Origin of the sequence: Bacillus cereus group sp. BfR-BA-01360, from assembly GCF_022663595.1 — a bacterium.
GTDB lineage: Bacteria > Bacillota > Bacilli > Bacillales > Bacillaceae_G > Bacillus_A > Bacillus_A cytotoxicus.
Genome location: NZ_JAKUFV010000029.1, coordinates 1 through 48,529, shown reverse-complemented (window position 1 = coordinate 48,529; position 48,529 = coordinate 1). Strand labels below are relative to the sequence as shown.

Genomic DNA, 48,529 nt, shown 5'->3' with positions numbered 1-48,529 from the left:
CTCTAGCGCCGATGGTAGTTGGGGCCTTGCCCCTGTGAGAGTAGGACGTCGCCAAGCAATTTAAACACGAATCAATCGATTCGTGTTTTTTGTTTTAAAAAGGAATTTGAGAAAAACATAGCAGAAGTTTTTCAGCATTGTATGAAATACAAACACATTGCCTAGAAGCACTTCATATTATATATAACAAAAGGGCGTATATTTTTCTGAAAAGTGTTAAGGAATAGAAATGTAAAATATATTCAGTTGAATTGGAAGGAGGATAAAGTATGGAACCGCTAAATGAAATTTGCATTATATGTGAGCATAAAAGAAATGAAGGGATATATGTTCAAGATCGTTTCATTTGTGATGAATGTGAAAAGGATATGGTGAATACTGAGACAAATGATCCAAAATATATATATTATTTGAAACAATTAAAGAAAATAGAAGTATCATATTTTTAAATAGGCATATGCCTATTATTTTTTTTGGTTTGAGTATAATAGATGGAGAAAGAAAAGTTAGGAAGAGGTACATATGAATCAAAATCAAATACCGTTATATGAAGCATTAGTACGCTTTAAACAACAACAACCGTTATCTTTACATGTTCCAGGTCATAAAAATGGTTTGAATTTCCCTAAAGAAGCGATCGACAGCTTTAAAGATATACTTTCTATTGATGTAACTGAATTAACAGGATTAGATGATTTACATAGTCCCTCTGAATGTATAGACGAGGCACAACGATTGCTGGCTGATGTATATGAAGTGCAGAAAAGTTACTTTTTAGTTAATGGCTCTACAGTTGGAAATTTAGCAATGGTTTTATCTTGCTGCGGGGAAGAGGACATTGTTCTTGTACAAAGAAATTGTCATAAATCCATTATAAATGCTTTAAAGTTAGCAGGTGCTAATCCAGTATTTTTAGACCCGTGGATTGATGAGGTATATCATGTGCCTGTTGGCGTCCATAATGAAACCATAAAAAAGGCTATTGACCAGTATCCAAATGCTAAAGCACTTATTTTAACACACCCTAATTATTATGGTATGGGCGTCAATTTAAAAGAAAGTATCGCCTATGCGCATCAGCATCAAATACCTGTATTAGTAGATGAGGCACATGGGGCACATTTTTGTTTGGGGGAACCATTTCCTCAATCAGCGGTCGCGTATGGTGCGGACATTGTAGTGCAGTCTGCACATAAAACATTACCTGCAATGACGATGGGGTCTTATTTACATATAAATAGTGATTTAATAAATGGAGAGAAAGTTTTTCGTTATTTAAATATGTTACAATCTAGTAGCCCATCCTATCCAATTATGGCTTCTTTGGATATCGCTCGTTTTGCATTAGCAAATATGAAAGAAAAGGGTTATCATTCCATTATTGAGTTCATCAATCAATTTAAAGAGGCATTACATTCTATTCCGCAAATAAAGATTTTGCAATATCCATTACAGGATGAACTCAAGGTTACTGTACAAAGTCGTTGTCAATTGTCTGGGTATGAATTACAGTCCCTGTTTGAACAGGCTGGTATATATGCAGAAATGGCAGATCCGTATAACGTACTGTTTATGTTACCGTTACAAGTAAATGAGAAATACATGAAAGGAATAGAAACCATGCGATCACTGCTAAGCCATTATAAGATAACAGACAAGAGACCTTCTATTCGTTATACTTATAAAGGAGGGATTTCTCCTTTACCGTTTACATATAAACATTTAGAGGAATATGAGACGAAACGAGTACCTATAGAAGAAGCTGTTGGTATGATAGCAGCAGAGATGGTTATTCCATATCCACCTGGAATACCACTGATTATGTATGGGGAAACAATTCGCTTAGAGCATATAAGAGAGATGGCCCATTTAGAAAGAACTGGAGCTCGTTTTCAAGGGAATCCAGCGTATATAAAGGTATATGTTATAGAGAGAAAGTAGGTTTTAGGATGAAGGGATTATTTGTAACAATTGAAGGACCAGAAGGGTCAGGAAAATCAACATTAATTACAAAGTTATTACCATATTTTGAAAATAAGGGACAGAAAGTAATTGCAACAAGAGAACCAGGTGGAATTGCTATTTCAGAAGAAATTCGAACGATTTTACATAAAAAAGAGTATACAACGATGGAAGCTCGTACAGAGGCTTTATTATATGCAGCAGCAAGGAGGCAACATTTAGTAGAAAAAGTTATGCCAGCATTAGAGGCAGATCAGCTTGTATTGTGTGATCGTTTTATTGACAGCTCTCTTGCTTATCAAGGATATGCAAGAGGATTAGGGATTGATAAAGTATATGAAATGAATCGCTTTGCTACAGAAGACTGTATGCCGAGCTTAACAATTTATTTAGATATTGCGCCAGAAGTTGGTTTGGCACGTATTGAAAAAGATGCTGCAAGAGAAGTGAATCGTTTAGATATGGAAAGTATTGCATTTCATCGTCTTGTACGTGAGGGCTATCTACAAATTGTAGAACGGTTCAAAGATCGCATTGTAGTAGTGAATGCAGATCAGCCAATGGAGAATGTAGTAGAAGAAGTTATTCAGCTTATAGAAAGTAAATTGTTATAATAGAAGGAAAGTATAGGATAAGTGAGGTATGCATTATGACGAAGACGTGGGAGCAGCTTTCTGCTATACAACCCATCGGTGTAAAGATGTTAATCAATAGTATTGCAAAAGAGCGTATATCCCATGCTTATTTGTTAGAAGGCGCGAAAGGAACTGGAAAGTTTGCAACGGCAATTCAAATGGCAAAAAGTTTTCTTTGTATGCAAAGAAGTGGTGTAGAACCATGTCATACATGTATCAATTGTCGTCGGATTGATTCGGGGAATCATCCTAATTTACATCTTGTAAAGCCAGATGGACTTTCTATTAAAAAACAACAAATCCATGACTTACAAGAAGAGTTTTCAAAAACAGGTTTAGAAGCAAATAAGAAGATATATATTATTGAGCATGCAGACCGAATGACAGCCAATGCTGCCAATACTCTATTAAAGTTTTTAGAAGAACCAAGTAGTGATACGACTGCAATTTTGCTTACGGAACAAAGTCATCAAATATTAAATACAATCTTATCTCGCTGCCAAGTAGTGACTTTTCGGTCACTTCCTACAGCATCTTTAATTAAGAGATTACAGGATGAAGGAATAACGGTTTCCTTATCTACTCTTGCAGCTCAAATTACGAATAGTTTTGAAGAAGCATTATCTCTGTGCAATGATGAATGGTTTGCACAAGCACGAACTTTAGTGATAAAATTATGTGAAGCGCTCGAAAAAGATAAAACCTCTCTTTTTTTTGTACAAGAAAAATGGGGGAAACACTTTGGAGAGAAGGAACAATTACAACTAGGTTTAGATATGCTACTCCTTATTTATAAGGATTTATTATATGTTCAGCTAGGAGAGGAAGATCGTCTCGTTTTTCAAGAGCAGAAGGAGATGTTTGCAACTTTCTCTTATGCTCAGAAGCGCATTGTATCAGCCCTTTTATATATATTAGAGGCAAAAAATAGAATCAACGCTAATGTAAATGCGCAGCTTGTATTCGAGCAGTTAGTGTTGCGGTTACAGGAGGGATGACCGTTTTGTATGATGTAGTAGGTGTTCGCTTTAAGAAGGCCGGAAAGGTATATTACTTTGATCCCAATCAATTCGATATTTCGGAAAATGAGTTTGTAATCGTAGAAACTGTAAGAGGGATTGAATATGGGAAAGTGGTTATTACAAAAAAACAAGTAGATGAAAATGATGTTGTATTACCACTAAAGAAAGTTATTCGCATTGCAAATGAAAATGATCGGATCATTGTTGAAGAGAACAAGCATGCTGCAAAAGAAGCATATCAAGTTTGTCAACAAAAGGTGGCGGACCACAACCTTGATATGAAATTGGTAGACGTAGAGTATACGTTTGATCGCAATAAGATTATTTTCTATTTTACAGCGGATGGGCGAATTGATTTCCGTGAGCTTGTAAAAGACTTAGCAGCAATCTTCCGAACAAGAATTGAATTAAGACAAATTGGTGTTCGAGATGAAGCTAAAATGCTAGGCGGTATTGGGCCATGTGGTCGTATGCTTTGTTGTTCTACTTTTTTAGGAGATTTTGAACCTGTATCTATTAAGATGGCTAAGGATCAAAATTTATCATTAAATCCTACGAAAATTTCAGGTTTATGCGGTCGTTTAATGTGTTGCTTAAAATATGAGAATGATGAATATGAGGCGGCAAAGGAGCAACTTCCTGATTTAGATCAGCGCATACAAACACCAAATGGTCTTGGACGTGTCATCGGATTAAATATTTTAGAAAGATTAATACAGGTGGAACTAGTAGACAAGGAACGGATAGTTGAATATACGTTAGATGAATTAATAAATGAAGGGGTCGTTTCGAGTCAAACCACAGATTAACGAGGTGGGTGCTTGTGGAGAAAAAAGATATTTTTGGAGCGGTTTCTAGTATGGAAGAGCAAATTGGACATTTATATAAGCAGTTGGGAGAATTAAAACAACATCTTGCCGAGTTATTGGAAGAAAACCAACATATTAAAATGGAAAATGAGAATTTGCGACGTCGTTTTGAGGAAGCGCAGACTAAGGAAAAGCAAAAAACTCAAAAACGTAAAGAAGTAAAACCTAAAACAGATATTGGCGAAGGATATGATAATTTAGCTCGCTTGTATCAAGAGGGGTTTCACATTTGTAATTTACATTATGGAAGTGTACGTAAAGAGGGAGATTGTTTATTCTGTCTGTCATTTTTAAATAAAAAATAAAATTACCTTTCCAATGTATTGGAAAGGTAATTTTTTATACATGAGCGTAAGATTGGACAAAATAAACTTTAATTTTACGTTAATGGATAATGAAGTAGGATAGGTTAATTGAAAGAAAGGATATCATATATGGAGTTATATGGAGATGAGCGTTTAGATTACTTACTAACTGAAGAGATGAAAATTATTCAAAGTCCGTCTGTATTTAATTTTTCTTTAGATGCAGTGTTACTTGCAAATTTCGTTTGGGTTCCGATTCAAAGAGGAAATTTGCTTGATTTATGTACGGGGAATGCAGTCATTCCACTGTTATTAAGTAAAAGAACAAAAGGGAAAATCACTGGTGTAGAAATTCAAGAGCGATTATATGATATGGGAATAAGAAGTGTTCAATACAATCGTTTAGAAGAAAGAATTCATTTAATTCATGGGGATTTAAAGGATATGCCGCAAACATTAGGGCATCATCAATATGATGTTGTTACGTGCAATCCTCCTTATTTTCAAACACCAAAATCATCGGAGAAAAATATAAATGAACATTTAGCAATCGCACGGCATGAAATTATGTGTACATTAGAAGATGTGGTACGTGCTAGTAGTCAATTGGTGAAACAAGGCGGAAAAGTAGCTTTTGTACATCGACCAGGTCGATTGCTCGATATTATAACGTTAATGAGGAAATATAAAATTGAGCCAAAACGTGTACAATTTGTATATCCAAAAGCAGGTAAGGAAGCAAATACATTATTAATTGAAGGAATTAAGGATGGTAGCGCTGATCTGAAGATTTTACCACCGCTTTTTGTATATGATGAGAACAATGAATATACGAAGGAGATGCGCAGCATTTTGTATGGAGAAGAATAAACATTATTTTTATGTAGTGGAATGTTCAGACGGTAGCTATTATGCAGGTTATACAAATCATATAGAAAAGCGAATTCAAACTCATAACAATGGAAAGGGAGCTAAATATACGCGTACTAGGCTTCCAGTTGTATTGAAATATCTCGAAGTTCATGAAGAAAAACGAACAGCTATGCAAGCTGAATATTATTTTAAGCAGTTAAAGAGGAAAGACAAAGAAGAATATATGCAAAAAGGAGAACGTTATGTGGCAGCAAAAAAGCTTTCAACAGACTGAAGAGGGAGTTTTATACTTAGTACCAACTCCAATTGGCAATTTAGAAGATATGACATTTCGAGCGGTTCGAATATTGAAAGAGGCTGATATTATTGCTGCTGAAGATACAAGGCAGACGAAAAAGCTTTGTAACTATTTTGAAATTGAAACGCCAGTTATGAGCTATCATGAACATAATAAAGAAGTAAGTGGTCAAAAGATTTTAGCTAAGCTAGAAGAGGGAAAGACAATAGCTCTTGTAAGCGATGCTGGTATGCCTTGTATTTCTGATCCAGGATATGATGTTGTAGTAGAGGCTGTGGGAAAACAATATCACGTTATTCCACTTCCGGGAGCAAATGCTGCTCTTACAGCACTCATTGCATCAGGATTAGAAACGAAACATTTTTATTTCTATGGATTTTTACAAAGAAATAAAAAAGAACGTAAAGCAGAATTAGAGAAACTACGGTATGTTTCAACTACGATGATGTTCTATGAAGCACCGCATCGATTAGACGATACGTTGCTTTCTATGAAAGAAGTATTCGGTAATAGGGAAATTGTATTATGCCGAGAATTAACAAAGAAATTTGAAGAGTTTATTCGAGGATCAATTGAAGAGGCGATCGAATGGACAAGGAAGAATGAAGTACGTGGCGAATTTTGTATATTAGTATCTGGATCAAAAGAGGAAGCTGTTTCTGAGGTGGAATGGTGGGAAACTATTTCAGTATATGATCATATTGAACAGTATATAAACGAGCAAGGAATGTCCTCAAAGGATGCAATAAAAAAAGTTGCAAAAGATCGAAACCTATCGAAACGAGATGTCTATCAAATCTATCATATTGATAAAAAATAAGCTTCTCATAATTGAGAAGCTTATTTTGCTGATTGAATGTAGTGTTGTAATTCGTTTAAGATTTGCTCAGCGCCTTCTTTGCTTAAGATAATTTTACCGTCAGCTAAAGATAAGTTATGATCTGATACTTCACCAGTTACTTGGCAAGTCATGTTTGGTTTGTATTTTTTTAGGATGATTTTTTCGTCATCCACGTAAATTTCAAGAGCATCCTTTTCTGCAATACCTAATGTACGACGTAGTTCGATCGGAATTACCACGCGGCCTAATTCATCAACTTTACGAACAATACCAGTAGATTTCATATTCGTTATCCTCCTCATAGTTTGTAATTTTTCGAGTCTATATTTTAATTCGTCATTTTTCGACAAAATACCCTATGAACATATGATACCAATCATTTACATTTCCGTCAATTCTTAAATTCTAGATTTTTTATACTTCTTATTTATAATAGAATCGACAATATTTGCGCAAGTATTTTATCATCTTAGCTGAAAAACTCTCGCCTCTAAGCGAATAGAAGATAGGGGAAGTTCCATAATGATGATATTTCTTCTCCTTTTTGTATATTTTCGTGAAATATGAGTAATAGATGATAAAGATATCGAGCATTAATTCGTTTTTATGCGTCAGTTTTTGATATACTGTTTATAAATACATATGAGGTCATTTGGGAGGTTCAAAATAATGACAGAGGAAAAAAAATCCTTTTATATTACTACTCCAATTTATTACCCAAGCGGAAAGCTCCATATTGGACATGCTTATACAACAGTAGCAGGAGATGCAATGGCACGCTACAAACGCATGCAAGGGTATGATGTTCATTACTTAACAGGTACTGATGAACATGGACAAAAGATTCAAAAGAAAGCAGAAGAGTTACAAGTAACACCACAAGCTTATGTTGATGACATTGTTGCGGGAATTAAAGATTTATGGAATAAAATGGATATTTCTTATGATGATTTTATTCGCACAACAGAAGATCGTCATAAAGAAGTAGTAGAAAAGATTTTCAAACAATTAGTTGATCAAGGTGATATTTACTTAGATGAATACGAAGGATGGTACTCTGTACAGGATGAAACATTCTATACGGAACATCAATTAGTTGATCCAATTATGGAAAATGGTAAAGTAGTTGGGGGAAAAAGCCCTGATAGTGGACATGCTGTAGAACTTGTTCGTGAAGCATCCTATTTCTTTAGAATGGGTAAATATGTAGATCGACTATTAAAGTTCTATGAAGAGAATCCTCATTTCATTCAGCCAGAATCACGTAAAAATGAAATGATTAATAACTTCATTAAACCAGGATTAGAAGATTTAGCTGTTTCACGTACTTCATTTGACTGGGGAATTCGTGTCCCAGGAAATCCCAAACATGTTATTTACGTATGGGTAGATGCATTATCAAATTATATTACAGCATTAGGATATGGAACAGAAAATGCAGAGAAGTATAAAAAGTTTTGGCCAGCAGATGTTCATTTAGTAGGAAAAGAAATTGTTCGTTTCCACACAATTTATTGGCCAATTATTTTAATGGCACTAGATTTACCACTTCCGAAGAAAGTATTTGCTCATGGCTGGATTTTAATGAAAGATGGAAAAATGAGCAAATCGAAAGGGAATGTCGTTGATCCTGTTACATTAATTGATCGTTATGGATTAGATGCATTACGTTATTACTTACTTCGCGAAGTTCCATTTGGATCAGATGGTGTATTTACACCGGAAGGTTTTGTTGAAAGGATTAACTTTGACCTTGCAAATGACTTAGGGAACTTATTAAATCGTACAGTTGCAATGATCGATAAGTACTTTGACGGTCAAATCCCTGCATTTAAAGAAAAGGTCACAGAATTTGACGAAGCGTTAGTAAATTTTGCAACCGATACATTACAAAAAGTAGAAGAAGCAATGGAAAATATGGAATTCTCGGTAGCATTAAGTTCTATTTGGCAATTCATTAGTCGTACGAATAAATATATCGATGAAACACAGCCATGGGTATTAGCAAAAGATGAGAAAGATCGAGAGAAACTGGCATCTGTTATGGCACATTTAGCAGAAATGTTACGTCAAACAAGTATCATGCTTATGCCATTCTTAACAACAACATCAGGTAAAATCTTTGAACAACTTGGTATTACTGATGAGGCATATCAATCTTGGGAGAGTCTTTCTACAATTGGATGTATCCCAACTGGTACAAAAGTTGTAAAAGGACAACCAATTTTCCCACGTTTAGAAGTAGAAGTAGAAGTTGCTTATATTAAAGAACAAATGAAGGGTTCTGCTCCTAAAGTTGAAGAGAAGAAAGAAGAACCGAAAGCAGAAGAAATTACGATTGATGATTTCTTTAAAGTAGAATTGCGTGTGGCAGAAGTAATCGAAGCAGAACCGGTGAAAAAAGCAGATAAATTACTAAAAATCCAATTGGATTTAGGGACAGAAAAACGTCAAGTTGTATCTGGAATTGCGAAATTCTATACACCAGAAGACTTAAAAGGTAAAAAAGTTATTTGTGTAACGAATTTAAAACCAGTGAAATTACGTGGTGAATTATCACAAGGTATGATTTTAGCGGGTGAAGAAGACGGTGTCCTATCGTTAGCAACAGTTGATCAAAACTTACCAAATGGTACAAAAATCAAGTAATTATGACAAAAAAAGAGGTGTTTCACGTGTAACATTCGTGAAGCATCTTTTTTCTTACTAAGGATTTCACTTTTGACTTATATTGTAATATTACCGGCATTCTATCGTTAGAAAGTGTTTTTTAGTAGCATTTATTTTAAATAAAAGGAGTTATTTGACATGTTGTTTGATACGCATTCACATTTAAACGCAGAGCAATTTGAGGAAGACTTACAGGAAGTTATTGCTAGGATGAAAGAGGCTGGGGTAGCGTATACAGTTGTTGTTGGTTTTGATGAAGTAACGATAAAGAAGGCAATTGAACTTGCAGAAACATATGACTTTATTTATGCAGCAGTTGGTTGGCATCCTGTTGATGCAATTGATATGAAGGAAGAGCATATCGTTTGGTTAGAAGAGTTAGCTGCTCATCCGAAAGTAGTTGCCCTTGGTGAAATGGGACTAGATTATCATTGGGACAAGTCTCCGAAAGAAGTGCAAAAAGAAGTATTCCGCAAACAGATTCAATTAGCTAAGAAAGTAAAATTACCAATTATTATTCATAATCGTGAAGCGACACAAGACATTGTCGATATTTTACAAGAGGAGAATGCAGCTGAAGTAGGAGGCATTATGCATTGTTTTAGTGGAAGTGTAGAAGTAGCAAAGCAATGCATTGATATGAATTTCCTCATTTCATTAGGAGGGCCAGTAACATTCAAAAATGCAAAAAAACCGAAGGAAGTAGCTACGGAAATTCCAATGGAAAAATTATTAATAGAAACAGATTGTCCATATTTAACACCACATCCGTTCCGTGGAAAGCGAAATGAACCAAGCTATGTTAAGCTTGTAGCAGAAGAAATTGCAAATCTAAAAGGTATTTCATATGATGAAGTTGCAAAAATAACAACGGAGAATGCAAAGGCTTTGTTTGGTGTGAAATAAAAAAAGAATGGGGGTGCCCTAAAATGTCCTTTACAAAGGGTACAGATTACCCATTCTTTTCCTTTTTTTAATTGTGTGAATGTGAAAATAATAATGGAAAAGTATCCGTTTTTTTGTTTTACTAAGTAGAGACGAAATGAGTGTGGAGGCAGTCATGAAAATAAAAGAGATTATCGTTGTAGAAGGTAAAGATGATACAGTTGCCATTAAACGCGCTGTAGATGCAGATACAATTGAAACGAACGGTTCAGCAATTGGTAGTCATGTTATTGAACAAGTGAAATTAGCGCAACAAAAACGGGGCGTTATTATTTTTACTGATCCAGATTATCCTGGAGAGCGTATTCGAAAAATCTTATCTGAAAAAGTACCGGGCTGTAAGCATGCTTTTTTACCAAAAGAGGAAGCACTGGCTAAGAGAAAAAAAGGTGTCGGTATTGAGCATGCTTCTAATGAATCTATTCGCCGTGCATTAGAAAATGTTCATGAAGAAATGGAAGATTACACAAGTGAAATTAGTTGGAGCGATCTAGTTGATGCTGGCCTAGTGGGCGGAGAGATGGCAAAAAGTCGTCGGGAAAGAATGGGTAAGCTATTAAAGATTGGTTATACAAATGCGAAGCAGTTACATAAACGGTTACAAATGTTTCAAGTTTCTAAGGAGGCATTTGCAACAGCTTATAAGCAAGTATTACAGGAGGAAAAGAAATGAAGGATATCGCAACGCCAAATCGTACAAAAGATATTGTTGAAAAGTACGGATTTTCATTTAAAAAAAGTTTGGGACAAAATTTCCTAATTGATACAAATGTATTAAATCGCATTGTTGATTATGCAGAGATCGGCCCTAAAGGCGGAGCTATTGAAATTGGTCCTGGTATTGGAGCTTTAACAGAGCAATTAGCGAAACGTGCCGAAAAAGTAGTAGCTTTTGAAATTGATCAAAGACTATTACCCATTTTAGATGAGACGTTAGCCCCATATGATAATGTGACGATTATTAATAAAGATGTTTTAAAAGCAAATGTGCACGAAGTATTTCAAGAACAATTCGAAGAAGGACAAGACGTAATGGTGGTAGCTAATTTACCATATTACGTGACAACGCCAATTTTGTTCAAATTGCTTGAAGAAAAGCTCCCTGTTCGTGGGTTTGTAGTGATGATGCAAAAAGAGGTAGGAGATCGTTTGGCTGCTAAGCCGGGAACAAAAGATTATGGTTCTTTATCCATTGCAATTCAATATTATACAGAAGTAGAGACAGTTATGACAGTTCCGCGTACGGTATTTGTTCCACAACCAAATGTGGATTCAGCCGTTATTCGTCTTTTAAAACGTCCGAAGCCAATTGTAGAAGTAATAGACGAAAAGTTTTTCTTTGAGGTAGTACGAGCAAGCTTTGCACAACGCCGTAAAACATTAATGAATAATTTATCAAATAACTTAAATGATTTTCCGAAAGATAAAGAATTGTTAGAGCGAATTTTAACAGAGATAGGAATTGATCCGAAACGTCGAGGTGAAACGTTATCCATTGAAGAATTTGCAATGTTAAGTAATGCGCTCGTTCCTCATAAGATGAAGTAAAGTATGAATCAGTGTGGAGCGTTACCCTTCGCTGACTAGGAGCTCGCACTAACCAGCTACTATAAAATAGCGGATAAAAATTTAAATAAATAATAAAGGACAGCTTAAATAGAGCTGTCCTTTTTGTCACCTTTCCTCTCCTAAGCTCATAGGTTATGAACAGAAGATGGTTAGTGAGATGGCCTAATGAGTTTGGAGGTAGGAGAATGGCTGTACATGTTGGAGATTTAGTAGAACGACAATCGTATAATCGGGATATACTTTTTCGTATTATAGAGATAAAAGGAGAAATGGCAATTTTATTTGGAGAAGAAGTTAGGCTTGTTGCGGACGCTCCACTTGAGGATTTAATTATTATTAATCAGCGTGAGTATAAAAAAAGAGAAAAGCGCGAAAAGGAGAAGATGGAGCGCACATATCGTCTATTTCAACAAGATTATGTACTCATGAAAGAGCGGCATGAACATACTTCCACAGGTGGCTATACGAATGAGGTGAGTTACTTTCAAATGCCGGGAAGGGTACTGCATATAGATGGGGATCCATTATATTTACGGAAATGTTTAGATTTATATACAAAGATAGGAGTTCCAGTGCAAGGAATTCATTGTAAGGAAACAGAAATGCATGAAAAGGTAGTGGATTTAATCAATCATTTTCGACCAGATATTTTAGTCATAACAGGTCATGATGCGTATACAAAGTCAAAAGGGGTAATGGGAGATTTAGCAGCCTACAGGCATTCTAGACACTTTGTACAGGCAGTTCGTGAAGTAAGAAAAAAATATCCATCATTAGATCAGCTTGTTATTTTTGCGGGAGCGTGTCAATCACACTTTGAAGCTTTAATTCGAGCAGGTGCTAATTTTGCTAGTTCTCCTTCCCGTATTAATATTCATGCTTTGGATCCTGTATATGTAGTAGGAAAAGTTAGTTTTACTTCTTTTATGGAACGTGTAAACGTATGGGATGTTGTGCGTAATACAATTACTGGTGAAAAAGGTCTTGGTGGCGTTGAAACGCGAGGTATTTTACGAACAGGGCTACCATTTCAATATTATGATGAGTAAGCAAGGTACATAGGTATCTTGCTTTTTTAGTAGGTGGAATATAATGCCTATAATTATATATCTATACTTAATGTTTTATGGGTGTTTGGATAAAAGAAGATAGGAACGAACAAACTATAAATAATACTTTTACAATATAGTACTTCTTCTATCTATTCAAAGGCAGTAAGCGCAGCTAATAATAGGACTTGTTCGTGTAATTTATCCAGCATGAATGGGCAATCCTACCTCAAGATCCAGAGAGAAGCAAGGAAGATAGGTGGGATCCTTACTGCCTGTAACAGCCCGATTGGTGAGAGCTTATAATGAGTGGGGATGAAGAAAGCCCCCACTCATTAAAGTTGCACTGTATCATTAGGATAGAGGGATCATGTGTTCTTAAGTATTCACTCTAAATTACAGCGAGGTGTAGCTAAGCATATGGCAAAACGTTTAGATGAAATTAAAAACGAATTAGATCATCATCTTGGAAAGCGTCTTATGTTAAAGGCGAATAGTGGTAGAAGAAAAACGGTAGAGCAATCGGGTGTATTAGCAGAGACATATCGTTCTGTGTTTGTTGTGCAGCTCGATCAACAAGAAGATACATTACAGCGTGTTTCCTATAGTTATGCAGATATTTTAACAGAAACAGTGGAATTAACATTTTATGATGACCCTCATAATGAGGTGTTTTTAGGTTAATTATATGACGTGTTACATATTTTCCCACAAATGAAACGTTTTATGTTTTTGCATACTAACTATACCGTAGCAAAATAAGGAGGTAATTTGCATTGAGTAGACGAAGAGGAGTCATGTCAAATCGATTTAAAGAAGAGCTGGCAAAAGAGCTTGGATTTTACGATGTTGTTCAGAAAGAAGGATGGGGCGGAATTCGTGCGAAAGATGCTGGTAATATGGTGAAACGGGCTATTGAAATTGCTGAGAAGCAATTAATGAAACAAAATCAGTAGTTGTAACATATTCCTATGCTGCGGTAGCCGAGGTGAAAATCCTCGGCTTTTTGCACGCCAAAAGGTGTCATCATTTTGCATAAGTAGTTTCATTCTACATGCTTTTCGTTATAATTAGGGAAGTGTCATCGTCTTACTATAAATTTATGGTAAAATAAACGATAAAAGATTGAGTACATAGAGTGGGTGAATAGATTGAAGCTACTAGTGAAAGCACCAGCAAAGATTAATTTGTCGTTAGATGTACTGGGAAAAAGACAAGACGGCTATCATGAAGTAAAAATGATTATGACAACAATCGATTTAGCCGATCGTTTAGAGCTAACAGAGTTAACGGAAGATCGTATTGAAATCGTGTCTCATAATCGATATGTCCCAGACGACCAACGTAACTTGGCTTATCAGGCAGCAAAATTATTAAAAGAAAAATATCAGGTAAAACAAGGTGTATCTATTGCGATTGAAAAAACAATTCCGGTGGCAGCAGGGTTAGCAGGTGGAAGCAGCGATGCAGCTGCTACATTACGTGGCCTTAATAAACTATGGAATTTAGGACTTACAATGGATGAACTAGCGGAACTTGGCGCAGAGATTGGATCCGATGTATCTTTTTGTGTGTATGGAGGAACGGCAATTGCAACAGGAAGAGGAGAGAAGATTGAACATATAAAAACACCTCCATCTTGCTGGGTTATTTTAGCGAAGCCGCATATCGGTGTGTCGACTGCTGACGTATATGGAAATTTAAAGTTGAATCGTGTTACACACCCTGACGTCGATCAAATGGCCGAAGCGATTAATCGTGGTGATTATCAGGGGATTTGTAATGCTGTTGGCAACGTATTGGAGGATGTGACATTTGCAATGCATCCTGAAGTTGCACGTATTAAAACACGGATGAAGCGATTTGGGGCAGATGCGGTTTTAATGAGCGGCAGTGGTCCAACGGTGTTTGGACTTGTGCATCATGATTCGAGAATGCATCGTATCTATAATGGATTAAAAGGGTTTTGTGAACAGGTATATGCTGTACGCCTATTAGGAGAGCGAGAAACGCTTGAATAAAGGCGTATAATACGTTATTATTTGTTTAGAATATTCGTGATTTGAGGTGAGAGTGTGAAAATTAGACGAAGTACAAGATTAGTCGATATGACTTATTATTTGCTACAAAATCCTCGTCAGCTAGTTTCTCTCACTTTTTTTGCTGAACGGTATCAATCCGCTAAATCTTCTATTAGTGAAGATTTAGTTATTATTAAGCAAACGTTTGAACAGCAAGGGGTCGGCACATTGCAAACGATACCAGGAGCAGCAGGAGGAGTGAAATATATTCCATATATAAGTGAAGAAGAGGCGAATCTGGTTATTAGTGAACTATGTAGTTTATTTGAGAATCCAGATCGTATTTTACCAGGTGGATACTTATATATGACTGATCTTTTGAGTAATCCGCGTCATATTAATGGCGCAGGGCGTTTATTTGCTTCTGTTTTTGCAAGACAACCTATCGACGCAGTTATGACTGTAGCAACGAAGGGAATTCCACTTGCTTACGCAGTAGCAAACTATTTAGATGTACCGGTAGTCATTGCAAGGAAAGATAATAAGGTAACAGAAGGACCGACAGTTAGTATTAATTACGTATCAGGTTCATCTAAGCGAATTCAAACAATGACATTAGCAAAACGCAGCTTACCAGAAGGAGCTAATGTGTTAATTATTGATGACTTTATGAAAGCTGGCGGAACGATTCAAGGTATGATTAGCATGTTAGAAGAGTTTAAGGCGAATGTAGTCGGAATTGGTGTGTTAGTAGAATCTACAGACATCGAAGAAAGACTCATTAATAATTTTGTCTCATTGATTCGTTTGTCAGAAGTAGATATTAAAGAAAAAACAATTCAAGTGGAGAAGGGAAACTATTCACTTGTCCCATTTGATGAGGAACTTGTAGGAGCAGAATAAAAAAGGTAAGGCAAAGGGCTTTATCTTTTTTATAGTTAAAGATGCTAGTAGGCGATAGGACTTTCTGTAATAACTAAAGCTCTATCGCCTACTAGCAAGTTTCGTTCTGTTTATAGACTCATGAATTTGTGTAGGTAGGGTATTTGTATAACAATAAAAAGTTAAAGGGTGAAAAGTGATGAAAATTGTTCAAACAAATAAGGCGCCACAAGCCATTGGACCATATTCACAAGGAATTGTTGTGAACAATATGTTTTACAGTTCAGGTCAAATTCCCTTAACGGCAAATGGGGAACTTGTAACAGGAGATGTAAAAGTACAAACTGAACAAGTATTTCAAAATTTACAAGCTGTATTAGAAGAAGCTGGGGCATCATGGGATACGGTAGTAAAAACAACTGTATTTTTGAAAGACATGGATGATTTTAATGATGTGAATGAAGTATATGCATCTTATTTTTCTACGCATAAACCAGCTCGTTCTTGTGTACAAGTTGCGAAATTACCGAAAGATGTTTCTGTCGAGATAGAAGTAATTGCCCTTGTGAAATAAATCGTTGTAAGCGATATCTATTGTTAATCCTCATATTCCATTCTTTTAAAAATTTTTATCTTAAAAATTTTTAAAAAATTGGAGGAGAAATAGAAAATTTGTGGAATTTATACAAACATATCGCTTATTTAGAAAAGGGTGGTGAACACAAGATGGAAGTGACTGACGTAAGATTACGCCGCGTAAACACAGAAGGCCGTATGAGGGCGATTGCCTCTATTACTCTAGACCATGAGTTTGTTGTTCATGATATTCGTGTAATTGATGGCAATAATGGATTATTTGTAGCAATGCCAAGTAAACGTACTCCAGATGGAGAGTTTCGTGATATTGCTCATCCAATTAATTCTAACACACGCTCAAAAATTCAAGATGCGGTTTTAACTGAGTATCACCGTTTAGGCGAGTTGGAAGAGGTTGAGTTTGAAGAAGCTGGAGCTTCGTAAAATTCGAATAAAAAGGGCTCTTTTCATAAAATGAGAGCTCTATAATTTTGTAACAAACTCCTGTAATTGTTTACAGGGGTTTGTTTTTTTTTACCATTTTAACCGAGATGGTTACCTCCTCAAACTGAAAAGAAGATGGAGAAAGTTCGACTCCATTAAAATAGTATGGCTTATTTCTAAAAAAAGATACGCAAGAGTAAACCATTTTATAAGAATTATGGTAAAATTTAATAGTTATGCTGTGTTTCTTGAAATATATAATGATTTAGGATAATATCTTTAATGGATAAATAGGTTGCGATGGAGGGTCTATATGTCAAACAGATTTGCAGTGATTCTGGCTGCAGGTAAGGGCACGCGTATGAAGTCCAAGCTATACAAAGTGCTTCATCCTGTATGCGGAAAACCAATGGTACAGCATGTAGTGGATCAAGTATCTCAATTAGGATTGCAGAAACTTGTGACGGTAGTGGGACATGGTGCTGAAAAAGTACAAGAACAACTAGGAAACGTAAGTGAATTTGCATTACAAGCAGAACAACTTGGTACAGCACACGCTGTCGATCGGGCTGCTGATATCCTTGCAAATGAAGAAGGAACAACTTTGGTTATTTGTGGTGATACGCCGCTTATAACTGCAGAAACAATGGAAGCATTGTTAAAACATCATGAGGAAGCAGGAGCTAAAGCTACAGTGCTAACGGCATACATAGAAGAGCCTGCTGGATATGGTCGTATTGTTCGTAATGAAAATGGTCATGTTGAAAAAATTGTTGAGCACAAAGATGCAAATGAAGTAGAGCTAACTATTAAAGAGATTAATACAGGTACGTATTGTTTTGATAATAAAGCGCTATTTGCGTCACTTTCTAAAGTTTCAAATGATAATGCACAAGGTGAATACTACCTTCCAGATGTTATTGAAATTTTGAAAGGTGAAGGGCATATTGTATCGGCTTATCAAACGGAGCATTTTGATGAAACGTTAGGTGTAAACGACAGAGTCGCTCTATCGCAAGCGGAAGTCATTATGAAGAATCGTATCAATCATAAGAACATGGTAAATGGTGTTACAATTATAGATCCAAGTAACACATATATTTCTGCAGATGCAATTATTGGTAGTGATACAGTTATTCATCCAGGCACAATTATTGAGGGCAAGACTGTAATTGGGTCTGATTGTGAAATTGGACCACATACGGTTATTCGTGATAGTGAAATTGGAGACGGTACAACAATTCGTCAATCTACTGTGCATGACAGCAAGATTGGTACAGAAGTATCAGTTGGTCCATTTGCACATATTCGTCCAGATTCCGTTATTGGTAATGAAGTACGCGTTGGAAATTTCGTAGAAATCAAGAAAACTGTTTTTGGTAATGGAAGTAAAGCTTCACACTTAAGTTATATCGGGGATGCACAAATTGGAGAAAACGTGAATCTTGGTTGTGGTTCAATTACAGTGAATTATGATGGCAAGAATAAATTCAAAACAGTTATTGGAGATGGCGTATTTATTGGTTGTAACTCAAACCTTGTTGCTCCTGTAACAGTTGAAGATGGTGCGTATGTGGCAGCAGGCTCTACAATTACAGAGAATGTTCCATCAAAAGCATTATCAATTGCACGTGCGCGTCAAGTTAACAAAGAAGATTATGTTGATCAATTGCTGAATAAGAAAAAATCATAATGTGGAGGGTTAATCTAGATGTCAACTCAATATCTAAATTCTAATTTGAAAGTATTCTCTTTAAACTCTAACAAGGAACTTGCTGAGCAAATTGCAAAGCATATTGGAGTTGAGTTAGGGAAATGTTCTGTTGACCGTTTTAGCGATGGAGAAGTTCAAATTAACATTGAAGAAAGTATTCGTGGTTGTGATGTATTCATTATTCAATCTACAAGTTTTCCAGTAAACGAACATATCATGGAACTACTTATTATGATTGATGCATTAAAACGTGCCTCTGCAAAAACAATTAATATTGTAATTCCTTACTATGGTTATGCACGTCAGGATCGTAAAGCACGTTCTCGTGAACCGATTACATCGAAACTTGTAGCAAACTTGCTTGAAACAGCAGGTGCAACTCGTGTAATTACTCTAGATTTACACGCTCCACAAATTCAAGGATTCTTTGATATCCCAATTGACCACTTAATGGGTGTACCAATTCTTTCTGATTACTTTGAGTCCAAAGGTCTTAAAGATATCGTAATTGTGTCTCCTGACCATGGTGGTGTAACACGTGCAAGAAAAATGGCTGATCGCTTAAAAGCGCCAATCGCTATTATTGATAAGCGTCGTCCTCGTCCGAACGTAGCTGAGGTAATGAACATTATCGGTAATATCGAAGGAAAAACAGCAATCTTAATTGATGACATTATTGATACAGCTGGTACAATTACATTAGCAGCAAACGCTCTTGTTGAGAATGGTGCTTCTGAAGTATATGCTTGCTGTACACACCCAGTTTTATCTGGTCCAGCAATTGAGCGCATTGAAAATTCAAATATTAAAGAGTTGGTAGTAACGAACTCTATCGTATTACCAGAAGAGAAGAAAATTGACAAAGTACACGAACTTTCTGTTGCTCCATTAATTGGAGAAGCAATCATTCGTGTGTACGAAGAAGAATCTGTAAGTGTATTATTCAATTAATTGGATAGAATGAGACGTAACCAAATTTGGTTACGTCTTTTCGTATCGTAGAAAGAAAGTAGTGGTGGAAGAATGAAATTAATAGTAGGACTTGGGAACCCTGGTAGAGAATATGAATTAACAAGGCATAATATTGGATTTATGGCGATTGATGAACTTGCGAAGCGATGGAACATTTCTTTAAATGAACAAAAGTTTAAGGGGATGTTTGGAGCAGGTTTTGTGAATGGCGAAAAAGTGATTTTATTAAAGCCGCTTACATATATGAATTTGTCTGGAGAAAGCATCCGTCCGCTTATGGATTATTATAAGATTGATTTAGAAGACTTTATTATTATGTATGATGATTTAGATCTTCCTGTAGGGAAATTACGCCTTCGTATGAAAGGAAGTGCGGGTGGTCATAACGGAGTAAAGTCGACAATCGCTCATTTAGGAACACAAGAGTTCCAACGTATTCGTATGGGAATTGATCGCCCTAAAAATGGAATGAAGGTAGTAGACTATGTGCTAGGACGTTTTACAGCGGAAGAAATGGTAGATGTAAATCATGCTATTGAGAAAGCTGCTAATGCATGTGAGGAGTGGCTTAACAAATCGTTTCTTCAAGTAATGAACGATTTTAATAACTAATTTTATAAATTGGAATATTTTATCATGTTTTGATCCATACTAGTAGTAATTGTACCTTTAGGAGGATAGTATGGACGGACATTATTATTGTGGGCATTGTGGTTGTCACGTAGGTTCCATTACCGCAGAAAAAGTATACAGCGATGTTTTGTTTCAACTGACAGAGCAAGAAAGATTGAATATGATTCATTTTCATGAGAATGGAAATATATATATAAAAACAATTTGTGAATTATGTCAAGAAACACTTGCATCTTACCCTGAGTATTATGAATATGAAAAGTTTTTGCAATAAATCGTATCGCTTTGGCGTGTCCAAAGCATTTTTCTATTTTCTTTTTCTGAAATATTTGCATAAAAATATAGTAACTTGCTCTTTGCGTTGAGAGGAGTTTTGAAAATGATAGGATTATTAGAGCAATTTTATAAAAATAAAGAGGTTCAATCCATTATAAATGGTTTAGAAGAAGGATTAAAAGAGCAACTGGTATCAGGGATGGCAACTTCCTCCCGTTCTTTATTAATGGCTGCTTTATATAAAAAGACAAAGCAGTCTCAACTTGTTGTGACACACAATTTATATCAAGCACAAAAAATCTATGAAGACTTAGTATCATTACTTGGTGAAAAGGACGTCTGGCTGTATCCTGTGAATGAATTAATTGCATCAGAAGTTGGTGTTGCCAGCCCTGAACTGAAAGCACAGCGAATTGAAGTGTTAAATCGTTTAGCGGCGGGAGAGAATGGTATCATTGTTGCCCCTGTTGCTGGATTACGAAGATTTTTGCCTATGAAGGAGTTATGGAAGCAAAAGCAAATTGAAATCAATCTAGGGCAAGAGGTTGATTTAGATGCATTGCTTCATACTTTACATCATATTGGTTATGAGCGTAAATCAATGGTAGAGGCTCCAGGAGAGTTTAGCTTGCGCGGGGGAATATTGGATATTTATCCTTTAACAGAGGAATTGCCGTTTCGTATTGAATTTTTTGATACAGAGGTTGATTCGATTCGCTTATTCGATGTTGAAGAACAACGATCTCAAGATAAAAGAGAAAGTGTAAAGTTTGGACCAGCGACGGAGTTTGTATTTTCACCAGAAGAGTTGCGTGTAGGTATAGAGCATCTTGAAAAAGGGCTAATGAAGACGATGCAAAAATTATCTGATGACAAGATTAAGACAGCAGTATTAGAAACGGTTAGTCATGAGATAGAGTTATTAAAGAATGGTCAAAATATAGAGCAAATGTTTAAGTATTTATCTATTTTCTACAAGGAACCTGCTAGTCTAATAGATTATTTACCTGAAAACGGTGTAGTTATTTTAGATGAAATTTCACGCGTTCAAGAGACAGCATCGCATCTTGAGACAGAAGAGGCAGAGTGGTATACATCACTTCTTAGTGAAGGGGCTATTATTCAAGACTTGGTATTCTCTCATTCCTTTGAAGAATTTTTGCGCCATAAAAAAAGAAGTTTTGTGTATTTAACATTATTTTTACGTCACATTGCACATACACACCCACAAAATATTGTCAATGTGACATGTAAAACAATGCAGGATTTTCATGGGCAAATGCAACTCTTGAAAACAGAAATTGATAGGTGGAATGAGGGGCAATTTACAACAGTTATCTTAGGAACAGATGAAGAGCGTGCCAAGAAATTACAACATATATTAAGTGATTATGATATTGAGGCAGATATTATAGAATCGACAGATATATTACTTCCTGGACGTTTGCAAATTGCTGTAGGTGATTTACATGCAGGATTTGAAATGCCGATGCAAAAGCTTGTTGTCATTACAGAAAAAGAACTGTTCCATAAAAAGGTGAAAAAGTCGCGACGCAAGCAAAAGTTATCAAATGCCGAGCGAATTAAAAGCTATTCCGAACTAAAAGTTGGGGATTATGTTGTTCATGTAAACCATGGTATTGGTAAATTTTTAGGAATAGAAACACTAGAGATTAATGGTGTTCATAAAGATTACTTAAATATTAAATATCAAGGAAATGATAAATTATACGTTCCAATTGAACAAATTGATCAAGTTCAAAAATATGTAGGGTCGGAAGGTAAAGACCCGAAAGTTTACAAACTTGGTGGTAATGATTGGAAAAAGGTGAAAACAAAGGTAGAAAAATCTGTACAAGATATTGCAGATGATTTGATTAAATTATATGCAGAACGTGAGGCGTCAAAAGGATATGCGTTTACACCAGATACTGCAGAACAACGGGAGTTTGAATCTTCTTTCCCATATCAAGAGACAGAAGATCAATTGCGCTCCATTGAAGAGATTAAAAAAGATATGGAACGCAGTCGACCAATGGATCGTCTTCTTTGTGGTGATGTTGGTTATGGAAAGACAGAAGTAGCGATTAGGGCGGCCTTTAAAGCGATTATGGATGAAAAACAGGTTGCAATTTTAGTACCGACAACCATTCTTGCGCAACAACACTATGAAACAATTCGAGAGCGTTTTCAAGACTATCCGATTAACATCGGGTTATTAAGTCGTTTCCGTACTCGTAAAGAACAAAATGAAACGATTAAAGGATTGAAAGATGGGACTGTCGATATTGTTATTGGGACACATCGTATCTTATCTAAAGATGTAACATATAAAGACTTAGGCCTTCTTATTATTGATGAAGAACAACGATTTGGTGTTACGCATAAGGAAAAAATTAAGCAATTGAAGGCAAATATTGATGTTTTAACGTTAACAGCAACTCCAATTCCACGTACACTTCATATGTCTATGCTTGGAGTACGGGATTTATCGGTTATTGAAACACCGCCAGAAAATCGTTTCCCAGTACAAACGTATGTAGTGGAATATAACCCTGCACTAATTCGGGAAGCGATAGAAAGAGAACTTGCCCGAGGTGGTCAAATTTACTTCTTATATAATCGTGTAGAGGATATTGAAAGAAAAGCAGATGAAATTTCTATGTTAGTTCCAGAGGCCCGTGTAACATATGCACATGGGAAAATGAATGAAAGTGAACTTGAATCTGTCATGTTGTCATTTTTAGAGGGACAATATGATGTTCTAGTAAGTACAACAATTATTGAAACGGGCGTTGATATTCCCAATGTAAATACATTAATCGTGTATGATGCAGATCGTATGGGATTATCACAGTTGTATCAGCTTCGTGGCCGAGTTGGTCGTTCAAATCGTGTTGCTTATGCATATTTTGCATACAAGCGCGACAAAGTGTTATCTGAAGTTGCTGAGAAGCGCCTGCAAGCAATTAAGGAATTTACGGAGCTTGGATCAGGCTTCAAAATTGCAATGCGAGATTTATCTATTCGTGGTGCAGGGAATTTATTAGGAGCGGAACAACATGGATTTATTGATTCGGTTGGATTTGATCTATATTCCCAAATGTTAAAAGATGCCATTGAACAAAGAAAAGGAAAACAGGGCATTGAAAATACAATTGATGTTGAAATTGATTTAGAAGTAGATGCATATTTACCGGATAGCTATATATCAGATAGTAAACAAAAAATTATGATGTACAAACAATTTAGAGGTGTTTCTACACTTGAAGATATTGAAGAATTACAAGAAGAAATGATTGATCGATTTGGTGATTATCCGCAAGAGGTAGGATATTTATTACAAATTGCAAATATTAAAGTGTTGGCAATGAAAGAGCAGATTGAATTAATTAAACAAACGAAGTCTGAGGTGACATTCTTATTCTCGGAACAAGCAAGTCAAAATATTGATGGTGGAAAACTATTTATGCTTGGAAATAAATTTGGACGTATGATTGGACTTGGAATGGAAGGACCACACTTGAAAGTTAGTATGAAAATAAATGGATTAGAAACATCAAAATGGTTAACGATTGCTGAAAATTTATTAAAAGGCTTACCAGACGTGAAGAAAGAGACAATAAATGCTTAAAATAAAATAAAAAATGCAATTCGGCGTGCATAGAAGAACTAATGTGTAAAATACTATGTTTAACAGTTGGTGATTTTTACATGAACAGGTAATTTCACCACTTTCATCATCAGTAGAAAGAGAGGCAGCATTAGAATGAAAGCAACTGGAATCGTACGTCGAATTGATGATTTAGGTAGGGTGGTAATTCCAAAAGAAATCCGTAGAACTTTACGTATTCGCGAGGGAGATCCACTAGAAATATTTGTTGATCGCGATGGAGAAGTGATTTTAAAAAAATATTCTCCAATTAGTGAATTAGGTGATTTTGCAAAAGAATATGCAGATGCTTTATATGATAGCTTAGGACATAATGTACTCGTATGTGATCGAGATTCCGTTATTGCTGTAGCGGGGGTATCTAAAAAAGAATACTTAAATAAAAGCATCGGTGATTTAATTGAAAGGATAATGGAAGAAAGAAAGTCTGTTATTATGACAGATGAAAGTGAAATTTCAATTATTGAAGGGGTAACTGAAAAGGCTCATTCTTATACGATTGGTCCTATTGTCGCCAATGGAGATCCAATTGGAGCTGTTATCATTTTCTCGAAGGATACAGTTATAACTGAGGTAGAGCATAAAGCTGTAGATACTGCTGCAGGCTTTTTAGCTAAGCAAATGGAGCAATAAGCAATATAACCATTTATAAATAATAACCTTTCCTAATTAGAATTTTTCCTTATTAGAAAATATAACTGTTGTGTGAAGATAAATATTTATAAAAAGGGTAGCTACTTTTGCTACCTTTTTTATATTCCTCGTATATTTATTATTTTTTATCCGCTCAGGATGAGATTGTTTCAAATAGAATTCTGCTTTTTTCTTTGTGATATAATACGGAAGATGAGAATAGAAAAGGAGTTTTCTCGTATGGAAGCGAAGAAGTATCAAGCCTTTTGGCGCGGGGCAATTATATTGACAGTTGCCAGTTTTGTTACAAAAGTGTTAAGCGCCTTTTACCGTATTCCATATCAAAATATAGCGGGGGATATCGGGTTTTATATTTATCAGCAGATTTACCCCTTTTATGGATTTTGCCTAATCCTAGCTACGTATGGTTTTCCAATCATTATTTCTAAGATGATAGCGGAACGTTTGGAACAAGGTAGGCGAAAGGAAGCAGAAGAAATCATTTGTGTTTCTTTTTGGTTCTTATTAGGAATTGGTAGCCTTGGCTTTTTCACTTTATTTTTTGGTGCTCATACTATTGCGTTAGTGATGGGAGATATACAACTATATAAATTGCTGAGAGTTATTTCGTTTTCGTTTTTATTGATGCCTTTTTTATCTGTAGCAAGAGGATACTTTCAAGGATTTAATGAGATGATGCCGACAGCTGTTTCGCAGGTAATGGAACAAAGTGTTCGTGTATCTATTATTGTATTGTTATCATTATTTCTTATAGCTCATGGATTTGATTTATATACAGTTGGGGCTGGAGCAATGTTTGGATCAGTTGCTGGTGGGCTGATTGGTATGATTATACTGCTTCTTTATATGCGCCAAGATTTCCAATCAATTTTCTTGCAAAGATGGAAAAGGATTCGAAATAAAAAAGCCATAATTCGTATGCTCTTTTGGCAAGGAATTGGTATTTGTGTAAGTAATTTAGTTTTAATTTTTATTCAAATGGCAGATTCCCTCTCTTTTTATACTTTGCTTATTCATGCTGGAGAACCAGCAGAAATCGCTAAAATGTTAAAAGGGGTTTATGATAGAAGTATTCCGTTAATGCAGCTTGGGACAGTTGTAACGACATCGTTCTCGCTTTCGCTTATTCCGCTTATTACAGCGGCAAGAACAAGAGGAGATTACGTATTTATTAGAGAAAAGGTAAAGTTGGCGATAAAAATAACGATTGTCATTGGACTTGCAGCAGCAGTTGGACTAGCTTGCATTATAAAGCCAACCAATATGATGTTATTTGAGAATAGTAATGGGTCAGGTGTATTAGCGATTTTAGCTATATCCATTTTATTTAGTTCATTATCTATTACAACTGCGTCTATTTTACAAGGATTAGGGCAAACGTTAAAGCCAGCGCTTTTTGTTGTACTAGGAAGTTGTTTAAAGGTAGTACTTAATTATATATTGATGCCATATATAGGAATAGCAGGGGCTGCGATTGCAACTGTACTAGCACTTCTTAGTATCGCATTGTTAAACGGTGGTTTACTTGTTCGAATTGTAGACGAAGCACTTATTGAAAAGCGGCAATTGACGAAAGTAATGATTAGCGGTATAGGTATGGCTGTTACATTGATGGTTTTTATAAATATATTTGAAAGCTTAGGTCATATGAGCCGAATTTTTGCATCAGTTGAGGCCTTATTAGGAGTAGGAGTTGGCGTTCTTATATACGGATTTTTCATTTTGAAAATGTCTGTTTTTACAAAAGAAGAACTGGGAACTTTTATGAAGCAAGATAAAATAAAAGATTCCTTGAAGAAGAGTGGATAGAGGTGACTTCTGTGAGTGGAGTAATTACAGTGTTAGGATTAGGAGCTGGTGAGTTAGACCAGCTAACAATGGGTGTATATAAAAAGATAAAAGAAGCATCGCATATGTATGTGCGCACAAAAGAACACCCTGTGATTGAAGAATTAGAAAAAGAAGGGATTCAGTACACAGCTTTTGATCATATATATGAAGCGCATGATACATTTGAAATTGTATATGAAACAATTGTAAAAGAACTGCTAGAAAAAGCGCAAAATACGGAAATTATTTATGCGGTACCCGGTCATCCGCTTGTTGCAGAAAGAACCGTTCAATTACTATTAGAAAAGGGAAAACAAGAGCAAGTTGAGATTCGGATTGAAGGTGGACAAAGCTTTCTCGATCCGATGTTTTCTAGCTTGAAAATTGATCCGATTGAGGGATTTCAATTTGTTGATGCTACCTCATTTGAACGCGGGCAATTGGAATTGCGACACCATTTGATTTTTTGTCAAGTATATGATGTATTCGTCGCATCGGATGTAAAGTTGACATTAATGGAAATGTTGCCTGATGAATATGAGGTATATATTGTAACAGCGGCAGGGACATCTTTTGAAGAAGTGAAAAAAGTACCGTTATATATGTTAGATCATGAGACAAGGCTGAACAATTTAACGAGTGTGTATGTACCTCCAGTGAAAGAACGGAAAGTGTTGTATCAACAATTCGATGTGCTGCGCGAAATTATTGCGGAACTTCGCGGGCCAAATGGTTGCCCTTGGGATAAAAAACAAACACATCAATCCTTAAAGAAATACTTAATAGAAGAAGCATATGAAGTATTAGAGGCAATTGATGAAGAAGACGATGATCACTTAGTTGAAGAGCTTGGTGATGTATTATTACAAGTTATGCTTCATGCTCAAATTGGAGAAGATGAAGGGTGGTTCTCTATCGATGACATCATTCAAACGCTATCTGAGAAAATGGTGCGTCGTCATCCACATGTATTTGGTGAAGTAGATGTTAAAGATGAGGAGGACGTTCTTTCAAATTGGGAAGAAATTAAGAAGAAAGAAAAAGGAAATGTAAGAGAGTCTGTTTTAGCAGGTATACCGAAAGGCTTACCGCAACTAATGCGTGCTTATGAAATCCAAAAGAAGGCAGGGAAAGTTGGATTTGATTGGGCTGATGTTCAGCCGATGAAAGAGAAAGCATTAGAGGAATGGGAAGAGTTTCAACAAGAAGTAGAGAAAATGGATCGAGAAAAAATGTTAGGTGAGTTTGGTGATGTATTGTTTGCATTTGTTAATATAGCTCGCTATTATAATTTAAATCCAGAAGAAGCACTTCATGTTACAAATGAAAAATTTATGCGCCGCTTTTTATATATGGAAGCAAAAATAGCTGAGATGAATAAAGAAATACAACAATTCACATTAGAACAATTAGACGTTTTGTGGGAGGAAGCAAAACAAGTAGAGAATAAATAGGGGGAAATGAGATGCGCTTAGATAAATTTTTAAAAGTATCACGTTTAATTAAGAGAAGAACATTGGCAAAAGAAGTGGCAGATCAAGGACGAATTTCAATTAATGGACAAGTTGCAAAAGCAAGTTCAGTTGTGAAGGTAGAAGATGAACTTACAATTCGATTTGGTCAAAAAGTAGTAACTGTGAAAATAAATGAGTTAAAAGAAACGACGAAAAAAGAAGATGCTGCTAATATGTATACTGTCATTCGTGAAGAAAAAGTAAAAGCTGAAGAAGGCTTGTTCTAAATTTATTTCTCCCCTCATACATTACTATTAGCTAATATCAAGCTATGGGGGGATTCTTCGTGAATAATAGTTATTCAACTATATCTTCTAACCAGCAAAACGGGTCTGTAGAGCATGATATTATTATGCGTGGGAGACGTGTAATTGATATTACCGGTGTAAAACAAGTAGAGAGTTTTGATAGTGAAGAATTTTTGTTAGAGACTGTCATGGGGTTTTTAACGATTCGTGGTCAAAATTTGCAGATGAAAAATTTAGATGTTGAAAAAGGGATTGTATCCATTAAAGGGAAAATTTATGAGATGCTTTATATTGATGAGAATCAAGGGGAGAAAGCTAAAGGCTTCTTTAGTAAGTTGTTTAAATGAGTCTAACGGTGCAATTGTATACAATGCTTTCGATGATTGGGATGGGCGCTTGGATTGGTGCGTCTTTAGATACATACCAACGTTTTTTAAAACGCCAACAGCGTAAACGATGGATTGTATTTATGAATGATATACTATTTTGGATTGTCCAAGCACTATTTGTCTTTTATATATTATTACTTGTAAATGAAGCAGAACTGCGTGTTTATGTATTTGTTGCGTTACTATGTGGTTTTGCTGCATATCAAAGTCTACTGAAATCATTGTACATGAAGGTATTGAACTTTCTCATTTACATTTCTATGCAAATGATTCAATTTGCTATTCAAATGATTAAACAGCTCTTGATCAAGCCGGTTGTTGTCATGACGCAGCTTATGATTGCACTTATATTATTTTTATTTCGCATGCTACTTTCTGTCGGACATGTTTTATGGAAGTTCTTGACTTTAATCGTACTTTTTGTGTGGAAAGTTTTTTTCTGGCCTTTTCGATTTATTGCGTCACTCATATGGAAACTTCTCCCTAACCATGTTAAACTTTTTATAGAGAAATATGCGGGACTCCTAGAATATTTGAAGAAATGGAAAGAATATATTTTCAAGATATGGAGGCAGCTAAAACAGAAGTTAGGGGGACCTCGGAAATGAGGGAACTGAAACAAAGAGTGATTGAAAAAAAGAATCCAAATTCTGTAAGGGAACATATAATACAAACAAATGACAACAGGAAGCGACTTTATCGCCGTTTAACGGTTTTTCTTGTTTTTGCTTTTACAATTATTGTAAGTGTTAGTGTAACATTTTATCAGCAAAATAGTTCTATTAAAGCTCGAGAAGCAAAGGTTGAAGACATGAAGAAGGAATTGGAAGCACTAACGAAGGAAGAAAAAAAATTAAAAAGTGATATTCAAAAGTTGAATGATGAAGAGTATGTTTTAAAGATTGCTAGAAGGGATTATTTCTTCTCTGGAAAAGGAGAGATAATTTTTCCTGTTTCTAAGTAGAGTATGTCTTATTGACACTATATTTTAGGATTATATATAATAAAGTAAAATTTGACTTTTTAACCACTAAGGAGGAGCATTTTTTTTATGTCAATTGAGGTAGGCAGCAAGTTACAGGGTAAAGTAACAGGTATTACAAATTTTGGGGCTTTTGTGGAGCTGCCAGAAGGCTTAACAGGTCTTGTTCATATTAGTGAAGTTGCTGATAATTATGTAAAAGATATTAATGATCATTTAAAAGTTGGCGACGAAGTAGAAGTAAAAGTTATTAATGTTGAAAAAGATGGGAAAATTGGCCTGTCTATAAAGAAAGCTAAAGAACGTGAAAAAACTGAGGGCGATCGTCCACGCGGTGAACAACGTTCTGGACGTCCACAACGCAATCGCTCTTTTAACAGAGATAACCGTGGTAATGATAGCCGCAACCAGAAAGAAACGTTTGAGCAAAAAATGGCACGCTTTTTAAAAGATAGTGAAGATCGATTAACTTCTTTAAAGCGTAATACAGAATCTAAACGTGGTGGCCGAGGCGCGCGTCGCGGATAAAACCATTTTATTTCTAACATATAGAGAGGTGCCCGGGGTAATTTACTTAGGGCGCTTTTTTATATGAATATATTTGTGAAAAAAAGAATAAAAAACTTTTTCAAATATGTTGACTTTGAAATGAATTTGATATAAGATACTAATTGTCCGTTAAATAAGACGACATGGCGGTGTAGCTCAGCTGGCTAGAGCGTACGGTTCATACCCGTGAGGTCGGGGGTTCGATCCCCTCCGCCGCTATATTTTAATTTAACGGCCCGTTGGTCAAGTGGTTAAGACACCGCCCTTTCACGGCGGTAACACGGGTTCGAATCCCGTACGGGTCATCTAAAAAAAGATCATGCAAATTTGCATGATCTTTTTTTTATAAATATATTCGATAATTCTACAAAAACACCATTTAATTTCAGGAAAAAATTTATTTTCTATTTTATTTTTTTGGCTATTTGTATATATATAGGTTTATTTTGAATAAAAAGTCGAACGATTATGAGGAGAATATCTGTTGTTTTGACAAAAATCCTAAACATCATCTTTTATAATGACAATAATTAAACTATGCAGGTGGTGTTAAAAATATGCCTAAAGCAGGACGGGATACAATGAATACAAGTGTATTAGCGATGGGTGATGGTCAGTTTAGCGCAATAAGGTGGACAAGTAAGGTGAGGATGAAGTTGGAGCATGTATTCTTTAGATGGGGGTTTGTAATCGTTTTAATCGGCTTTCTTTTAGGACGAGCATATATATTAACGAATATTTTACCATTCGCATTACCGTTTTTTGCTGCTGTATATGTAATGAAACGAGATAAGATGGCACTTGCGTTTTTAGCTCTTATGGGTGGAGCGCTTTCTGTTTCGATAGATAATTTACTTTTTACTTTTTCATCTATTTTTACTTTCTTCATTTATAATATCTTCTTTAAGCGATTTACACGCAAAACTGTTGGACTTGTACCATTTCAAGTTTTTATCTCCGCATTAACCGCACATCTTATTGTTGTTTATTTCGCACAACAAACAGTTACCATGTACGATTTGCTTGTAAGTACAATAGAAGCAGGACTTAGTTTTGTATTGACGATGATTTTTTTACAAAGCGTTCCGTTGTTAACAGAAAGAAGGGGAAAGCAACAAGCCTTAGAAACCGAAGAAATTGTTTGCTTGATTATATTATTAGCGTCTGTACTTACAGGTACAACAGATTGGTTTATTTATGACGCTTCTATTCAGCATATTTTTACGAGATATTTAGTATTATTGTTTGCCTTCGTTGCAGGAGCAGCGACTGGTTCAACAGTGGGTGTTGTAACTGGATTGATATTAAGTTTGGCGAATGTATCCAGCCTATCCCAACTTAGTTTATTAGCCTTTTCTGGATTGCTTGGAGGATTGTTAAGAGAAGGAAAGCGAATTGGAGTAAGTTTAGGGTTATTGATTGGTACAAGCTTAATTACATTGTATGTAGATAAACAAACAAGTATTATTACAACGTTAATAGAATCCGGTATAGCAATTGTGTTGTTTATGTTAACACCAAAAACAATAATAGATCGAATTGCTAAGTTTATGCCAGGGACACAAGAACATTCGCAGGATCAGCAGCAATATTTACGGAGAATGCGTGACGTTACAGCAAATAAAATTAATCAGTTTGCAAATGTATTTTCCGCATTGTCAAATAGTTTTTCGGTGTATGGATATGTAGGAGAAGAAGATAAAGAGGAAGAAGCAGATTTGTTTTTAAGTACCGTTACTGCGAAAACATGTCAAACTTGTTTTAAGAAAGATCAATGTTGGGTTGTGAATTTTGATAAGACGTACGATTATATGAAACAGATTATGGACGAAACCGAGGCTGGGACACTTCAACATAATCGTAAATTAGTTCGTGAGTGGGACAAGTATTGTGTAAGAGGAAAGAAAGTGACGGATTTAGTAGGGAGTGAATTAGATCATTTTTATGAAGGGCAAAAATTGCGAAGACAAATGAAGGAAAATCGTAGAATTGTTGCGGAGCAGCTACTAGGTGTTTCAAAGGTCATGGAGGACTTTGCGAAAGAAATTCAGAAAGAAAGAGAGAATCATCAAGCACAAGAAGAACAAATTTTACAAGCATTACGAGATTTTGGTGTTGAGATAGAGCATGTGGATATTTATTGTTTAGATAGGGGAAGTATCGATATTGAAATGATGATTCCAGCTATGTCTAACGAGCATGGAGAATGCGAAAAGTTAGTTGCCCCAATGCTTTCTGATATTTTAAAAGAGAATATTGTTGTTAAACATGAAGAGCGATCTGCTTATCCAAATGGTCATAGTCTTATCTCATTTGGGTCTGCAAAAACATTTTCACTTGATACAGGACTTGCCACAGCAGCTAAGGGGGGAGGATTTGTATCTGGAGACTCTTATGCAATGATGGATTTAAGTGTAGGAAAATATGCTCTAGCCATAAGCGATGGAATGGGTAATGGACAAAGAGCTCATATGGAAAGTAAGGAGACGGTAAAACTACTACACAAAATATTGCAATCTGGTATTGATGAGGAGATTGCAATTAAAGCTATTAATTCGATTCTTTCTTTAAGAACAACTGAAGAAATGTTTACGACGCTTGATTTAGCTATGGTAGATTTGCGAGATGCGAGCGCTAAGTTTTTAAAAATTGGTTCAACACCAAGCTTTGTGAAGCGTGGAAATAACATTATAAAAATAGAAGCAAGTAATTTACCGATGGGGATTATTGAGGATGTTGAAGTAGATGTTGTAGGTGAACAACTAAAAACAGGGGATATTCTCATTATGATGAGCGATGGGATTTTCGAAGGGGCGCAACATGTTGAAAATCATGAAGTATGGATGAAGCGTAAAATTAAAGAGCTGCAAACAGATGATCCACAAGAGATTGCTGACATTATTATGGAAGAAGTCATTCGCTCGGGTGATGGGTATATTCATGATGATATGACAATTGTAGTTGCAAAGGTGAAGAAAAATATGCCAAAATGGGCTACAATTCCCATTGTAGGTATGCAGGCGCAATAGTAAATTGTCGTAAGGCCTAGAAGCTCTAGGCCTTTTTGTATGAGAGAAATATGGTTTTTATTGTAATAAAGGATGTAAGATAAAAAATGATTTTTGTACATCTTTTTTTTGCACAAAGTTTGTAAAAGTTGTACCATTATAATCAAGGTAAAGTATGTTATTGTTTGGCTTTAATGAAGGGTGAATGCGAAGTTGAAAAATTCATTTGTTGAAAAAGTGGATAGATTTGCAAAGCAGCATGGTGTATTAGAGGAACATTCAACCATTGTTGTAGGAGTTTCAGGAGGACCTGACTCCTTAGCTCTACTATATTATTTGTTAGAAAAAAGAGAAGCGAAGAATTTAACAATTGTTGTCGCGCATGTAGATCATATGTTTAGAGGAGATGAATCCTACGAAGATTTACAATTTGTAGAAAATCTTTGCCATGAACTTGGGATTCTTTGTGAAACGATAAGAATTAATGTTTTGCAATATCAACAGCAACATGGAATGAATGCGCAGGTAGCTGCAAGGGAATGTCGATATGCATTTTTGGAAAGAATAATGAGGAAATATGATGCAGGATATGTCGCGCTTGGTCATCATGGAGATGATCAAGTAGAAACGATTCTGATGCGTCTCGTGCGCGGGAGTACTCCGCAAGGATATGCTGGTATTGCTGTGAAGCGCCCTTTTCATAATGGATATTTAATTAGGCCTTTATTGGCAGTGACAAAGGAAGAAATTTTAGATTACTGCGACCAGTTAGGCATTATGCCGCGTATAGATTCAAGTAATAAAAAAGAAGTATATACAAGAAATCGACTACGTAAGTATGTTTTGCCTTATTTAAAAGAAGAAAATCCTCAGGTGCATGAGCACTTTCAAAAATTTAGTCAGCTTATGCAAGAGGATGAGGCCTATTTGCAGGAATTAGCTTTTGAAAAGATGAATAAAGTAATTACGAAAAAAAGTGATAAATATCTTGTCTTATCAATTCCTGCCTTTGAATCCTTGTCTATGCCTTTACAAAGGAGAGGGATTCAACTAATATTAAACTATCTTTATGAATATAAGATTCCATCTTCGCTTTCTTCTATACATATTGACAAAGTAATTGCGTTTTTCAAACGGATACAACCATCAGGATCGCTAGATTTCCCAGAAGGTTTAAAAATTGTTCGTTCATATGAAGAATGCAGTTTCCGATTTGAACAAGAAATTGTTACCCCTTTTTCTGAAGTTTTATCCATACCTGGTGCAGTTACATTAGCGAATGGAGATAAGCTTATAGCAGAAGTAATAGAGGAAATACCGAGTGACATGAATGAAATGGTATTTGTCGCTAAGTATAATGATATGTCATATCCTCTTTTGGTTCGCTCTCGAGAAAATGGAGATCGTATGTCAATACAAGGTATGAGCGGCACAAAAAAGATAAAAACTATCTTTATCGAAGCGAAAGTACCAAAGGAAAAAAGAGAAGAATGGCCGATTGTTTGTGATGCAAGTGGAAACATTATTTGGGTTCCCTTGTTGAAACGATCTGCATTTGCTATTTCGCCAAAAGTAGCAAACAAAGATAAATATATAATTATTCACTACAAAAGCAAGGAGTCTTCCGGGAGGATAATGAAATGATGAATCAAGATATTGAAAAAGTATTAATTTCTGAGGAGCAAATACAGGAAAAGGTGCGCGAACTAGGTGCAATCATTGCGGAGGAGTATAAGAATACCGTACCTCTTGCAATCGGTGTATTAAAAGGGGCAATGCCTTTTATGGCAGATTTATTAAAGAGAACAGATACATATCTTGAAATGGATTTTATGGCTGTATCTAGTTACGGTCATTCTACAGTTTCAACAGGTGAAGTGAAGATTTTGAAAGACCTTGATACTTCTGTAGAAGGTCGCGATATTTTAATCGTTGAAGATATTATTGATAGCGGTCTGACATTAAGCTACTTAGTAGATTTATTCAAATATCGTAAAGCAAAATCTGTAAAAATTGTTACGCTTCTAGATAAGCCAACTGGTCGAAAAGTAGACCTTAAAGCGGATTATGTTGGATTTACTGTTCCACATGAATTTGTTGTAGGCTACGGTTTAGATTATAAAGAGCAATATCGTAATCTGCCTTATGTAGGAGTATTAAAACCAAATGTTTACTCAAATTAATTAAATACAGGCGTTATAATTGTATAGGAAAGTTTTTCTATGTTACGATTTACTATAGTGTTTATGCCGTGAGAGGAGGTTAGGAATGAATCGTATCTTCCGTAATACCATCTTTTATTTACTGATATTCTTAGTAGTAATTGGAATCGTGAGCTTTTTCAATGGTTCAACGCAAAAAACGACGTCAGTTAGCTACGACAAATTCATTGCTAGACTTGAACAAGGTGAAGTGCGTAATGTGCAACTTCAACCAAAAAATGGTGTATTTGAAGTAAAAGGACAATTCACTAACTCTAGTCAAGGTGAACAATTCGTTACTTATGCACCTAATACTGAGGAATTACAAAAGAAAATTAATGAGAAGGTGAAAGGAGTAGAAGTGAAGTATCAACCAGCAGAAGAAACAAGTGCTTGGGTGACATTCTTTACTTCAATCATTCCGTTTGTTATTCTCTTCATTTTATTCTTCTTCTTACTAAACCAAGCACAAGGCGGCGGTAGTCGTGTTATGAACTTTGGTAAAAGTAAGGCGAAGTTATATAATGACGAAAAGAAAAAAGTACGCTTCAGAGATGTAGCTGGAGCTGACGAAGAAAAGCAAGAACTTGTTGAGGTTGTTGAATTCTTGAAAGATCCTCGTAAGTTCGCTGAAGTAGGTGCTCGTATTCCGAAAGGGGTTCTATTAGTTGGACCTCCAGGTACTGGTAAAACATTGCTTGCACGTGCTGTTGCAGGTGAAGCTGGCGTGCCATTCTTCTCTATTAGTGGTTCTGATTTCGTAGAGATGTTCGTTGGTGTCGGTGCTTCTCGTGTGCGTGATTTATTTGAAAATGCAAAGAAAAATGCACCTTGTATCATTTTTATTGATGAAATTGATGCAGTAGGTCGTCAACGTGGCGCGGGTCTTGGCGGTGGTCATGATGAGCGTGAACAAACGTTAAACCAACTTCTTGTAGAAATGGATGGATTCGGTGCGAATGAAGGTATTATTATCATCGCCGCGACAAACCGTCCAGATATTCTTGACCCAGCGTTATTACGTCCAGGACGTTTTGACCGTCAAATTACAGTGGATCGTCCAGATGTGAATGGACGTGAAGCAGTATTGAAAGTACATGCTCGTAATAAACCGCTTGATGAAGATATCGATTTAAGAGCGATTGCAACTCGTACGCCAGGATTCTCTGGTGCAGATCTTGAGAACTTATTAAACGAAGCGGCATTAGTGGCTGCGCGTCAAAATAAGAAGAAAATTGACATGTCTGATATTGATGAAGCAACGGATCGAGTTATTGCAGGTCCAGCTAAGAAAAGTCGTGTTATTTCTGAAAAAGAACGAAATATTGTTGCCTTCCACGAAGCAGGACACACTGTCATTGGTGTTGTGCTGGATGAGGCAGATATCGTTCATAAAGTAACAATTGTTCCTCGCGGTCAAGCTGGTGGATACGCAGTAATGCTTCCAAAAGAAGATCGTTATTTCATGACAAAACCAGAATTGCTTGATAAGATTACCGGTTTACTTGGTGGTCGAGTGGCTGAGGAAATTGTATTTGGTGAAGTAAGTACAGGAGCTCATAACGATTTCCAACGTGCGACTGGTATTGCTAGACGTATGGTAACAGAATTTGGTATGAGTGATAAGTTAGGTCCAATGCAATTTGGTAGTTCGCAGGGTGGTCAAGTGTTCTTAGGAAGAGACTTCCATTCTGAGCAAAACTATAGTGATGCAATTGCACATCAAATTGATATGGAAATGCAAAACATTATGAAAGAATGTTATGCTCGTGCAAAACAAATCCTAACTGAAAAACGAGATAAGCTTGATATTATCGCTAAAACGTTACTTGAAGTAGAAACGTTAGATGCGGAGCAAATCAATCATTTATATGAACATGGTACTTTACCTGAGCGTAAAAAATCATCTGAAAGTGATGTAAAGGTAAACATTACGATGAAAAAAGATGATGAAAATGCAGAGGATGAAGGTGAAACGAAGGAGTGACGATCGTCACTCCTTTTTATTTTGGATATGTGACCATACAGGTACATATATTTTAGAGTTGCGCATATTAAAAATTGAAATGATGAACAATCTTTTTGTAAAATGGGGAAGATGGAGAAGCCGACTATATGGGTATGTGTGATATGATGGCATTATAAGTTTTGTACATACTACACAAATATAGATTAAATAAGATAAGTGGTGAGAATATGATTTTTGTATTGGATGTAGGGAATACAAATGCGGTACTTGGCGTGTTTGAGGAAGGGAAGCTTTGTCAGCATTGGCGTATGGAAACAGACCGTCATAAAACAGAAGATGAATATGGCATGCTGATAAAGCAACTTCTTGAGCATGAAGGTCTTTCCTTTGGAGATATAAAAGGGATTATTGTTTCTTCTGTTGTACCACCAATTATGTTTGCTTTAGAGCGTATGTGTGAGAAGTATTTTAAAATTAAACCGCTTGTAGTAGGCCCAGGAATCAAAACAGGCTTAAATATAAAATATGAGAACCCGCGTGAAGTTGGGGCGGATCGCATTGTAAATGCTGTAGCTGGTATTCAATTATACGGAAGCCCACTTATTATTGTTGATTTTGGTACAGCTACTACATATTGCTATATTAACGAAGAGAAACATTATATGGGTGGTGTGATTACACCTGGAATTATGATTTCTGCAGAAGCTTTATATAGCCGAGCTGCCAAGCTTCCTCGTATTGAAATAACAAAACCAAGTAGCATTGTTGGTAAAAATACTGTAAGTGCAATGCAAGCGGGAATTCTTTATGGGTATGTTGGACAAGTAGAAGGTATTGTGAAGCGTATGAAAGAAGAAGCTAAGCAAGAACCTACTGTAATTGCGACAGGAGGATTAGCAAAATTGATTGCTGAAGAATCTAATGTAATTGATATTGTCGATCCATTTTTAACATTAAAAGGTTTATACATGTTATATGAGCGTAATGCAATTTTACAACATGAGAAAGGTGAATAAATTATGAAAGATTATTTAGTAAAAGCGTTAGCGTTTGATGGGGAAGTCCGTGCATATAGTGTGCGTACAACAAATATGGTCAGTGAAGCGCAAAGACGACATGATACATGGAGAACAGCTTCTGCTGCACTTGGGCGTTCTTTGACAGCTGGTGCAATGATGGGGGCCATGTTAAAAGGGGAGCAAAAATTAACAATTAAAGTAGAGGGGAATGGCCCAATTGGTCCGATTGTCATCGATGCGCATGCGAATGGTGATGTGCGCGGATATGTAACAAATCCACATGTTGATTTTGAATCAACAGAACAAGGGAAATTGAGAGTATATCAAGCGGTAGGTACAGAAGGGAATGTAACAGTAATTAAAGATATCGGTATGCGTGAACCGTTTATTGGACAGTCTCCGATTGTATCAGGTGAACTAGGAGAAGATTTTACGTATTATTTTGCTGTCTCTGAACAAACTCCTTCTTCAGTAGGGGTTGGTGTTCTTGTGAATGGTGATGATAGTATATTAGCAGCGGGCGGTTTCATTTTGCAAATTATGCCGGGAGCGCAAGAAGAGACAATTTCATTTATTGAAGAGCGTCTACAAAAAATCCCTCCTGTTTCAACAATGATTGAAAAAGGACTTTCTCCTGAAGGGATTTTAAATGAGATATTAGGAGAAGAAAACGTAAAAGTGTTAGAAACGATGGACGTACAATTTAATTGTACATGTTCACGAGAGCGTATTGAAAGTGTGCTGATTAGTTTAGGTAAGGCAGAATTAGAACAAATACGTGGGGAAGAAGAGGAAACTGAAGTACATTGTCATTTTTGCAATGAGCGATATAAATTTTCTAAAGATGATATTAAACAGTTAATTGAAACACTATAATATGAGTAATATATAGAGATAACATGTTGTTTAAATAGATTGACAAATGAAGAATTTTCTGACAAGATATTAATGTGGAGAAAACCAATAAAAATACTCGGTGTTAGGAGTGACAGGAATGCGAGTGGCACAATCAGTTTCAGAATTAATCGGGAAAACGCCGATCGTTAAGTTGAACCGCATCGTAGAGCAAGACAGTGCAGATATATATTTAAAATTAGAATTTATGAATCCTGGAAGTAGCGTGAAAGATCGTATTGCATTATCTATGATCGAAGCTGCTGAGAAAAAAGGTTTATTAAAAGAGGGCGATACAATCATTGAGCCAACAAGTGGTAACACAGGGATTGGCTTAGCGATGGTGGCAGCTGCAAAAGGATATAAAGCAATTTTAGTAATGCCGGAGACAATGAGTATGGAACGCCGTAATTTACTTCGAGCTTACGGGGCAGAATTGGTACTAACTCCAGGTTCAGAAGGAATGGGTGGCGCAATTCGTAAGGCGACGGAATTAGCAAAAGAGAACGGTTATTTCATGCCACAACAATTCCAAAATCCAGCAAACCCAGAAATTCATCGTTTAACAACAGGTCCAGAAATTGTTGAGCAGATGGGTGACCAATTAGATGCATTTATCGCAGGAATTGGTACTGGCGGCACAATTACTGGTGCTGGGGAAGTATTAAAAGAAACGTATAAAGACATTAAAATTTATGCAGTCGAGCCAGCAGACTCTCCTGTACTATCGGGTGGAAAACCAGGTCCACATAAAATCCAAGGAATTGGAGCTGGATTTGTTCCGGAAACATTGGACGTAGAAATATATGATGAAATCATTCAAGTGAAGACAGAACAAGCATTTGAATATGCAAGAAAAGTAGCTCGTGAAGAAGGGATTTTAGTCGGTATTTCTTCAGGTGCTGTTATTTATGCTGCAACAGAAGTTGCGAAAAAACTTGGTAAAGGGAAAAAGGTTCTTGTGGTCATTCCAAGTAACGGTGAACGCTATTTAAGTACCCCTCTTTACCAATTTGAATCATAATTTGTGTTGCTAGAAAAAAGCATTCCTGAAAAGGGATGCTTTTTTCTTTTGGAAATAGGAAAAGAGTGAATGACTAGAAAACTTCATGTAAAATAAGTAGTAAAGTTATTTTATTTTCATTAGCTCTCATGGATGAGTGTTTCATATCAGTTATTGGTGATTTGAGATAATCAGACTAGGGGAGTGGGATAAAAGAAGATGGGGTGTTGATATGCAGCAAAGGAAATCTTTGGCGCTCTCTATTCCATATCATTTTGATTTCTTTAAGCAATATAAGTTTCTCTCTCAGTACAAGACGCAACATATTTTGTTAGAAAGTGGGCGCGGAGGTCGCTATAGTATTGTAGGACTCGATCCTGTAGCGGTCATTCGTGGGAAGAATGAAACGTTGCATATAAGTGAAAATGGTAAGGAAACAATAGAATATGGGAATCCATTAAATTTAATGCAAAAATATATGGAGCAATGGAAAACAGATCACAATCCAGATTATCCGCCATTTCAAGGGGGGGCAATCGGATATTTTAGTTATGATTGTATTCGTTACATTGAGAAATTGCCTTCAATTGCAAAGGATGATGTGGATATACCTGACATATTCTTTCTATTATTTGATGATGTGTTTGTATACGATCATCATGAAAAGGTATTATGGATTATTACGCATTATGTAGAGGAACGTGAAAATGCAGAACAACGCTTGAGAGATTGGGAAGAACTTTGGATGAAGGAAGCCCCTCAAGTGAAAATTCCATTTGAAAGCCAGGCAAACGAAAAAGAAGTTGTAGCTTTCACAGAAGAAGGATTTATACATGCGGTTGAGCGTATTCAAGAGTATATTGGAGCAGGAGATGTGTTTCAAGTGAACCTTTCTACAAGACAAGAAAAAACACTGCAAACACACCCTTTTGAAATTTATACAAGCTTAAGGGAAATCAATCCATCCCCATACATGGGGTACTTAGAACTTGGGGATTTTCAAATTGTGAGCGGCTCACCGGAATTATTAATTAAAAAACAAGGAAATAAGGTGAGTACAAGACCGATTGCAGGAACACGTTCTCGCGGGGATAATGAACAAGAAGATGAAAGATTAGCGAAGGAGCTCATTGAAAATGAAAAAGAACGTGCAGAACATGTAATGCTTGTTGACTTAGAGCGGAATGATTTAGGAAGAGTTTGTGAGTATGGGACAGTTGAAGTGGATGAATTTATGGTAATTGAAAAATACTCGCATGTTATGCATATTGTTTCGAATGTTCGCGGTTTAGTGAGTGAAGATAAGGATGCTTTTGATTTAGTAAGAGCTGTATTTCCTGGTGGTACCATTACGGGAGCGCCTAAAATACGTACAATGGAAATTATAGAAGAGTTAGAACCTGTAAGACGCGGTATTTATACAGGATCAATAGGTTGGATAGGGTACTCTGGAGATATGGAATTAAATATTGTGATTCGAACGTTGCTTGCAAAAGATGGTCAAGCATATGTACAAGCTGGAGCGGGAATTGTCATTGATTCAAGTCCGAAGAATGAGTATAAAGAATCGTTGAAAAAAGCAATCGCTTTATGGCGTGCGAAAGAACGTAGTGAAGAAACGGTTAGGTGAGAGAAATGATATTAATGATCGATAATTATGATTCTTTTACATTTAATTTAGTGCAGTTTCTTGGAGAGCTTGGACAAAAACTTGTCGTAAAGCGTAATGATGAAATTACCATTGCGGATATTGAGAATATGAAACCTGATTTTTTAATGATTTCACCTGGTCCTTGTAGTCCGAATGAAGCTGGTATTAGTATGGCAGTTATTAAACATTTTGCTGGGAAAATTCCTATTTTCGGTGTGTGTTTAGGACATCAATCAATTGCACAAGTATTTGGAGGAGAAGTCGTTCGTGCGGAACGTTTCATGCATGGGAAAACTTCACAAATGTATCATGATGAAAAAACAATCTTTTCTGATATTCCCAATCCATTTACAGCAACTCGTTATCATTCTTTAATTGTAAAGAAAGAGACATTGCCTGAATGTTTAGAAGTAACTTCTTGGACAGAAGAAGGAGAGATTATGGCGCTTCGTCACAAGACATTGCCGATTGAAGGCGTGCAGTTTCATCCGGAATCGATAATGACTTCTCATGGAAAAGAGCTATTGGAAAACTTTATTCAGAAATATAGCTCGAGTGCAGTGTCATGTTAATTTATGTGAATGGTACATATGTAGAAGATACGGAAGCGAAAATCTCTCCGTATGATCACGGGTACCTGTATGGACTTGGTGTTTTTGAGACATTTCGCATTTATAATGGGCATCCGTTTCTATTAGATGATCATTATGAACGTTTAATGGATGCTCTTGCTGCTCTGCAAATCGAATGGGATATGAAGAAAGGAGATATGCTTACTATCCTTAAAGAGTTGCTTTTAAGGAACGAATTAAAGCATGCTTATATTCGTTTTAATGTATCAGCTGGTATAGATGAAATAGGATTACAAACAGGCGTATACAAAAATCCATCTGTCATTGTATTTATCAAACCTTTAACCCCTCCAGATATAGTAGTAGAAAAGGAAGGGGTTATTTTAAAACAGGTGCGAAATACACCAGAGGGAAATTTCCGTTTGAAATCGCATCATTATTTAAATAATATTTTAGGAAAACGTGAAATTGGCAATGCAACGAATAGAGAAGGAATCTTCTTTACGAAGGAAGGTTACGTAGCAGAAGGAATTGTTTCAAATATTTTCTTTGTAAAAGAAGGAGCTTTATATACGCCTTCTCTTCATACAGGAATTCTAAATGGAATTACTCGTGCATTTATTATAAAAGTTGCCCAAATGTTAAATATAAAAGTAAAAGAAGGCTTATTTACAAAAGAAGAATTACTTACAGCGGAAGAAGTGTTTGTAACAAATTCGATTCAAGAAATTGTGCCGCTTCTCCATATAGAAGGAAGAGATTTCCCCGGGAAAGAGGGAGAGATTACAAAAAAATTAATTGGTGTATATGAGATGCATAGAGAGAATCTTTGGAGCCGAAATGAATTGTAGAGGGGAGATATAGAACTTGAAATGGAACTATGATTTGCGCTGTGGTGAATATACATTAAATTTAAATGAAAAAACATTAGTCATGGGGATTTTGAATGTAACACCAGATTCATTCTCTGATGGCGGAAGTTATAATGAATTAGAAACAGCTGTTCGCCATGCGAAGGAAATGGTGAGTTCTGGTGCGGATTTAATTGATATAGGTGGAGAATCAACGCGCCCAGGCTTTGCAAAAGTTTCAGTAGAAGAGGAATTAGCACGTGTATTACCCGTTATACAAGCTGTTTCGAAGAAAGTGAATGTGCCTATTTCTATTGATACTTATAAAGCAGAGGTAGCAAAGCAGGCTATTGAAGCTGGAGCTCACATTATTAATGATATTTGGGGAGCGAAAGCGGAGCCGAAAATCGCAGAAGTAGCAGCTCATTATGATGTACCGATTATTTTAATGCACAATCGCGATCATACAAATTATCGTAATGTAATGTCCGATATGATTGCAGATTTATATGAGAGTGTTAAGATTGCGAAAAATGCAGGCGTACGTGATGAAAACATTATTTTAGATCCAGGTATTGGTTTTGCTAAAACACCTGAACAAAATTTAGAAGTTATGCGTAATTTAGAGCAATTGAATGTATTAGGGTATCCGGTTCTTCTTGCAACTTCAAGGAAGTCTTTTATCGGACATGTTTTAGATTTACCGGTAGAAGAGCGTATTGAAGGAACGGGAGCATCAGTTTGCCTTGGGATTGCTAAAGGTTGTGAAATGATTCGTGTTCATGATGTGAAAGAAATGGCCCGTATGGCAAAGATGATGGATGCAATGATTGGCAAGGGGGGAAAGTGATTGGATAAAATTTATATTCATGATATGGAATTTTACGGCTATCACGGGGTGTTTCCGGAAGAGAATAAATTAGGACAAAGATTTAAGGTAGATTTAACGGTAGAACTAGATTTAAAAAAAGCTGGTGAAAGTGACAACTTAGAGCATTCTGTCAATTATGGAAAGCTGTTTGAATTGTGTAGACAGATTGTAGAAGAACGAACATATAAACTTGTGGAAAGTATAGCGGAAAATATAGCTGCAAATATATTGGAACAGTATGGAAGTGTGATGCGTTGCACAGTAAAAGTTATCAAACCTGATCCTCCCATACCAGGACATTATCGTTCTGTAGCGGTAGAAATAACGAGAGAACGAACATGAAAAATACAGTTTATATTGCTTTAGGATCGAATATTGGTGATCGCTATACGTACTTAACGCAAGCAGTTGATTTATTGGATAAGAATTCTAATGTTCAAGTGGAAGATGTTTCGTCAGTCTATGAAACAGACCCAGTGGGATATACAGATCAAAATCGCTTTTTAAATATAGTCATAAAAATTTCTACCAATTTATTGCCGCAAGAACTATTAACAGTAACACAAAAGATTGAGAATGAATTAGGAAGAAAAAGGGAGATAAGATGGGGTCCAAGGACCATCGACCTTGACATTCTACTTTATAATCAAGACAATATTGAAACAGAGAATCTTATTGTTCCGCATCCGCGGATGTTTGAAAGAGCTTTTGTTATCGTTCCGTTGTTAGAAATTAATCAAGATATAGAACAAAATATTTCACGTTCACAAGTAGAAGAAATGAAAAGGCGAGAGGGAGTAACGGTATGGAAGCAGAAAAATGGGGAAGACGCATTCGTGCTTTTCGGAAGTTGAAAGGTTATACGCAAGAAAGCTTTGCGAAGGAATTAGGGGTATCTGTATCAGTTTTAGGAGAAGTTGAGAGAGGGAATAGATCACCTTCTCAAGATTTTGTTGTAGAAGTTGCAAAGACATTGAACATTTCAATAGATGAGTTAATGCCAAAGTAAGGATAATGAAAGGGGCTAGTCGAGTGTTAAAGATTGCAAACATTGAGATGAAGAACCCAGTGGTACTAGCACCGATGGCGGGAGTATGCAATTCTGCATTCCGTTTAACAGTTAAGGAATTTGGTGCGGGATTGGTATGTGCTGAAATGGTAAGTGACAAGGCCATTTTATTTAATAATAAAAGAACATTAGATATGTTATATATTGATGAGAGAGAAAAGCCGCTAAGTCTACAAATTTTTGGCGGCGAGAAAGAGACGCTTGTTGAGGCTGCAAAATATGTAGATCAAAATACAACGGCGGATATTATTGATATTAATATGGGGTGTCCAGTTCCGAAAATTACAAAATGTGATGCGGGAGCAAAGTGGCTTTTAGACCCAAATAAAATATATGAAATGGTAGCAGCAGTTGTTGATGCGGTGGAAAAACCAGTTACGGTTAAAATGCGTATTGGCTGGGATGAAGATCATATCTTCGCAATTGAAAATGCTAGAGCGGTTGAACGTGCGGGAGGTCAAGCTGTAGCAGTTCATGGACGCACGCGTGTTCAAATGTACGAGGGTAAAGCAGATTGGGATATTATTAAACAAGTGAAACAAGCGGTGAATATTCCTGTTATCGGTAATGGTGATGTGGAAACTCCGCAAGATGCTAAGCGTATGCTAGATGAAATTGGTGTAGATGGGGTTATGATTGGGCGTGCAGCGCTTGGAAATCCGTGGATGATTTATCGTACTGTGAAGTATTTAGAAACTGGAGAATTAATGCCAGAACCAACAGCGCGTGAGAAAGTTGATGTATGTATGCTACATTTAGATCGTCTCATCGATTTAAAGAATGAGCATATTGCAGTACGCGAAATGAGGAAGCATGCAGCTTGGTATTTAAAAGGTGTTCGCGGAAATGCGAGAGTGCGCAATGGGATCAATGCTTGTAATACTCGTGAAGATCTTGCTTCACTATTAGGTGCATTTGTAGAAGAGGTAGAAGCGAAACAAGAAAATATTCATATCAGTTGAGAAGCGAGAGGGAATGATTGACATTCTGTCTTTTGCTTCCTATAATTACGTGAAAGAAAGAAGAACTGTCAGTTACTTACTGGCAGTTTTTCTAGTTGGATAGAAAATGATATACTGTATATATTGTAAAATTAAATAGAGCTGGAGTGATATCAATACCATGGATAACATGAACCATGAAGAATTAAACGACCAATTACTTGTTCGTCGTGAGAAACTACATAACTTACGTGAACAAGGTATCGATCCATTTGGTAAACGTTTTGAACGTACACATTCATCAAAAGAGTTACTGAACTTGTATGGAGAGTTCTCTAAAGAAGAATTAGAGGAAAAAGCAATTTCTGTTTCTATTGCTGGGCGCATTATGACAAAGCGCGGTAAAGGGAAAGCTGGTTTTGCGCATATTCAAGATTTACATGGACAAGTTCAAATTTACGTTCGTAAGGATGCTGTTGGAGATGAAGAATATGAATTGTTTAAAACGGCTGATTTAGGTGACTTAGTCGGAATTGAAGGGAAAGTTTTCAAAACAAATGTTGGAGAACTTTCTGTAAAAGCAACATCATTTACTTTATTAACGAAATCTCTTCGTCCACTTCCGGATAAATACCATGGATTGAAAGATATTGAGCAACGTTATCGTCAACGTTACTTAGATCTAATCACAAGTATGGAGAGTCGCGAAACATTTGTTACTCGCAGTAAAATCATCCGTGAAATGAGAAGATATCTGGATGATAATGGCTATCTTGAGGTAGAAACACCAATGATGCATACAATTGCAGGTGGTGCATCTGCTCGTCCGTTCATTACGCATCATAATGCATTAGATATGGAATTATATATGCGTATTGCAATTGAGTTGCATTTAAAACGTCTTATTGTAGGCGGCCTAGAAAAAGTATATGAAATTGGCCGTGTTTTCCGTAATGAAGGTGTATCAACACGTCATAATCCAGAATTTACAATGATTGAATTATATGAAGCGTATGCTGACTATAAAGATATTATGAAACTAACAGAAAATATGATTGCTCATATTGCGAAGCGAGTGTTGGGTACAACAACAATCCAATATGGTGAACATGAAATTAATTTAGAACCAGAATGGACGCGTCTTCATATGGTAGATGCAATTAAACAATATTGTGGAGTGGACTTCTGGAAACCAATGAGCGTGGAAGAAGCGCGTGCATTAGCGAAAGAACATGATGTAGAAATTAAAGATACAATGGAAGTTGGTCACATCATTAACGAATTCTTTGAACAAAAAGTAGAAGAAAAGTTAATTCAACCTACATTTATCTACGGGCATCCAGTAGAAATTTCGCCTCTTGCGAAAAAGAACGATGAGGATTCACGATTTACAGATCGTTTTGAACTATTCATTGTTGCACGCGAACATGCAAATGCATTTACTGAATTAAATGATCCAATCGATCAGAAAGAACGTTTTGAAGCTCAATTAAAAGAGCGTGAACAAGGAAATGATGAGGCGCATATGATGGACGATGATTATATCGAAGCTCTTGAATATGGTATGCCTCCTACTGGTGGATTAGGTATTGGTATTGATCGCCTTGTTATGCTATTAACAAATTCACCATCTATCCGTGATGTATTGTTATTCCCTACAATGCGTCATAAACAAGACTAAGCTTTGGAGATTTCTCCAAAGCTTTTTTTAATCCTACTATTTATAGAGAGTAAGATCTCTTATCTTAAGATTTAAAAAGAAATGAGAAAGGTATTTTTATATAGTGGATTGGTATTGATTTTATACTTTTTTATTAGGTTAAAAATTTTATTAAAAAAACTATTGCATTTTAATAAGCGAACTGATATATTTATATTCGTTGTCACGAGAGACAACGCGAGAAACAAAAAAGAAAACAATTTTTAAATAAAAAAAGTTGTTGACGAAAATGTAACGGAATGTTATATTGGTAAAGTCGCTTCTGCGACAAACAAGTTCTTTGAAAACTGAACGAAACAAACAACGTGAAACGTCAATTTTTATTTATGATGCTAGACAAACTTTATTGGAGAGTTTGATCCTGG

The 48,529-nt window shown here is 36.1% G+C and carries 50 protein-coding genes and 2 tRNA genes; 51 read left to right on the top strand and 1 reads right to left on the bottom strand.

Going from position 1 to position 48,529, the window contains the following annotated elements:
- Nucleotides 1-269 precede the first annotated feature (269 nt).
- The 9 genes from MR056_RS19650 to rsmI all read left to right on the top strand — a co-directional run bounded on the left by MR056_RS19650 (nucleotide 270) and on the right by rsmI (nucleotide 6,784).
- On the top strand, nucleotides 270-449 hold the full coding sequence (locus tag MR056_RS19650) for a sigma factor G inhibitor Gin (protein ID WP_011983168.1): 180 nt from the start codon (nucleotides 270-272) through the stop codon (nucleotides 447-449).
- A 73-nt stretch (nucleotides 450-522) separates the two neighbouring features.
- A complete protein-coding gene (locus MR056_RS19645) occupies nucleotides 523-1,941 on the top strand; it encodes an aminotransferase class I/II-fold pyridoxal phosphate-dependent enzyme (protein WP_087097505.1) in 1,419 nt (472 codons plus the stop codon).
- A gap of 8 nt (nucleotides 1,942-1,949) precedes the next feature.
- The gene (gene tmk / locus MR056_RS19640) at nucleotides 1,950-2,576 is read left to right on the top strand and encodes a dTMP kinase (protein WP_011983170.1); all 627 of its coding nucleotides are present in this window, start codon (nucleotides 1,950-1,952) and stop codon (nucleotides 2,574-2,576) included.
- A 35-nt stretch (nucleotides 2,577-2,611) separates the two neighbouring features.
- Nucleotides 2,612-3,595, top strand: coding sequence for a DNA polymerase III subunit delta' (holB, locus tag MR056_RS19635; RefSeq protein ID WP_011983171.1), 984 nt, complete (start codon nucleotides 2,612-2,614; stop codon nucleotides 3,593-3,595).
- Nucleotides 3,596-3,600: 5 nt separating this feature from the next.
- Nucleotides 3,601-4,428: a PSP1 domain-containing protein gene (locus MR056_RS19630; RefSeq protein WP_140388370.1), complete on the top strand. Its 828-nt coding sequence runs from the start codon at nucleotides 3,601-3,603 to the stop codon at nucleotides 4,426-4,428.
- A gap of 14 nt (nucleotides 4,429-4,442) precedes the next feature.
- The gene (gene yabA, locus MR056_RS19625; protein ID WP_011983173.1) at nucleotides 4,443-4,793 is read left to right on the top strand and encodes a DNA replication initiation control protein YabA; all 351 of its coding nucleotides are present in this window, start codon (nucleotides 4,443-4,445) and stop codon (nucleotides 4,791-4,793) included.
- Between the two features lie 129 nt (nucleotides 4,794-4,922).
- Nucleotides 4,923-5,663, top strand: a complete 741-nt coding sequence (locus tag MR056_RS19620) for a tRNA1(Val) (adenine(37)-N6)-methyltransferase (RefSeq protein ID WP_087097509.1) — start codon at nucleotides 4,923-4,925, stop codon at nucleotides 5,661-5,663.
- Nucleotides 5,650-5,940 carry a GIY-YIG nuclease family protein gene (locus MR056_RS19615; RefSeq protein WP_087097511.1) on the top strand — a complete coding sequence of 97 codons (291 nt, stop codon included), beginning with the start codon at nucleotides 5,650-5,652 and terminating at the stop codon, nucleotides 5,938-5,940. Before MR056_RS19620 ends, MR056_RS19615 begins: the two co-directional genes overlap by 14 nt.
- The gene (gene rsmI, locus MR056_RS19610; protein ID WP_087097512.1) at nucleotides 5,909-6,784 is read left to right on the top strand and encodes a 16S rRNA (cytidine(1402)-2'-O)-methyltransferase; all 876 of its coding nucleotides are present in this window, start codon (nucleotides 5,909-5,911) and stop codon (nucleotides 6,782-6,784) included. Before MR056_RS19615 ends, rsmI begins: the two co-directional genes overlap by 32 nt.
- Before the next feature lie 20 nt (nucleotides 6,785-6,804).
- Here rsmI and MR056_RS19605 read toward each other — a convergent pair whose 3' ends face one another.
- A complete protein-coding gene (locus MR056_RS19605) occupies nucleotides 6,805-7,089 on the bottom strand; it encodes an AbrB/MazE/SpoVT family DNA-binding domain-containing protein (RefSeq protein ID WP_011983177.1) in 285 nt (94 codons plus the stop codon).
- 385 nt (nucleotides 7,090-7,474) lie between these two features.
- Here MR056_RS19605 and metG point away from each other — a divergent pair, with 385 nt between their 5' ends.
- From metG to lysS, 42 genes are all read left to right on the top strand, one after another.
- A complete protein-coding gene (gene metG / locus MR056_RS19600; RefSeq protein ID WP_011983178.1) occupies nucleotides 7,475-9,454 on the top strand; it encodes a methionine--tRNA ligase in 1,980 nt (659 codons plus the stop codon).
- Between the two features lie 159 nt (nucleotides 9,455-9,613).
- On the top strand, nucleotides 9,614-10,381 hold the full coding sequence (locus MR056_RS19595) for a TatD family hydrolase (protein WP_087097516.1): 768 nt from the start codon (nucleotides 9,614-9,616) through the stop codon (nucleotides 10,379-10,381).
- A 154-nt stretch (nucleotides 10,382-10,535) separates the two neighbouring features.
- Complete coding sequence (gene rnmV / locus MR056_RS19590) at nucleotides 10,536-11,093, top strand: ribonuclease M5 (RefSeq protein ID WP_011983180.1); 558 nt, start codon at nucleotides 10,536-10,538, stop codon at nucleotides 11,091-11,093.
- Nucleotides 11,090-11,968 carry a 16S rRNA (adenine(1518)-N(6)/adenine(1519)-N(6))-dimethyltransferase RsmA gene (rsmA, locus tag MR056_RS19585; RefSeq protein WP_087097518.1) on the top strand — a complete coding sequence of 293 codons (879 nt, stop codon included), beginning with the start codon at nucleotides 11,090-11,092 and terminating at the stop codon, nucleotides 11,966-11,968. The genes rnmV and rsmA overlap by 4 nt, the downstream gene beginning before the upstream one ends.
- A 206-nt stretch (nucleotides 11,969-12,174) precedes the next feature.
- Entirely contained in the window at nucleotides 12,175-13,038 is an 864-nt protein-coding gene (gene yabG, locus MR056_RS19580; RefSeq protein WP_011983182.1) for a sporulation peptidase YabG, read from the top strand.
- A gap of 420 nt (nucleotides 13,039-13,458) precedes the next feature.
- Nucleotides 13,459-13,722: a biofilm formation stimulator Veg gene (gene veg, locus MR056_RS19575; protein WP_087097521.1), complete on the top strand. Its 264-nt coding sequence runs from the start codon at nucleotides 13,459-13,461 to the stop codon at nucleotides 13,720-13,722.
- 92 nt (nucleotides 13,723-13,814) lie between these two features.
- A complete protein-coding gene (gene sspF / locus MR056_RS19570) occupies nucleotides 13,815-13,994 on the top strand; it encodes an acid-soluble spore protein SspF (RefSeq protein WP_011983184.1) in 180 nt (59 codons plus the stop codon).
- Between the two features lie 195 nt (nucleotides 13,995-14,189).
- Nucleotides 14,190-15,059, top strand: a complete 870-nt coding sequence (gene ispE, locus MR056_RS19565; protein ID WP_140388372.1) for a 4-(cytidine 5'-diphospho)-2-C-methyl-D-erythritol kinase — start codon at nucleotides 14,190-14,192, stop codon at nucleotides 15,057-15,059.
- 54 nt (nucleotides 15,060-15,113) lie between these two features.
- Entirely contained in the window at nucleotides 15,114-15,962 is an 849-nt protein-coding gene (purR, locus tag MR056_RS19560) for a pur operon repressor (protein ID WP_011983186.1), read from the top strand.
- A 178-nt stretch (nucleotides 15,963-16,140) separates the two neighbouring features.
- A complete protein-coding gene (locus tag MR056_RS19555; protein WP_011983187.1) occupies nucleotides 16,141-16,515 on the top strand; it encodes a RidA family protein in 375 nt (124 codons plus the stop codon).
- Between the two features lie 152 nt (nucleotides 16,516-16,667).
- A complete protein-coding gene (gene spoVG / locus MR056_RS19550; protein ID WP_000454042.1) occupies nucleotides 16,668-16,961 on the top strand; it encodes a septation regulator SpoVG in 294 nt (97 codons plus the stop codon).
- A 313-nt stretch (nucleotides 16,962-17,274) separates the two neighbouring features.
- Nucleotides 17,275-18,654, top strand: a complete 1,380-nt coding sequence (gene glmU / locus MR056_RS19545; protein WP_011983188.1) for a bifunctional UDP-N-acetylglucosamine diphosphorylase/glucosamine-1-phosphate N-acetyltransferase GlmU — start codon at nucleotides 17,275-17,277, stop codon at nucleotides 18,652-18,654.
- 18 nt (nucleotides 18,655-18,672) lie between these two features.
- Nucleotides 18,673-19,626 carry a ribose-phosphate diphosphokinase gene (locus MR056_RS19540; RefSeq protein WP_011983189.1) on the top strand — a complete coding sequence of 318 codons (954 nt, stop codon included), beginning with the start codon at nucleotides 18,673-18,675 and terminating at the stop codon, nucleotides 19,624-19,626.
- Between the two features lie 72 nt (nucleotides 19,627-19,698).
- The gene (gene pth, locus MR056_RS19535) at nucleotides 19,699-20,259 is read left to right on the top strand and encodes an aminoacyl-tRNA hydrolase (protein ID WP_011983190.1); all 561 of its coding nucleotides are present in this window, start codon (nucleotides 19,699-19,701) and stop codon (nucleotides 20,257-20,259) included.
- A gap of 70 nt (nucleotides 20,260-20,329) precedes the next feature.
- On the top strand, nucleotides 20,330-20,554 hold the full coding sequence (locus MR056_RS19530) for an anti-sigma-F factor Fin (protein WP_011983191.1): 225 nt from the start codon (nucleotides 20,330-20,332) through the stop codon (nucleotides 20,552-20,554).
- A gap of 105 nt (nucleotides 20,555-20,659) precedes the next feature.
- Nucleotides 20,660-24,190: a transcription-repair coupling factor gene (mfd, locus tag MR056_RS19525; protein WP_011983192.1), complete on the top strand. Its 3,531-nt coding sequence runs from the start codon at nucleotides 20,660-20,662 to the stop codon at nucleotides 24,188-24,190.
- Nucleotides 24,191-24,325: 135 nt separating this feature from the next.
- The gene (spoVT, locus tag MR056_RS19520; RefSeq protein WP_011983193.1) at nucleotides 24,326-24,862 is read left to right on the top strand and encodes a stage V sporulation protein T; all 537 of its coding nucleotides are present in this window, start codon (nucleotides 24,326-24,328) and stop codon (nucleotides 24,860-24,862) included.
- Nucleotides 24,863-25,102: 240 nt separating this feature from the next.
- Nucleotides 25,103-26,692 carry a putative polysaccharide biosynthesis protein gene (locus tag MR056_RS19515; protein WP_011983194.1) on the top strand — a complete coding sequence of 530 codons (1,590 nt, stop codon included), beginning with the start codon at nucleotides 25,103-25,105 and terminating at the stop codon, nucleotides 26,690-26,692.
- Nucleotides 26,693-26,703: 11 nt separating this feature from the next.
- Nucleotides 26,704-28,167 (top strand): bifunctional methyltransferase/pyrophosphohydrolase YabN, encoded by a 1,464-nt coding sequence (gene yabN / locus MR056_RS19510; protein WP_011983195.1) that lies wholly within the window; start codon nucleotides 26,704-26,706, stop codon nucleotides 28,165-28,167.
- 11 nt (nucleotides 28,168-28,178) lie between these two features.
- The gene (locus MR056_RS19505; protein WP_011983196.1) at nucleotides 28,179-28,454 is read left to right on the top strand and encodes an RNA-binding S4 domain-containing protein; all 276 of its coding nucleotides are present in this window, start codon (nucleotides 28,179-28,181) and stop codon (nucleotides 28,452-28,454) included.
- A gap of 59 nt (nucleotides 28,455-28,513) precedes the next feature.
- Entirely contained in the window at nucleotides 28,514-28,822 is a 309-nt protein-coding gene (gene yabP, locus MR056_RS19500) for a sporulation protein YabP (RefSeq protein WP_011983197.1), read from the top strand.
- Complete coding sequence (gene yabQ / locus MR056_RS19495) at nucleotides 28,819-29,472, top strand: spore cortex biosynthesis protein YabQ (RefSeq protein WP_041809349.1); 654 nt, start codon at nucleotides 28,819-28,821, stop codon at nucleotides 29,470-29,472. Before yabP ends, yabQ begins: the two co-directional genes overlap by 4 nt.
- Nucleotides 29,469-29,828, top strand: coding sequence for a cell division protein DivIC (gene divIC, locus MR056_RS19490; protein ID WP_011983199.1), 360 nt, complete (start codon nucleotides 29,469-29,471; stop codon nucleotides 29,826-29,828). Before yabQ ends, divIC begins: the two co-directional genes overlap by 4 nt.
- A gap of 87 nt (nucleotides 29,829-29,915) precedes the next feature.
- Nucleotides 29,916-30,374, top strand: coding sequence for a S1 domain-containing RNA-binding protein (locus tag MR056_RS19485; RefSeq protein WP_011983200.1), 459 nt, complete (start codon nucleotides 29,916-29,918; stop codon nucleotides 30,372-30,374).
- A 166-nt stretch (nucleotides 30,375-30,540) separates the two neighbouring features.
- Nucleotides 30,541-30,614: transfer RNA gene (locus MR056_RS19480), tRNA-Met, on the top strand.
- A gap of 14 nt (nucleotides 30,615-30,628) precedes the next feature.
- Nucleotides 30,629-30,700: transfer RNA gene (locus MR056_RS19475), tRNA-Glu, on the top strand.
- 252 nt (nucleotides 30,701-30,952) lie between these two features.
- A complete protein-coding gene (spoIIE, locus tag MR056_RS19470; RefSeq protein ID WP_140388374.1) occupies nucleotides 30,953-33,424 on the top strand; it encodes a stage II sporulation protein E in 2,472 nt (823 codons plus the stop codon).
- Between the two features lie 192 nt (nucleotides 33,425-33,616).
- Nucleotides 33,617-35,047: a tRNA lysidine(34) synthetase TilS gene (tilS, locus tag MR056_RS19465; RefSeq protein WP_011983202.1), complete on the top strand. Its 1,431-nt coding sequence runs from the start codon at nucleotides 33,617-33,619 to the stop codon at nucleotides 35,045-35,047.
- Nucleotides 35,044-35,586 (top strand): hypoxanthine phosphoribosyltransferase, encoded by a 543-nt coding sequence (gene hpt / locus MR056_RS19460; RefSeq protein ID WP_048721181.1) that lies wholly within the window; start codon nucleotides 35,044-35,046, stop codon nucleotides 35,584-35,586. The genes tilS and hpt overlap by 4 nt, the downstream gene beginning before the upstream one ends.
- 85 nt (nucleotides 35,587-35,671) lie before the next feature.
- A complete protein-coding gene (gene ftsH, locus MR056_RS19455; protein WP_011983204.1) occupies nucleotides 35,672-37,591 on the top strand; it encodes an ATP-dependent zinc metalloprotease FtsH in 1,920 nt (639 codons plus the stop codon).
- A 209-nt stretch (nucleotides 37,592-37,800) separates the two neighbouring features.
- Nucleotides 37,801-38,589, top strand: a complete 789-nt coding sequence (locus MR056_RS19450; RefSeq protein ID WP_011983205.1) for a type III pantothenate kinase — start codon at nucleotides 37,801-37,803, stop codon at nucleotides 38,587-38,589.
- 3 nt (nucleotides 38,590-38,592) lie between these two features.
- Nucleotides 38,593-39,468 carry an Hsp33 family molecular chaperone HslO gene (gene hslO / locus MR056_RS19445; RefSeq protein ID WP_048721177.1) on the top strand — a complete coding sequence of 292 codons (876 nt, stop codon included), beginning with the start codon at nucleotides 38,593-38,595 and terminating at the stop codon, nucleotides 39,466-39,468.
- Between the two features lie 118 nt (nucleotides 39,469-39,586).
- Nucleotides 39,587-40,510, top strand: a complete 924-nt coding sequence (cysK, locus tag MR056_RS19440) for a cysteine synthase A (RefSeq protein ID WP_087097519.1) — start codon at nucleotides 39,587-39,589, stop codon at nucleotides 40,508-40,510.
- A 211-nt stretch (nucleotides 40,511-40,721) separates the two neighbouring features.
- The gene (gene trpE, locus MR056_RS19435) at nucleotides 40,722-42,119 is read left to right on the top strand and encodes an anthranilate synthase component I (RefSeq protein ID WP_011983208.1); all 1,398 of its coding nucleotides are present in this window, start codon (nucleotides 40,722-40,724) and stop codon (nucleotides 42,117-42,119) included.
- A 5-nt stretch (nucleotides 42,120-42,124) separates the two neighbouring features.
- Nucleotides 42,125-42,712 (top strand): aminodeoxychorismate/anthranilate synthase component II, encoded by a 588-nt coding sequence (pabA, locus tag MR056_RS19430; RefSeq protein WP_011983209.1) that lies wholly within the window; start codon nucleotides 42,125-42,127, stop codon nucleotides 42,710-42,712.
- Nucleotides 42,706-43,563: an aminodeoxychorismate lyase gene (gene pabC, locus MR056_RS19425; RefSeq protein ID WP_011983210.1), complete on the top strand. Its 858-nt coding sequence runs from the start codon at nucleotides 42,706-42,708 to the stop codon at nucleotides 43,561-43,563. The genes pabA and pabC overlap by 7 nt, the downstream gene beginning before the upstream one ends.
- 16 nt (nucleotides 43,564-43,579) lie before the next feature.
- Entirely contained in the window at nucleotides 43,580-44,413 is an 834-nt protein-coding gene (gene folP / locus MR056_RS19420) for a dihydropteroate synthase (protein WP_011983211.1), read from the top strand.
- Entirely contained in the window at nucleotides 44,414-44,776 is a 363-nt protein-coding gene (gene folB / locus MR056_RS19415) for a dihydroneopterin aldolase (RefSeq protein WP_011983212.1), read from the top strand. It begins immediately after the preceding gene.
- Nucleotides 44,773-45,288 carry a 2-amino-4-hydroxy-6-hydroxymethyldihydropteridine diphosphokinase gene (gene folK / locus MR056_RS19410; protein WP_011983213.1) on the top strand — a complete coding sequence of 172 codons (516 nt, stop codon included), beginning with the start codon at nucleotides 44,773-44,775 and terminating at the stop codon, nucleotides 45,286-45,288. Before folB ends, folK begins: the two co-directional genes overlap by 4 nt.
- Nucleotides 45,240-45,443: a helix-turn-helix domain-containing protein gene (locus MR056_RS19405; protein WP_041809355.1), complete on the top strand. Its 204-nt coding sequence runs from the start codon at nucleotides 45,240-45,242 to the stop codon at nucleotides 45,441-45,443. The genes folK and MR056_RS19405 overlap by 49 nt, the downstream gene beginning before the upstream one ends.
- 23 nt (nucleotides 45,444-45,466) lie before the next feature.
- Nucleotides 45,467-46,465, top strand: coding sequence for a tRNA dihydrouridine synthase DusB (gene dusB / locus MR056_RS19400; RefSeq protein WP_011983215.1), 999 nt, complete (start codon nucleotides 45,467-45,469; stop codon nucleotides 46,463-46,465).
- A gap of 160 nt (nucleotides 46,466-46,625) precedes the next feature.
- Nucleotides 46,626-48,125, top strand: a complete 1,500-nt coding sequence (gene lysS, locus MR056_RS19395; protein WP_011983216.1) for a lysine--tRNA ligase — start codon at nucleotides 46,626-46,628, stop codon at nucleotides 48,123-48,125.
- The last annotated feature ends 404 nt before the right edge of the window (nucleotides 48,126-48,529 follow it).

Bases quoted from the DNA above. Each gene is read 5' to 3' on its own strand.
- MR056_RS19540 (WP_011983189.1), top strand. From the start codon at position 18,673: ATGTCAACTCAATATCTAAATTCTAATTTGAAAGTATTCTCTTTAAAC.
- rsmA (WP_087097518.1), top strand. From the start codon at position 11,090: ATGAAGGATATCGCAACGCCAAATCGTACAAAAGATATTGTTGAAAAG.
- MR056_RS19530 (WP_011983191.1), top strand. From the start codon at position 20,330: ATGGACGGACATTATTATTGTGGGCATTGTGGTTGTCACGTAGGTTCC.
- MR056_RS19555 (WP_011983187.1), top strand. From the start codon at position 16,141: ATGAAAATTGTTCAAACAAATAAGGCGCCACAAGCCATTGGACCATAT.
- MR056_RS19515 (WP_011983194.1), top strand. From the start codon at position 25,103: ATGGAAGCGAAGAAGTATCAAGCCTTTTGGCGCGGGGCAATTATATTG.
- cysK (WP_087097519.1), top strand. From the start codon at position 39,587: ATGCGAGTGGCACAATCAGTTTCAGAATTAATCGGGAAAACGCCGATC.
- trpE (WP_011983208.1), top strand. From the start codon at position 40,722: ATGCAGCAAAGGAAATCTTTGGCGCTCTCTATTCCATATCATTTTGAT.
- MR056_RS19595 (WP_087097516.1), top strand. From the start codon at position 9,614: ATGTTGTTTGATACGCATTCACATTTAAACGCAGAGCAATTTGAGGAA.
- spoIIE (WP_140388374.1), top strand. From the start codon at position 30,953: ATGCCTAAAGCAGGACGGGATACAATGAATACAAGTGTATTAGCGATG.
- lysS (WP_011983216.1), top strand. From the start codon at position 46,626: ATGGATAACATGAACCATGAAGAATTAAACGACCAATTACTTGTTCGT.
- yabG (WP_011983182.1), top strand. From the start codon at position 12,175: ATGGCTGTACATGTTGGAGATTTAGTAGAACGACAATCGTATAATCGG.
- ftsH (WP_011983204.1), top strand. From the start codon at position 35,672: ATGAATCGTATCTTCCGTAATACCATCTTTTATTTACTGATATTCTTA.
- MR056_RS19605 (WP_011983177.1), bottom strand. From the start codon at position 7,089: ATGAAATCTACTGGTATTGTTCGTAAAGTTGATGAATTAGGCCGCGTG.
- MR056_RS19505 (WP_011983196.1), top strand. From the start codon at position 28,179: ATGCGCTTAGATAAATTTTTAAAAGTATCACGTTTAATTAAGAGAAGA.
- spoVG (WP_000454042.1), top strand. From the start codon at position 16,668: ATGGAAGTGACTGACGTAAGATTACGCCGCGTAAACACAGAAGGCCGT.
- pabC (WP_011983210.1), top strand. From the start codon at position 42,706: ATGTTAATTTATGTGAATGGTACATATGTAGAAGATACGGAAGCGAAA.
- veg (WP_087097521.1), top strand. From the start codon at position 13,459: ATGGCAAAACGTTTAGATGAAATTAAAAACGAATTAGATCATCATCTT.
- rnmV (WP_011983180.1), top strand. From the start codon at position 10,536: ATGAAAATAAAAGAGATTATCGTTGTAGAAGGTAAAGATGATACAGTT.
- MR056_RS19615 (WP_087097511.1), top strand. From the start codon at position 5,650: ATGGAGAAGAATAAACATTATTTTTATGTAGTGGAATGTTCAGACGGT.
- glmU (WP_011983188.1), top strand. From the start codon at position 17,275: ATGTCAAACAGATTTGCAGTGATTCTGGCTGCAGGTAAGGGCACGCGT.
- tmk (WP_011983170.1), top strand. From the start codon at position 1,950: ATGAAGGGATTATTTGTAACAATTGAAGGACCAGAAGGGTCAGGAAAA.
- folK (WP_011983213.1), top strand. From the start codon at position 44,773: ATGAAAAATACAGTTTATATTGCTTTAGGATCGAATATTGGTGATCGC.
- metG (WP_011983178.1), top strand. From the start codon at position 7,475: ATGACAGAGGAAAAAAAATCCTTTTATATTACTACTCCAATTTATTAC.
- yabQ (WP_041809349.1), top strand. From the start codon at position 28,819: ATGAGTCTAACGGTGCAATTGTATACAATGCTTTCGATGATTGGGATG.
- rsmI (WP_087097512.1), top strand. From the start codon at position 5,909: ATGTGGCAGCAAAAAAGCTTTCAACAGACTGAAGAGGGAGTTTTATAC.
- MR056_RS19620 (WP_087097509.1), top strand. From the start codon at position 4,923: ATGGAGTTATATGGAGATGAGCGTTTAGATTACTTACTAACTGAAGAG.
- MR056_RS19650 (WP_011983168.1), top strand. From the start codon at position 270: ATGGAACCGCTAAATGAAATTTGCATTATATGTGAGCATAAAAGAAAT.
- MR056_RS19485 (WP_011983200.1), top strand. From the start codon at position 29,916: ATGTCAATTGAGGTAGGCAGCAAGTTACAGGGTAAAGTAACAGGTATT.
- MR056_RS19405 (WP_041809355.1), top strand. From the start codon at position 45,240: ATGGAAGCAGAAAAATGGGGAAGACGCATTCGTGCTTTTCGGAAGTTG.
- hslO (WP_048721177.1), top strand. From the start codon at position 38,593: ATGAAAGATTATTTAGTAAAAGCGTTAGCGTTTGATGGGGAAGTCCGT.
- spoVT (WP_011983193.1), top strand. From the start codon at position 24,326: ATGAAAGCAACTGGAATCGTACGTCGAATTGATGATTTAGGTAGGGTG.
- pth (WP_011983190.1), top strand. From the start codon at position 19,699: ATGAAATTAATAGTAGGACTTGGGAACCCTGGTAGAGAATATGAATTA.
- hpt (WP_048721181.1), top strand. From the start codon at position 35,044: ATGATGAATCAAGATATTGAAAAAGTATTAATTTCTGAGGAGCAAATA.
- pabA (WP_011983209.1), top strand. From the start codon at position 42,125: ATGATATTAATGATCGATAATTATGATTCTTTTACATTTAATTTAGTG.
- MR056_RS19645 (WP_087097505.1), top strand. From the start codon at position 523: ATGAATCAAAATCAAATACCGTTATATGAAGCATTAGTACGCTTTAAA.
- MR056_RS19450 (WP_011983205.1), top strand. From the start codon at position 37,801: ATGATTTTTGTATTGGATGTAGGGAATACAAATGCGGTACTTGGCGTG.
- holB (WP_011983171.1), top strand. From the start codon at position 2,612: ATGACGAAGACGTGGGAGCAGCTTTCTGCTATACAACCCATCGGTGTA.
- divIC (WP_011983199.1), top strand. From the start codon at position 29,469: ATGAGGGAACTGAAACAAAGAGTGATTGAAAAAAAGAATCCAAATTCT.
- mfd (WP_011983192.1), top strand. From the start codon at position 20,660: ATGATAGGATTATTAGAGCAATTTTATAAAAATAAAGAGGTTCAATCC.